Source organism: Methylobacterium sp. JK268 (genome assembly GCF_054052225.1).
The window spans coordinates 1-54581 of the sequence record NZ_JBSVZN010000025.1 but is presented as its reverse complement, the minus strand read 5'-3'; the positions used below and the strand labels follow the sequence as shown (position 1 = coordinate 54581).

The following is a 54581-nucleotide window of genomic DNA, read 5'->3' as shown; positions in this document are numbered from 1 at the left end:
GAACAGGCCCGCCTGGACGCGGTCGTTCCAGGCCGAGACCCGGGCGAGCGCCGCCTGGACGGCGTCGCCGTCGCTGACGTCGCAGCCGGTGAGGAGCGTGAGCGCCCCCAGGGTGACGCTGCCGCCGAGGAGCCGGCGCCGGTCGAAGGTGAAGTCGCGCGGCGGCCGGATCATGCGGCGTCTCCGGTCGGGGAGGACGGGGCCGGGCCGGGGCCGGACCGGCCGGTGATCATTGCCACGAGGGTGCTCGGCACCAGGGCCGCCAGGGCCAGGTGGATGGCGAGGAAGCCGACGATCGCCGTCATGGCCAGGAAGTGGACGATGCGGGCACCCTGGAAGCCGCCGAAGACCACCTCCAGCGGGTAGGTCTGAACCGGTTTCCAGATCGCGATGCCGGAGGTGATGATCACCACGATGGCCGCGATCACGCCCCAGTAGAAGACCTTCTGCACGGCGTTGTACTCGCCGAGCCGGTGCTCCAGGCGGAAGCGCAGGGCCGCCGTGATGTCGCGCAGGAAGGCGCGCGGCCCGACCGGCAGGAAATCGCGGCGGAAATGGCCCGAGCCCAGGCCGTAGCCGACGAAGAGCAGGAAGGCGGCGACGAGCAGCCACATCCCGGCGAAGTGCCACGCGATGGCGGTGGCGACGCCCGGGTCGCCGTGGCGGGCGAGCGCCGCCTCGACGTCGCCCCCGAGGGTGGCGAAGAGCGGGAAGCGGAAGGGCAGGATCGGCTCGGCGTTGTAGATCCGCCAGCCGCTGCCGATCATCACGAGGATCGCCGCCGCCATGGCCCAGTGCGCCACGCGCACCGGCCAGGCATGGGTCTGCACGCCCGTCGCGCTCATGCGGTCACCTCCAGTCCCTGCGCGGCCAGGATCGCGCGGCCCTTCTCGGACACCAGGAAATCGACGAAGGCCCCGGGGGCGGGCCGCCGCGCGAGGGTCGTCACCGCGGCCCGGTAGGCGAGGGGCGGCGCGGCCTCGTCCGGCACCCGCCGGACCACCTCCAGGTCGGAGCGGCCGGCGAGGTCGCTCGCGTGCAGGAGGCCGGCCTCGGCCTCACCGCGCGCGAGCAGGAACAGCACCTCGTCCGTGTCGAGGACGCCGATCGTGGTCCGCTCGCCCAGACCCATCGCGCGCAGGATCGCGGGCCCGTCCATGTCGGCAGCCGGGGTCGGGTCGCTGACCGCGATCCGCCCGCCCGGCGCCGCTCCCGCGCCCCGGCGGGCGGCGAGGACGAGACGGTTGCGCCAGGGGCCGGCCGCCGCGCCGGCGATCAGCCCGGCGGCCTGCGCCTGGGCCATCACCGCCTCCTGGGTCACCAGGAGGTCGTTCTGGACCTTGCGGACGAGCTGCGGGACGAGGAGGCCCGGGCTCGTGGGGAAGATCCTCACCTGCACGCCGGTGGCGGCCCGGAACACCTCCGCGGCCCGCGTCAGGACCGGGCCGAGGGCGGTGTCGCAGTTGAGGACGAGGTCGGTGGTGGTGATGGCCCCGCCGCTCTCCTGCGGCTTCGCCGCGGCGAGCGACAGGAGGGGGAGACTGAGCAGCAGGCGTCGGCGCGGGAGCGTCATGCGGGGCGGCCCCTCCGACCCGAGCGCCGGGCGCCGGCCCGGCCTCGCGATCGCTGCCCTCTCTTCGCGGTTGCATGTCAGCCGGTTACGTCGCCCTGCGCGCAAATCCGCGGGCGTCGACCTGTGGGTCGGCCGCCCTATCTGGCGGCGGACTCGCCCTTCCTCCTGCGGATCCGCCCTTGCCCGGCTACCTGCCCTTCGCGGGGGCGCTGAAGCTCCCGGCCTTCGTCTGCGGCAATTGCGGCTTCTGGCAGCGGCACTTCGCGGCCCCGCCCGCCTGCCCGCTCTGCCTCGACGCCCGCCACGTCGTGCCGCAGGACGGTTGGCGCTTCCGCACCATCGCGGAGGCTCAAGCGGCCTTCCCCTGTCACTGGGTCGAGGTCGAGCCGGGCGTGTGGAAGTTCTGGAACGATCCCGTCACGGGGATCGGCCCGAGCGCCTACCTGATCACGACGCCGGGCGGGAATATGGGCTTCGAGGGCTGTTCGGTGTTCAGCGAAGCCGCCCTCGACCGGATTGCGGCGCTCGGCGGGATGGCGGTGCTCTCCGCCTCGCACCCGCATTCCTACGCGGCCCTGCCGCAGCTCCAGGACCGCTTCGATCCCGAACTGGCGCTTCCGGCGGCCGACTTCGTCTGGAGCGCTGCGCTCCAAGTCTCCTGGCCCTACGACGACGGGCTGGAGCCGCTGCCCGGGCTGGAACTGCACCGCACCGCCGGCCATTTCGACGGCCACGCGGTCCTGTACGACCGGGAGCGGAAAATCCTGTTCTGCGGCGACGCGCTGAAGTTCGAACTCGACCCGGCGGATCCGCGCCGGGCGCTGACCATCTCGGCCCACAAGGCCTTCGTGCGCGGCGTGCCGCTCACCCCGGCCGAGCTGCGCCGCTACCGGACGGTGTTCGCGGCCCTCGACTTCGTCCAGACCTGGACGCCCTTCGAGCAGGCGGCGAATGTCGGCCGGCGCGAGGTGCTGGCGCTGATCGACGCCATGCTGGCCGGGCGGCCGCACGCCTACCCGGTGCGGGTGGCGGATCTCGGGTGAGGCTGCGCTTGAGGTCTGCGTGAGGGCTGGCACAGCGCCCCGGCCCTCCCCCCTTTGCGGGGGAGGGTGCCCAGCGGAGCTGGGCGGGAGAGGGGAACCACGCCTCAGGATAATCCCGAACCGTTCTGACGGGTGCTCCCTGAAGAATCGTCGCGCCGGCCCCTCTCCCAGCCTGCGTCGCAGGCCACCCTCCCCCGCAGAGGGGGGAGGGTTCACGCGGCGGCGCGCGAGATAGACCCCAGTCGAGCCGCAGCCGGGCGGAACTACGCCGCCGGAATATATTGGTACGTCCAGGTCTCGCTGAGGGTCCGCTCGCCCTGGCGCAGGAACAGGCGCAATTCCACCGGCTCCGCCCCGCTCGCCGCGAGGTCGAACTCGGCGCGCCAGTGCCCCGGCACGTCGTCCGGCACCGCCTCGGTGCGGGCGAGCGGGAAGCTGCCGCGGGAGGCGGTCAGCACCGGCTCGGGCTTCACGCCCGCCGGCAGGTCCGCCAGCGGGCCGCCCAGGAACTCGACCACGAACTTGCGCACGCCCTTCGGCCGGTCGGTCCCGGCTTGGCCGCCATTGCCCTCGCGGGTCGCCACGCAGTGCGCGAGCGGGGACGGATACGGCTCGTCCGCCACCCAGTGCAGGCGGTAGGCGAGGTCGTGCACGGAGCCGGCCCGCGCCGGCTCGGCGGGCACCCACATGGCCACGATGTTGTCGTGGATCTCGTCGTCGGTCGGGTTCTCGACGAGCTGCACCGCGCCGGCCCCCCAATCGGCCAGCGGCTCGACCCAGAGCGAGGGCCGCCGGTCGTAGTAGACGCCGTCCTGGTAGTGGTCGAACAGCCGGTCGCGCTGCATCAGGCCGAAGCCGCGCGGGTGCGTGTCGGAGAAGGCCGATACCGTCGTGCGGGGCGGGTTGCGCAGGGGCCGCCACAGGCGCTCGCCGGCGCCGGTCCAGAGCGCGAGCCCGTCCGAATCGTGCACCTCGGGCCGCCAGTCGACGGCGGTCGGTTTCGCGGTCTCGGAGAACCAGTACATGGAGGTGAGCGGCGCGAGGCCGAAGCGGCCGACGTCGCGGCGCAGGTGAAGCTGCGCCTCGATCTCCATCACCACCGCCTTGGTCCGGCGCATCCGGAACCGGTAGGCCCCCGCGACCGAGGGGCCGTCGAGGAGCGTCATCACCGTGACGGTGTCGGACCCGGCGGCCGGCGTCTCGAAATAGACCTGCGTGAAGTCCGGGAATTCCTCCGGCCGGTCGGGCATCACCGTGTCGAGGGCGAGGCCGCGGGCCGAGAGCCCGTACTGGTAGAGTTCGCCGATCGCCCGGAAGTAGGAGGCGCCGAGGAACGCCACCCAGTCGTTCTTCCGCCAGTCGAGGGCGCCGCCGCGCCGCTCCTGGAAGCGGAAACCCGCGAAGCCCGGGTTCGGCGGCAGGCGCCGGGCCGGCGAATCCGCCGGCATCTCGAAGGCGTCCTGCGTGTAGATGATCTCGCGCGCCTGCCCGTTCTCCACCAGGTGCATCCGCACCGGCTTCTGGAAGTAGCGGCCGAGATGGAAGAAGGTGACCGGGAAGGCGCTCGGACCCTCCGCCCACAGGGCGTAGTCGGGCTTGAACCTGAGCTTGCCGTGGGCGTCGTAGTCGATCGCCTGCAGCACCTCCCGGTCCGGAACGGCCGGGGGCTGGTAGGGGGCGGACGCGAGGTCCCGGGCGCGGACCTTGAGCGCCTCGAAGCTGAACGGGCTCGGCGCCCCCAGCGGCAGCCCGGCCGCGAAGGAGGGCAGGCCGGCCCCAGCCACGAGGGCGGCGGCGGCGAGGAAGCTGCGGCGATCGAGCATGGCGGCGTCAGCGCCGGGGGCGGAGGGGCTCGATCTGGGTGGCGCGCCGCCAGAGCTGGATCATGATCCAGAGGGCGAGAAGGCTGAAGGCCCCCATCAGGACGTGGCCGACCGTGTCGCCGAGTTCGAGCAGGCCGGCGATCGCCCAGCCCGCCGCGATCGCCACCCCGAACACCTCCGTGCCGACCAGCACCATGATGCTGAGGAGCGTGACGAGGTTGCGGGTGCTGAGGGAGCCGGTGGAGGCGGGCAAGGGCGGGACCTTCGGGCGGGGAACGGGCGGCGCCGGCCGTATTCCGTTCGGCGCCTCGGGGCGATAGCCTGAAGCTCCCCCGGGGCGCAACCTGCCCCATCGTCACGCCCGCACGAGACCGATGCCCGAGACGCCCGTCTTCGCCAGTGCCGCCTGCGCGGCGCCCCACAGCCTCGCTGCCGAGAGCGGCCGCGCGATCCTCGCCGAGGGCGGCAACGCCCTCGAGGCGATGCTCGCCATGGCGGCCACCATCGCGGTGGTCTATCCCCACATGAACGGCATCGGCGGCGACGGGTTCTGGCTAGTGCGCGAGCCCGGCGGCCGGATCCACGCCATCGAGGCCTGCGGGCCGGCCGGGGCGCTCGCCACGATCCGACGCTACCGCGACAAGGGCCACGAGCGCATCCCCGACCGCGGTCCGGACGCCGCCGTGACGGTGGCGGGCGCGGTTGGCGGCTGGGCGCTGGCGCGGAGCCTCGCCGCCGCCCTGGGCGGGCGGCTGCCGCTCCCGCTGCTCCTCGGCGACGCGATCCGCCTCGCCCGGGAGGGCGTGGCCGTCTCCGCCTCCGAGGCCCGCTACGTTCCGAAGGAACTCGACGCCCTCTACGACCAGCCCGGCTTCGCCGCGACCTTCCTGATCGACGGCAAGGCGCCGAAGGCCGGGGCGGTCCGGGCGCTGCCGGCGATGGCCGCGACGCTGGAGCAGCTCGCCCATGCGGGGCTGGACGACTTCTACCGCGGCGATGTCGGGCGGGAGATCGCGGCCGACCTGGAGCGGGCCGGCAGCCCGGTGACCCGCGCCGACCTCGCCGGCTACCGGGCGGTGACGCGCCCGCCGCTGTCGGTGCGGCTCGCCAAGGGCCAGGTCTACAATTGCCCGCCGCCGACCCAGGGCCTCGCGGCGCTGATGATCCTCGGCCAGTTCGAGCGGCTCGGGAGCATCCCGCCGGAGACGCCGGCCTGGTGCCACGCGCTCATCGAGGCGACGAAGCGCGCCTTCCGGGTCCGCGACGGGGTGGTGACCGATTTCGACCGTCTGCGCCACGATCCCGCGCGCTTCCTGACGCCCGAGGCGCTGGCCCGCGAGGCGGCCCTGATCGCCATGGACAGGGCCGCCGCCTACCCGGTGCGGCCGCCCGGCGACGGCGACACGGTCTGGATGGGGGCGATCGACGGCAGCGGGCTCGCGGTCTCCTACATCCAGTCGGTCTACTGGGAGTTCGGCTCCGGCCTCGTCCTGCCGGGCACCGGCATCGCGTGGCAGAACCGGGGCACCTCGTTCTCCCTCGATCCCGGGGCCACGAACCCGCTCGAGCCCGGCCGCAAGCCCTTCCATACGCTCAACCCGGCGCTGGCCGTGCTCGACGACGGGCGGGTGCTCTCCTACGGCAGCATGGGCGGGGACGGTCAGCCGCAGTTCCAGGCCCAGGTCTTCACCCGCTACGCCATCTCCGGGATGGGCGTGGCGGAGGCGGTCGACGCCCCGCGCTTCCTGTTCGGCCGCACCTGGGGTGCGGAATCCATGACCGTGAAGGTGGAGGACCGCTTCGATCCCTCCTGCATCGCGGCCCTGCGCCGCTACGGCCACGAGGTCGAGGAGTTGGGCGGCGCCTATAGCGACTCCCTGGGGCATGCGGGGCTGCTGGTGCGCCATCCGGGCAACGGCCGGGTCGAGGCGACCCACGACCCGCGCTCGGACGGAGGGGCGGCGGGGCTCTGATACGCCGTCCGCGTTGATCAACGCAGATGGCGTGTCAGCACGCTCGCGCAGCGGACCCTGACAGATGAAACCAGGAGGCGATCGCTTCTGTTCGATCTCCCCTTTTCCGGACGACTGCGGCGTCAGCGGAAGGAGATCCGGAATCCAGCACAGGAATCGCCGCGAAGCGGCTCCGATTGTCAGCAACGGTGTTGAAAAGCGGTCGCTTCGCGGAGTCTTGCGCTGGTTTCCGGGTCGCATTCCGCTGTCGCTGCATGCGCCCGGAAAAGGGGGGATGTGAGGGAACGAGCGCGTTTCTGCTTGAGCCGGTCCCGAACAGCAAAAACCCCTCTCCCGTCGCCGGGAGAGGGGTGCTCAACCCTCGGGTGCCCCACGGATCTACCGCGGCGCGCGCTTCGCCAGGATCCGCTGCAAGGTCCGGCGGTGCATGTTGAGCCGGCGGGCCGTCTCCGAGACGTTGCGGTTGCACAGCTCGTAGACGCGCTGGATGTGCTCCCAGCGCACCCGGTCGGCCGACATCGGGTTCTCGGGCGGGTCGGCCCGCTCGCCCGGCTGGGCCATCAGGGTGCCGTGGATCTCGTCCGCGTCGGCCGGCTTCGCCAGGTAGTCGAAGGCCCCGAGCTTCACGGCCGTCACCGCGGTGGCGATGTTGCCGTAGCCGGTCAGGATCACGCCCCGCGCCTCCGGGCGGCGCTCCTTCAGGCGGGCGATCACGTCGAGGCCGTTGCCGTCGGCGAGCCGCATGTCGATCACCGCGAAGGCCGGCGGATGCGCGTCGACCAGCGACACGCCCTCCGCCACGCTCTCGGCCACCTGCACCAGGTAGCCGCGTGCCTCCATGGCGCGGGCGAGCCGCGTCGAGAAGGGCTTGTCGTCGTCGACGATCAGCAGGCTGCGATCCGCGTGGGCGGCGAGCGGGTCGCCCTCCGGCACGGTGCCGACGCCCGTCGGCTGGGTCTGGGTTCCGAACTGCGTCATCAAGCGACGCTCCTCACCATTCGTCTCGTGTCTTCAGGGATTTATATAGGAACGTCGCGGGCCGCCGTCAGGGGGAGTGCTCCATTTGTTCCCCCAAATCGGCGCGCCGCCACCTCTCTCTCGAAAACGTGACGCGGCCACAGGATCCGCACCACCGCCCCGGTCGACGGGTCGGCGGCATTGGCGAGCGCGATCTGGGCGCCGGAGCGCTCGATCAGGGTCTTGGCGATGAACAGCCCGAGGCCGAGGCCCGAGCCGCTCTCCTCGCCGACGCCGGCCCGGGAGGCGCCCCGCGTCGTGACGTAGGGCTCGCCCACCCGCAGCAGCACGTCCGGCGCGAAGCCCGGCCCGTCGTCGCGGATCTCCAGCCAGACCCGCTCGGAGGTCCAGCGCGCCTCGATGATGACCCGGCTCTCGGCGAAATCCACCGCGTTGTCGACGATGTTGGCCAAGCCGTAGAGGACGCCCGGGTTCCGTCGGCAGCGCGGTTCCGGCCCCTCGCCGCGGGTCGTCACGTCGAGCACGATCCCGAGCGCCCGCTGCGGCGCGACCAGTTCCTCCACGAGGTGGCTGAGCGAGATCGTCTCCAGGAAGCTCGACTGGTCCTCGTCCAGGGAAGTGAGCTTCGAGAGGATCCCGCGGCAGCGCTCGACCTGCTCGCGCAGGAGCTTGAGGTCGTCCGCGATGGCGGGCGTCGCCGTCGGGCCGAGCGCCCGGTCGAGCTCGTTCACCACCACCGTGATCGTGGCGAGGGGCGTGCCGAGTTCGTGCGCGGCCGCCGCCGCGAGCCCGTCGAGCTGCGAGAGGTGCTGCTCGCGGGCCAGCACCAGCTCGGTGGCGGCGAGCGCCTGGGCGAGCTGGCGCGCCTCCTCGGCGACCCGCCACGCGTAGACGCCCGTGAAGGCGATGCCGAGCAGGATCGCGGTCCAGACCCCCGACACGTACAGGAACGGGATCTCCATCCGGTCGGCGGTGAACCAGGGCAGCGGCCGGTGCACCAGGGCGAGCAGCGTCGAGAGCCCGACCGCGAACAGGCCGAGCGCCAGCGTGTGCGCCGGCGGCAGCGCGGTCGCGGAGATCAGCACCGGGGCCAGGAACAGGAGCGAGAACGGGTTCTGCAGGCCGCCGGTCAGGAACAGCAGGGCGGCGAGCTGCACGATGTCGAAGGCGAGGAGCAGCGCCGCCGCCGTGTCGCTCAGCCGGTAGCTCGCCGGGAAGCGCACCCGCAGCAGCAGGTTGAGCCAGGACGAGGCGGCGATCACCAGGAAGCACCAGCCGAAGGGCAGGGGCAGGCCGAGCCCGAGATGCGCGCCCGCCACCGCCGCGCTCTGCCCGGTGATGGCGAGCCAGCGCAGGCGCACCAGCGTATCGAGGCGCAGGTGACGCGCGTCGTGCACGAGATCGATCGGGGAGGCCTCGGACGGCATGCTCAGACGATAGTGCGCCTCAGCGCCCCGCCCAGGGGGCGGGAAGGCGCCCAAGCATGCACGATAATTCATGGTGCCCTGAAGGAGGCTGCGTCCAAAATGGCACATAACCGGGTATTTGGTATGATATTGCACTTTCGTCGGGGTCGGCGGGCTTGCGTTGAGTCAGTGGAACCATACCTTGGAGACAGCAGTTGGTGGCGGGCGTCTTCCGCGGCGCCTCGGCGCTGCTGGATCCCAGATGGGCGGTAGCGGCATGGATCTGTCTTACTTCTGGTACGAAGCGGCACACTGGATGCTGGCCCCTGCGCGAGTCGCGGCGGACGCGACCCAGCTCGTGTTCCAGAACCCGGTCAACCCGATCTCGTACACCCGGTACGGCCGCACCGTCTCGGCCGCCTGCCAGATGTTCGAGCGCACCACGCGCCGCTACGGCAAGCCGGCCTTTGACCTGCCGACCACAGTGGTGGAGGGCGCGACGGTCGCGGTGAGCGAGCGGATCGTGTGGGAGAAGCCCTTCGGCCGCGTGATCGCCTTCGACCGGGCACTGAAGCGGCCGACCTTCCACGCCCAGCCGAAGGTCCTGGTCGTGGCGCCGATGTCCGGCCACTACGCGACGCTCCTGCGCGGTACGGTCGAAGCGCTGCTGCCCGCCCACGAGGTCTTCATCACCGACTGGGCCGATGCCCGCATGGTGCCGCTGGAGGCCGGGCGCTTCGACCTCGACACCTACATCGACTACCTGATCGAGATCTTCCAGCATCTCGGGCCGGACCTGCACGTGATGGCGGTGTGCCAGCCGGCGGTGCCGGTCTTCGCGGCGGTGGCCCGCATGGAGGCGGAGGATCGGCCGGGCATCCCGACCTCCATGACCCTGATGGGCGGCCCGATCGACACCCGCCGCTCGCCGACCGCCGTGAACTGCCTCGCGGCCGAGCGCGGCATCGCGTGGTTCAAGCGCAACTGCATCACGGTGGTGCCGCCGGGCTATCCGGGCACCTGGCGCGAGGTCTATCCGGGCTTCTTCCAGCTCTCCGGCTTCATGGGCATGAACCTCGATCGTCACCTGACGGCGCACTGGGACATGTTCAAGCACCTCGTGGGCAACGACGGCGACTCGGCCGAGAAGCACCGCGAGTTCTACGACGAGTACCTGTCCGTGATGGATCTGACGGCGGAGTTCTACCTCCAGACCGTGGAGACGGTGTTCGTCCAGCACGCCCTGCCGAAGGGCGAGATGCGCCATCGCGACGCCGTGGTCGATCCGGCGGCCATCCGCCGCTGCGCCGTCATGGCGGTCGAGGGCGAGAAGGACGACATCTCGGGCGTCGGCCAGACCAAGGCGGCCCTCGATCTCACGGTGAACCTGCCCGAGGCGCGCAAGCTCTACCACCTGCAGGACGGCGTCGGTCACTACGGCGTGTTCAACGGGTCGCGCTTCCGCTCGCAGATCCTGCCGCGCATCTCGGCCTTCATGCACGAGATGCAGGGCACGACGACGGCGCCGGTCCTGCTCGCGGCAAGCTGAGGCCGCCGCGGCAACCGGCACGCTGACAGGAGCCCGGCCGAGCGCCTAGGATGGCGTCATGCGAGTCGCGTTGCTGCGCCGGTCGGCGCCCGATCCCACCCACCTGAGCGTCGCGCACGAGGGCACGACCTTCCGCGTCTCCATGCGGCGGCGCGCCACGGCCCGCCGCATCACGCTCCGGGTGTCGAGTGCCACGGGCGAGGTGGTGCTCACCCTGCCGGAGCGCACGGCGGTGACGGCGGCGCAGGCCTTCGCGGAGGCCCACGCGGACTGGATCGCTGCGCGCATCGCCAAGGTTCCGGCCCGTGTCGCCCTCGAACCGGGCGCGCTGGTGCCCCTGCGCGGCGTGCCCCACCGCATCCTGCACTGGTCCCTGGCCGGGGGCGCCACCACGGCGACGCGGGACGCCGACGCGGCGCCGATCCTCGCCGTGTCCTGCCAGACCCCGCATGTGGGCCGGCGGGTGCGCGACTTCCTGGAGGCCGAGGCGCGGACCGACCTGCGCACGGCGGTGGCCCGGCACGCCCAGGCGCTGGGCCGCAGCCCGAAGCGCTTGACGGTGCGCGACACCCGCAGCCGCTGGGGCTCCTGCTCGGCGCGCGGCCACCTGAACTTCTCCTGGCGGCTCATCCTGGCGCCGCCCTTCGTGCTCGACTACCTCGCGGCGCACGAGGTGGCCCATCTCGCCGAGATGAACCATTCCGACCGCTTCTGGTCCCTGCTCGACCGCCTCTACCCCCGCGTCGAGGAGGCCGAGCGCTGGCTCAAGCGCCACGGGACGGAACTGCACCGCTACGGGTGAGAGGCGCGTGCGGTGAACCCTCCCCGGCAGGCGCACGGAGATAGGAAAACCGAGGGTCTCTTAAACAGTGCGGCTTGGCCTCCGGAAAGTGCTGATTCGCCAAGAGACTACGCCGGTCCAGCATCCGCCGGATCCCCTCTCCCGAGTGGGAGAGGGGTAGGGGCGATCGAAGATCGCGCAGGGTGGAGACGGTGCAGCAAGTGTTCTGAGCCGTTCAGCTGCCAGCGGCGCCGCTCAGTTTTCTTGCTACGACCGAGCCACCCTCACCCCCAACCCCTCTCCCACTCGGGAGAGGGGAGAGGCGCCTCACATTATCCCCGAACAGCCGTGCAGAGGTGAGGGTTTCAGGCAGGTCCGCCTACCCCTTCGTGCGCACCACCACCTGTTCCACCGCCGGCCAGGTCGGGCGCGGGTCGACCTGGCCCGGGATCAGGGTGCGCGGCGCGATGGAGTCGCAGACCTCGCGCTGGCGAATGATGACCGCGCCGGTCTCGTCGCGGCGGCGGATCAGGCCGCCGTCGCGGCAGAAGCCGGCGATCTCGGCCGAGCGCGCCGCCCGCCGCCCGCGCGGATTGCGGGGCACCGGCGGATGCTCGATCACGAGCGGACGGTCGCGGTTGAGCGAGCGCTCGACATAGGTCGTCTCGTCCACCGGCAGCGGCTCGGCGCGCGCGGCGAGCGGGAGCCCGAGCAGCAGGGCGAGAGAGAGGGCACTCAGCGGGCGCATCGGCGGGGATCCGGTCGGGCGGGAACTCTGTCCGGGGATTCTAGGGCCCGAGCCGCCTGCGAGGAAGGCGCCGCCGGGCGCCGCGCGCGCTTCGCCGCCCCCTGTGTCTTCGCTGCCGTGACGCTCCATCGCTTGACAGTCCGGGCACCCCGTGGTCCGAAGCCGGCCGGGATGCGGCGCTCGGGAGCGCGGAAGGAGCCGGTCAGGGTGCGAGAGATGGTGCGATGGGCCGTCGGCGCGATGGCCCTGCTGCTCGCGGCGGGCCTGCCCGCCGGTCCGGCCGCGGCCCAGGGCGCGGTGAAGCAGACCTTCGACGATTGGCAGTTGCGCTGCGAGACGCCGGCCGGCGCCAAGGGCGAGCAATGCGCGCTCGTCCAGTATGTGGCCGCCGAGGATCGTCCCAATCTCACGCTCGCCGTCATCGTGCTGAAGACCGCCGACAACCGCGGCACCCTGCTGCGGGTGGTGGCGCCGCTCGGCATCCTGCTGCCCTCCGGCCTCGGGCTGAAGATCGACCAGGCGGATATCGGGCGCACGCTCTTCGTCCGCTGCCTCTCGACCGGCTGCGTCGCCGAGGTCGTGATGGACGAGAACCTGATCAAGCAGCTCAAGACCGGGCAGCAGGCGACCTTCATCGTCTTCCAGACCCCCGAGGAGGGCGTGGGCATCCCGCTCTCGCTCAAGGGCTTCGCGTCGGGGTTCGACAAGCTGCAATAGGCGGGACGGGAGCGGCACCGTGACGGCAGGCGGAATTCGGAGTGGCTGCGTGGCCCTGCTCTGCGGCCTCGCGCTCGCGGGCCCGGCCCGGGCGCAGGACGACGACGGCAGCAACACGTTCCTCAACCTCTTCCGCTATGGCGGCACCACCAAGCCGCCCGAGGCGCCGCCGAACCCGGACGACGTCTACTGCCCGGTGATCGACATCCCGGAGGGCGGCGCCTCGGTGCAGTCCGGCACGGGCGTGGCCATCCACCACCAGATCGCGATCGCCCAGGTGAGCCGCGAATGCGTGGCGGGCCCGGGCGGCACCGTGACCGTGCGGGTCGGCGTGCAGGGGCGGGCGCTGCTCGGTCCGGGCGGCGCCCCCGGCCGCTTCGAGACCCCGGTGACCGTCACGGTGAAGAGCGGCACGACCCTCATCGCCCGGCGCTCGCGGCGCGCGAGCGTGACCATCCCGCCGGGCTCGGCGAGTGCCACCTTCGCGGTGGTGGAGGACGGCATCGCCGTGCCGGCGGCCTCCGCGGCGGATTTCGAGATCGAGGTCGCGCTCGGCGCCGGCGGCACGAAACCGGCCCGGCGCGGCCGCAAGGCGGCCCCGGCGGGTTGACCGCTGGCCCCTCCGGTGCCCGCGCCCCCGTTCCGTCTCGACCCACACGACGATCCGGATTTCACCCGCCGCCTGATCCTGCCAGGCGCGCCCGCCGGGCGCTGGCTGGCGCTGACCTACGCGCAGGACCGCTTCGCGCCGGCCCGCCGCCCGATGCTGCGGTTCCTCACGCCGGACGGTCCGACGGACGCCCTCCTGCCGGGCGCGGTGCTCGGGCGGGCGTTCTGGCTGGGCCCGGTTCCGGACGGCACCACCGCGATCCTGCTGGCGCCGCCATCGGGCTTGCGCGTCGAGGCGGCGCGGCTCCTGCCCCTGTGGGCCGTCCTCGCCCGGGCCGCCCGGCGCCGTCCACTCATCCTGGCCGAGGCGCTCCTGCGGGCCGCCCAGCGCGATGCCCGCCGCTTCCGCAACGCCCTGCGCATCGCCGCTGTGGTAACGCCCCTGTCGGGCTACGCGGGCTGGCGGGCGGAGCGCGCCCGCGCCTTCGAGCCGGCCCTCGACCGGCCGCCGGCGACGGCGTGCCGGGTCGGCCTGCGCCTCGACGCGGCGCCGCACGAGGCCGAGGCGGTGCGCCGGAGCCTCTCGGCGCTCCTCGCCCAGAGCCACCGCGACTGGTGCCTCGCCCTGTCGTGGCGCGGTGCCCCGCCCGCCGGTGCCGCGCTGCCGCGGGACGCCCGCATCGCGGAGAGCGGGGATTTGCCGGAGGGGGCCGACGCCCTCGGCCTGCTCCGTCCCGGCGACGTGCTCGCCCCGGACGCCCTCGCGCATCTCGCGGCCGCCCTCGACGGGGCGGATCTCGTCTACGCGGACGAGGAGGTCGAGACGCCGGACGGCCCGGCGCCGCGCCTGAAGCCCGCCTGGAGCCCCGACCTCGCGCTGGCGACGGGCTATCCGGGCCGGCCGATGCTGGTCTCGCGCGACCTCCTGGCGCGCTGCGGCTGGGCGCCCGGCCGGGGGCTCGCCGCGCTGGCGCCCGCCTGCTTCCTCGCCGTCGATCCGGCGCGGGTCCGCCGGGTGCCCCGAATCCTCTGCCGCGGCCCGGCGGCACCGCAAGCGGGGGACGAGCCGGGAGAACCCTGGGCGCCCGGCCTCGGCGAGGCCCTGAGGCGGGCCGGCTCGCCGGCCGTGCCGCGGGCGGGGGGCGGCCTCGTCTGGCCGCTGCCGGACCCCGCCCCCCAGGTCTCTGTGGTGATCCCGACCCGCGACCGTCCGGACCTGATCCGCACGGCCGTGCGCGGGGTGCTGGAGGAGACCGACTATCCGGCCCTCGACCTCGTGATCGTCGACAACGGCTCGGTCGATCCGCTCGTGCACACCTTCTACGCGGGGCTGGAGGGCGATCCGCGGGTGCGCCGGATCGACCGGCCGGGACCGTTCAACTTCTCGGCGCTGGTCAATGCCGGGGTGGCGGCCTCGGGCGGGAGCGTGGTCCTGCTCCTCAACAACGACGTGGCGGTGCGCGAGCCCGGCTGGCTCGCCGAGATGGTGCGCCTCGCGGTGCGGCCCGGGATCGGCGCGGTCGGGGCCAAGCTCCTCTACGGCAATGGGCGGCTGCAGCACGCGGGCGTGGTGGTCGGGCTCGGTGGCCGGGCCGGCCACACCCTGCGCAACCGGCCCGCCGACACGCCGGGCCATCTCGGGCGCCTGCGCGTGACGCACGAGGTCTCCGGCGTCACCGCCGCCTGCCTCGCCGTGACCCGGGCAGCCTTCGACGCGGTCGGCGGCTTCGACGCGGAGGCCTTCGCGGTCGATTTCAACGACATCGACTTCTGCCTGCGCCTGCAGGCGGCGGGCTACCGGAATCTCTGGTGCGCCCACGCGGTGCTCGACCACCACGAATCGGTGAGCCGCGGCCCCTCGGTCGGGCCGGCTCGGGTGCGGTTCGAGGCGGAGGCCGCGCGCTTCTCGGACCGCTGGCGGCAGGTCATTCGCGACGATCCCTTCTACCATCCGGCCTTCTCGGTCACGACCTTCGGGGAGGATCTGGAGTGACGGAGGCCGCAAGAGATGGGGTGGTCCCGAGGCAGTCTCACCTCTCCCAGAGGCGTCCAGGAGCGTCGACGTGAGGCGTGGGATCCCCTCTCCCCGCAGGCGGCTTGCCCGTTTACACAATCCGGTTTCCGGCTCGTCGGCAGGACGTGGCTGGAAGTCGCAACACGCCTCATGCTGAGGTGCCGCGGCGATCGAAGATCGCACGCGGCCTCGAAGCACCCCGGAACAGTCGTTCCCAAGCGGCCTTGGCCTGGATCTGTGGTCGGGGGTGCTTCGAGGCCGCTGCGCGGCACCTCAGCATGAGGAATGGTGTGACTTCCAGGGGCGTTCAGTCCACGAAGCCACGACTGAGACGTCTGAATCTGCAAACTGCCTGCGAGGGAGCGGGCATGCGCACGACCCGACGTGTGAACACGCTAGCCCGCGGGGGAGAGGGGTAGGGGTGAGGGTGGCTCGGCTTCAGATTGGCTATGAACCGTCGAGCTGCCGGCGGCACGGCTCAGTCTTCCTGCTGAGACCGAGCCACTCTCACGCGGGATCTTCGATCCCCGGGCCCCTCTCCCACTCGGGCTTACCCATTCACACTTCGCCGGATGAATCGCGGGTTTCTCCTCTCCCCGCAGGGCGAGGGTGAGGGGGCGGTTCCGGAAGAGGCTCGTCCTTCACCGCCCCCTCACCCTCGGGCCGATCGCTTCGCGATCGGTGCGCCGCCTCGTCTCGCCCCCGACAAGGGGGGCTCGACCCTCTCCCCGCACGCGGGGAGAGGGCATGCGCACGACCCGAAATGTGAATCCGCGCGCCCACTTAGGAGAGGGGAGAAGCGCCTCGCATTGTCCCCGAACAGCCGTGCCTCAGAGGGTGGGAGCGTCACCCCTGCGGCGCGCGGCACCCGGACCGCGCCGATGACCCGCCCCCGCCGCTTCCCCGACCACCCCGCCTGCGACGTCCTGCGCTTCGCCGAGCCGCTGCGGCGCTCTCCCCTGCGGCACCTCGCGAAGCTGCCGGTGCTGCTCCGGCGGCCGGGCGAGGCGCTCGGCATCGCCGCGGCCTGGCTCTCGGGAAAGCGCGTGCGCGCCCGCAACCGCGCCGCGGCGCTGCTCGGCGCCGAGCCCTCCTTCAGCCCCGCCGCCGTCCCACCCGCCCCCGCCGCCCGCGTCGCGCGCGACCCCGTGATCCTCTGCCCGGAGGGCCACACGCTCGCGGACGGGGCGGACGCGGTGATCGCCGCGGCCTTCGCGGCGGATCCCGCGCTCTACGCCCTCTACGGCGACGCGCTGGTGCTCGGCCCTAACGGCGAACCGCTGCTGCCGCTCCTGCGCCCGGCCTTCGATCCCGACTTCCTGCTCGCCGTCGACTACGTCGGTCCCGTCGTGGCCCTGCGGCGCGGGGAGACCCCGGAATCCGACGACGTCGCGGCCCACCTGCTGCGCCTCCACGACCGGTACGGGCCCGGCGCGGTCCGCCACCTGCCCCGCACGCTCTCGCTCTGGCGGCCCTTCGCGGAGCCCGGCCCCGCCTCGCGCCAGGGGCGCCGCGCCCTGGCGCAGGCCCGCGCGCCCGGCGCCGCGGTCGAGACAGGGCCGGCGGGAATTCTGACCCTGCGCCGGCCGCTGTCCGCGCCGCTGCCGCTGGTCAGCCTGATCGTGCCGACCCGCGACCGGCTCGACCTCCTGCGCACCTGCCTCGACAGCCTGCGCGCGCGCACGGACTGGGACGCCCTCGAGGTCATCGTCTGCGACAACGACAGCCGCGAGCCCGAGACCCTGGCCTATCTCCGGGCCCTGGAGGCGGCGGGGACCGCCCGGGTGCTGCCCTGCCCGGGGCCGTTCAACTTCGCGGCGATGAACAACCGCGCGGCGGAGATCGCCCGCGGCCGCCTCCTCGGCTTCGTCAACAACGACGTCGAGGCGTTCCGGCCCGACTGGCTGCGCCGCATGGCCGAGGAGGCGCTGCGGCCGGAAGTTGGCGCGGTCGGGGCGAAGCTCCTCGACGGGGAGGGGCGGATCCAGCACGGCGGGATCGTGCTCGGCACCGGCGGCCTCGTGACCCACGCCCACCGCCACGTCCCGGGCGACGCGCCGGGCTACCTCCACCGCCTCGCGGCGACGCACCGGGTCTCGGCCGTGACGGCGGCCTGCCTGGTGGTGGAGGCGCGCAAATTCGCCGAGGTCGGCGGCTTCGACGCCGCCGCCTTCGCGGTCGATTTCAACGACGTGGACCTGTGCCTGCGCCTCGACCGGGCCGGCTACCGCACCCTGATGGTGCCGGGCGCCGTGCTGCACCACCGGGAGGCCGCGAGCCGCCGCTGGACGCCGGAGGCCCTGGCGCGCCACGCGGGCGAGGTCGCGGCGCTCAAGGATCGCTGGGGCGCGGCGCTGGCCGGCGATCCCTGGTATCACCCCGCCTTCGACCCGCAGGCCCCGACCTACACGCGCCTTCGCCCCGCGCCCCCCGCAGCGCCCCGCTGAACGCGAAACGGGGCCGCCCGCAGGGGCAGCCCCGTTCCGGAGTCGCGACGGTGCGGCGCCTACTGGACGAGCCGCGGGCCGCCGGTCTGGATCTTCTCGTTCTCGCCGAGAATGCCGAGCCGGCGCGCCACCTCCGTGTAGGCCTCGATCAGGCCGCCCAGGTCCTTGCGGAAGCGGTCCTTGTCGAGCTTGTCCTGGCTCTTGATGTCCCACAGCCGGCACGAATCCGGGGAGATCTCGTCGGCGACGACGATGCGCATCAGGTCGCCTTCCCAGAGGCGGCCGGTCTCCATCTTGAAGTCGACGAGGCGGATGCCGACACCCAGGAAGAGACCCGACAGGAAGTCGTTGACCCGGATGGCCAGCGCCATGATGTCGTCGATCTCCTGGGGGGTCGCCCAGCCGAACGCCGTGATGTGCTCCTCCGACACCATCGGGTCGTTGAGCTGGTCGTTCTTGTAGTAGAACTCGATGATCGAGCGCGGGAGCTGCGTGCCTTCCTCCAGCCCGAGCCGCGTCGCCAGCGAACCCGCCGCAACGTTGCGCACCACCACTTCGAGCGGGATGATCTCGACTTCGCGGATCAGCTGCTCGCGCATGTTGAGGCGCCGGATGAAGTGAGTCGGCACGCCGATGTCGTTGAGGTGCTGGAACACGAACTCGGAGATACGGTTGTTCAGCACACCCTTGCCGTCGATCACCTCGTGCTTCTTCGCGTTGAAGGCGGTCGCGTCATCCTTGAAGTGCTGGATGAGCGTGCCCGGCTCCGGTCCCTCGTAGAGGACCTTCGCCTTGCCCTCGTAGATGCGACGGCGGCGGTTCATAGGCGTGTACCGTGGTTTGAGGAAATCCATGGGGCCGTGGCTCCAGAAAACGTGTGAGGCCCGCGGCGCGGCGACCCGAAACCAGGTCGGGCCGGGGACGCATCGTCCCGGCAGCCGGTCGCAAACTACCCGAAGCGGGAAGGCAGCACAACGCGTTGGCCGGGCGCCGGCCTCAGGGCCGCGTCCCACCGTGCGGGCGGATCGGGGCCGCCCCCCCGTGTCTGCGCTGCGTTGCCCGGCATGTGGGTCCGGGCGGGCAAGGAGTCAAGAATCGCCGATTCTCGCGCCCGATCAAGCCGTCGCGACGCATGGGGGGTGGCCTCGACGGGATGGGCGCCCGGGTCTTAAGGTTCGGGGCACAGACGCCCGGCTCCATCGGGCGCACGACCCGGGAGGATGCGGCATGGCGGAGCGGGGTGGAGCGGTGGCGGCTCTGGCGGCGCGGGTGCGGGAGGGGACGCCCCTCCTGTCCGCGTGGTGCGGCATTCCGGAGCCCGCCGTGGCGGGGCTGCTCGCCGCCGAGACGGGCTTCGACGCGGTGACGCTGGACATGCAGCACGGCGGCTTCGACGTGGCGAGCGTGGCGCGGACCGTGCCGCTCATCGCCGCGCGCGGGAAGCCGACCCTGGTGCGGATGACGGTCGACCCTCACAGCGTGGCCTCGCAGCTCCTCGACGCGGGGGTCTCGGGGGTGATCGCCCCGATGGTGAACAGCGTCGAGGAGGCGCGGTCCTTCGTCTCCTTCGCCAAGTACCCGCCCGTCGGCGCGCGCAGCTGGGGGCCGCTCGCGGCCCTCGCCCTCTCGGGGCTGCCGCAGGAGCAGTACCTCAAGGAGGCGAACGGCTTCTCCCTGGCGCTCGCCATGGTGGAAACCCGCGAGGCGCTCGACGCGGTCGACGCGATCCTGGGCGTGGAGGGCCTCGACGGCATCTTCATCGGCCCTTCCGACCTGTCGATCGCGCTCTCGGGCGGCGCCGCGCTGGATCCGGGCGGCAGCGTGGTGCGCGCCGCCCTCGACCACGCCAAGGTCCGGGCGCGGGCGGCGGGCAAGACCATCGGCGTCTACGCGCATTCCCCGGCGCGGGGCCACGAGCTCATGCGGGAGGGCTTCGACCTCGTGGCGCTGATGGGCGACGGGGCGCTGCTGCATCTCGGCGCGCAGGCGGCGATCCGGGAGGTGCGGGGGTAGGGCGCGCACGAACCCTCTCCCCCTTTGCGGGGGAGGGTTTTCCGGCGCGCCCGTCATCGCGCCGCGAAGCGGCTCGCCAGGAACAGCCCCGCGTGGTGCAGCGCGCCCTCGTCGATGCCGTGCCCCGTGCCGGCCGAGATGTGCCACTCCACCGGCACCTCGGCCCCCGCCAGGAGGTCACTCGACAGGAACAGCGCCTCGACAGGGATGACCTCGTCCTGGTCGCCGTGCACGAGCAGGATCGGCGGCACAGAGCGGATCGCGGGTTTGAGGCTCTCGGGCCCCTTGCCCTCCTCGACCACCAGCAGGCCCGACAGCCCCACCAGGGCCGCGAGCCGGCGCGGGCGACGCAGGCCGACATGCAGCGCCATCATGCAGCCCTGGCTGAACCCGACCAGGGCGAGCCGGCTCTCGTCGAGCCCGGCTCGGGCCAGTTCCTCATCGAGGAACGCGTCGAGTGTAGGGGCCGCCCGGTTGACCCCGCGCCAGCGCTCGTGCGGGTCGCGGAAGGTCAGGGAGAACCATTGCCGGCCGAAGCCCTGGATGCAGGGCTCGGGCGCGTGGGGCGACACGAAGGCGGCGTCCGGCAGGAGCGGCTGCCAGGCCCGGGCGAGGTCGAACAGGTCGTTGCCGTCCGCGCCGAAGCCGTGCAGCAGGACCACGAGCTGGCGCGGCGCGGCGCCGGAGCGGGGCGGCAGACGCGGGCCGGTGAGCGTCGTCATGCGGGGGACCTCATGCGGGAACCTCGGGCGATCGGGCGGGGAGGGGCGTCGCGTCGCGGGCCTTGGCGATCCGGTAATAGGCCCAGAGCACCCCGGCGGCGACCCCCCGCCAGGGCCGCCAGACCTCGGCCCGCGCGGTCAGCGCCTTCGCGTCGGGGCGGATCTCCCGCCCCTCGGCGAGCCGGGCCGCCTCCTGCAGGGCGAGGTCGCCCGCCGGGAAGGCGTCCGGATGGCCGAGGCAGAACAGCAGGTAGACGTCGGCCGTCCAGGGCCCGATGCCCCGCACCGCCACCATCAGGCGATGCGCCTCGTCGGCCGGCAGGGCGTGCAGCGCGTGGAGCGGCAGGGCGCCCCCCGCGACCGCCTCGGCCACGGCGCGCAGGGTGCGGATCTTCGGCCCCGACAGGCCCGCGGCCCTGAGGTCGGCCTCGGCGGCCCCCGCGACGGTCTCGGGCGTGAGGTCGGGCAGAAGGCGCGTGAGCCGGGTCCAGATCGCGCCGGCGCTCGCGGTCGAGAGCTGCTGGGCGACGATGATCCCGGCGAGGCCCTCATAGCCCGGCGGGCGCTTGCGCAAGGGTGGGACCGCGCCCGCCGCCACCATGCGGGCCATCACCGGGTCGCGGCGCGTCAGGGCCTCGACCCCCTCGCGCAGCACCGCCTCCGAGTCGAGGAGCCGCGCGGGCGCCCCCGCGGCATCGACGGGCGGGCCCGCGGCCCCCATCTCCGGTCGAGCCCGCTCGCGCCCCATCGGTCCCGTGCCCTCCCGCCTCTTCCGCTTCGCGCCCAGTCCCAACGGACGCCTCCATCTCGGCCACGCCTACTCGGCCCTGCTCAACGCGGCGCTGGCGGACCGGATGCGCGGCCGCCTGATCCTGCGCGTCGAGGACATCGATACCACGCGCTGCCGGCCGGAGCTGATCGCCGCGATGATCGACGACCTGCGCTGGCTCGGCCTCGCCTTCGCGGAGCCGGTGCGGCGGCAATCCGAGCATTTCGGGGACTACGCCGCGGCGCTCGACGGATTGCGCGCGCGCGGCCTCGTCTACCCGTGCTTCTGCACCCGCCGGGAGGTGGCGGCGGCGAGCACCGCGCGGGATCCCGACGGGGCGCCGCTCTATCCGGGCACCTGCCGCGACGCCGCCGGGGCCGCGGCCCGGATCGCCGCGGGAGAGCCGCATGCCTGGCGACTCGACATGGCGCGGGCGCGCGCCGCCTGCCCGGGCCCCCTCGTGGTCGAGACCTTCGCGGCGGACGGGAGCGTGACGGCCCGTGCGGCGCACCCCGAGCGCTGGGGCGACGCGATCCTCGCCCGCAAGGACGTTCCGGCGAGCTACCACCTCGCCGTGGTGTCCGACGATGCCCTCCAGGGAATCACCCACGTGGTGCGGGGCCGGGATCTCGAGGCCGCCACCGACCTGCACCGCCTGCTCCAGGCCCTGCTCGGCCTGCCCGCGCCCCTCTACCACCACCACGCCCTGCTCCTCGACGCGGAGGGCGGCAAGCTCGCCAAGTCGCGCGGCTCCGAGCCCCTCGCGGCGCTCCGGGCCCGGGGCGTGACGGCGGCCCAGGTCCGCGCGCGCCTCGGGCTGCAATGAGCCAGGCGGATCACGGGGCCTCGCCCGCCGCGAAGCGCTCCTCCGCCGCGAAGCGCTCCCGGTAGGTGCGGGGCGCCGCGCCCACCACACGCAGGAAGCTCCGCCGCATCGTCTCCTCGGAGCCGAAGCCGCAGCGCCGCGCGGCCCGCGCCACCGGCATGCCCTGCTCCAGCAGGCGGCGAGCAGCCTCGACCCGAATCGCCTCGACGGCCCGGGCGGGCGTGCGGCCGGTGGCCTGCCGGTAGTGCCGCGCGAAGCCGCGGACGCTCATGCCGGCCCGGGCGGCGAGGGCCGCCAGCGAGAGGTCGCCCCGCAGGGTGTCGGCGATCCAGGCGTGCAGGGCGTCGAAGCGGCCGGCCTCGCCCTGCAGGGTGAGCAGCGTGCTGAACTGCGCCTGCCCGCCCGGCCGCTTCAGGAAGACGACGAGGTGGCGGGCGACGGCCAGAGCCGCCGCTCGACCGAGATCCTCCTCCACCATCGCCAGCGCCAGGTCGATCCCGGCCGTCACGCCCGCCGAGGTCCAGACGGGGCCGTCGCGCACGAAGATCGGGTCCCGGTCGAGCCGGACCTGCGGGAAGCGCGAGGCGAACTGATCGCAGCGGTACCAGTGGGTGACGGCCCGCCGCCCGTCGAGGAGCCCCGCCGCGGCGAGCAGGAAGGCGCCGCTGCACACCGAGGCGGTGCGCGGCGCCCCCTCCGAGCGCCGGCGCACCCAGGCGATCGCGGCGGGGTCCCGGCTCAGCGCGTCGATGCCCGACCCGCCCGCCACGATCAGCGTGTGAGGGGGCGCGCCGTCCGTCGGCAGGGGCCGGGCCGCGAGGCCGAGTCCCGCGGAGGTCACCACGCCGGTCTCGCGGGCGACCACCACGGGATCGTAGGGGCGGTCCGGGGCGGCGAGATCGTTGGCGCTGGCGAAGACCTGGAGCGGCCCCGCCACGTCGAGGAGCTGCACCGCCGGGAAGGCCAGGATCTCGATGCGGCGCGGTTCTAGCATGAAACGAGGGGTCTTTGGCGATCGTGCCGGAGCCTGCGCCGCTAGGGTGGGGTCGGTCAACCGGGAGTGCGCGCCATGACCCTCCGCTTCGGCATCCTCGTCTTTCCCGCCGTGCAGCAGCTGGACCTCACCGGCCCCTACGAGGTCTTCGCCTCGGTGGAGGGGGCCGAGGTTCACCTCGTCTGGAAGGAGGTCCGGCCGCTCACGGCCGCCACCGGGCTGCAGCTCACGCCCACGACGGCCTTCGCGGACTGCCCGCCCCTCGACGTGCTCTGCGTGCCCGGTGGGGCGGGGGTGAACGTGCTCCTGGAGGACGGGGCTGTGCTGGATTTCCTGCGCGAGCGGGCCGCGCAGGCGCGCTTCGTCACCTCCGTCTGCACCGGGGCGCTGGTCCTGGGCGCGGCGGGGCTGCTGCGGGGGAAGCACGCCACCACGCACTGGAACGCCCTCGACTTCCTCGGGCATTTCGGTGCGACGGCCGTCGAGGAGCGGATTGTCCGGGACGGGACGCTGATCACCGCCGGCGGGGTGACCTCGGGCATCGATTTCGGCCTCGCCGTCGTGGCGGCCCTGCGCGGCCGGGAGGAGGCCGAGACGATCCAGCTCGCCCTCGAATACGCGCCGGCACCCCCCTTCGCGGCGGGCACGCCGCGGACGGCCCCGCCCGACATCCTGGCGCGCGCCCGGGCCCGCCTCGCGGGGTCGCGGGCCAAGCGGGAGGCGATCCTCGCCCGGCTGCCGCGGATCGGCTGAGCCTGAGAGCCTTTTCCGACGAAGTGGCCCCCGGTTCGTCGTAGAAAATGCGGCAAAAACAATGACCTAGAGCAGCACCCGATTGCAGCGCGATCGGGTGCTGCTCTAGGTCACGCCGTTCGGCCCGTCGAGCACCGCCCGCACCCGGCGGACCAGTTCGAGGCGCCGATAAGGCTTGTTGATCACCTCGAACTCGCTGCCGCCGACGTCGGTGCGCTCCAGGCTCGCCTCGGCGTAGCCCGTCGTCAGCAGCACCTTCAGGCGCGGCTGGCGGCGGCGGGCCTCCCGGGCGAGCACCACCCCGTTCATGCCGCCGGGCATGATCAGGTCGGAGAAGAGCAGGTCCACCCGCTCGCTCCCGTCGAGGAGGTCCAGGGCCTCGCGGCCGTTCCCGGCCGTCAGCACCGAGTAGCCGAAATCCTGCAGGATGGTGCGGGCGAGTTCGGCCACGTCCAGGCGGTCGTCCACGATCAGGATCCGCTCCGTCCCGGGGCGCTCGTTCCCGCGCGGGCGGACCGGGGCCGGGCGCTCCTCCTCGCCGGCGGCCGGGAACATCAGCCGCACCAGCGTGCCCTCGCCGGGACGGGACTCGATCTGCAGCGTGCCGCCCGACTGCTTGGCGAAGCCGTAGACCATCGACAGGCCGAGGCCCGTGCCGCGGCCCTCCTCCTTGGTGGTGAAGAAGGGCTCCATCACCCGGGCGAGCACCTCGGGGGACATGCCCGTGCCCGTATCGGCGATGCTGATCGTCACGAAGCGGCCGGGCGGGGGCAGGCCGAGCCCGATCTCGTCGGGCGCGATGTCCCGGTTCTCGGTGCGGATCGTGACGGTGCCGCCCCCCGGCATCGCGTCGCGGGCGTTGAGCAGCACGTTGAGGAGCGCCACCTCCGTCTGGGTCGGGTCGAGGCGGGCGTTGCGCAGGTCCGGCGCGAGTTCGGTGCGGATCGTGACCCGGTCGCCGAGGGTGCGGTTGGCGAGGTCCCCCATCCCCTCGACGAGGCCGTTGAGGTTCACGGTGCGCCCGTCGAGGCGCTGCTTGCGCGCGAAGGCGAGGAGCTGCTGGGTCAGCGTCGTCGCCCGGTCGGCGGCGCTCCGGATGTTCTCGGCCGCGCGCACCAGCCGGCCGCGATCGTGGGTCGGGTTGGCGAGCCCCGCCTGCAGGATGTCGACGTAGCCGACCACCACCTGGAGCAGGTTGTTGAAGTCGTGCGCGATCCCCCCGGTGAGCTGGCCCAGGGCCTCCATCTTCTGCGCCTGCCGCAGCGCGTCCTCCGCGTCGCGGCGGCGCGAGACGTCGAGCTGCGAGCCGAAGAAGTACACGAGGTCGCCGGCCTCGTTGTAGACCGGCGAGACGAACAGCGCGTTCCAGAACGAGGAGCCGTTCTTGCGGTAGTTGAGGATCTCGGTCGAGATCTCCCGCCGCTCCTTGATGGCGCGGCGCACCTCCGCAATGGTTTGCGGGTCGGTCTCGGGCCCCTGCAGGAAGCGGCAGTTGCGCCCGATCAGCTCGGCGGGCTCGTAGCCGGTGAGGGCCCGGAAGGCCTGGTTGGCGAAGATGATCGGGTTGTCCGGCAGGCGCGGATCGGTGACGATCATCGGCATGCGCGTCGTCTCGACGGCCGCGAAGAAGATGTCGCTGCGGTGGTCCGTGACCTCGCCGGAGGCGCCCTCCTGGACGGTCTGGCCGCGGCCGGGAGGCGGCACTTCGGGCGTGGTCGTCATGAGGGCCTGGTCGCTCCGCCTTCGTTCGAGTCCGGGCCCGGCGGCCCGCGCCGGCCCGCGCCCGCGTCAGCACTTATAGAAGAAACCGCCGCGGTCGAGGGTGCGGACGCGCCGACGCGACGGCGCGCCGCAAGAGGACGCCCGGCTCAGTGTCCCTGACAAAACTCCCGATCACCGTCGTCGCTCACCGTGGCGCCTCCAGCGCGGCGGGAGTTTTGTGAGGTGCACGAAATGCCGGCGGGGTCACGTCCGGTTCGCGGCGGTGTCGATCGTGCCGCGCGCGATGAAGCGGGTGACCAGGCCCTCGACCTCGCCGATCGTCTCCTCGATCAGCTGGGCCTGCAGCAGGGCGCGCGGGTCGGTCCGGTCCAGGCCCTCGCGCTCCTGCAGCCGCCGCACGGCCTGGCGCACGACCTCGTAGACCGCCTCGCGCTCCTCGCGCCCCATCGCGGGCGAGATCGCGCGGGCGACGAGGTCGATGAAATCCGAGTCCGCCATGGTGACCGGCCTCAGATGTTGTGGTCCTTGACGCCCTCGATCAGGAGCGTCGCGCTGCCCCAGGCCACGAGGAGGCAGAAGAAGACCACGAACAGGTTGGGGCCCCGCTCCGGGAGGGCGGCGTATTCGGGCCGCGCCGGGGGCACGAAGTTCGCCAGGTAGATCGACTGCTTGCTCGCCGCGATCCGGGCGCGCTCCAGCATCCCGATCGCCGAGTCGTTGAGGCGCTCCGCCACGGTCCGCTCGATCATCAGGCGCTCGTATTCGAGGAGCGCCTGGGCGGCGTTCGGCGCGTCGCTCGCCACCGCGTCGCTCGCCAGCGAGGCCTGCAGCTGCTTCATCTGCTGGTCGATCGCCGCCACGTTGGCGACCAGGGCCTGGATCGAGCGCGACTTCTCGTCGAGCGAGGAGGAGCGCAGCACCTGCAGGTCGTTCTCGAGCTTGATCTTCTCCTTCCGGAGGTCGATCAGCGTGGTGTAAGTCGCCTCGGCCGACTTGGTGGGGTCGATGATGCCCCAGCGATTGCGGAACTCCCGCAGGGCGGTCTGCGCCTGGGTCAGGCGCTCCCCGGCCTTCTGCACCTCCTCGCGGCTGTGGCGCAGCATGTCCTCCTGGGCCCGCTCCGAGATCCGGTTGACCAGAGCCTCGGCGCCCTTCACCACGTGCTCGGCGATCTGCAGGCTGTCGTCCGGCGTGAAGGTCACCACCTTCAGGGTGATGATGCCCGAGACGAGGTCGATGCTCGTCTGCACGTGCTTGCGCCAGTACTTCAGAAGCTCCTCGACCGGCTCCTTGCCGGAGTAGCGGGTCCAGAAATCCCCCTCGTCCCGCATGAACATGCGACGGACGTCGAGGGCCTGCTGGGCGCTGTCCAGCATCGGCGCGCTGCGGATGTATTCCGCGACGATGTAGGTGTCCTGACTGTTGTTCTTCTGGATCATCGCCGCGAACTCGCCGAGGCGGACCTCGCCGAGGGGCAGGGTCTCGCCCCGGACGGCGAAGCGGGCCTCGACGACGTACTGGTCCGCCGCGAGGGCGAACAGGTAGAGGCCGACCGCCATCGTCGGAACGAGGACGAAGATCACGAAGCTGCGGATCAGGCCCACGCCGATGCGGCGGCGGTGAATCTCCGCCTCCGGCCGGATCAGACGGGTCCAGCGCAAGGGGTTGAGGAGCTGGACGGCGCGCCGGGTGCGCGGCGCGTCGAGCGGGACGATCGTCTCGGCGTCGCGGCGCAACTCGGGCAGGGAGCGGCGCGCGAACGCGATGACGCCGCCGAGCCTGTCGCGCCGTTTGACCTCGTCCACGCTCATTCCGTCAGGTCCCCGCTTCCGCACGCCCGGCCGATCCTCGCCGTCCCGCCGCGCCGGACCGCATCCGAGCGGGCTTATGCGGCCCGACCCTGGCGGGGGTCAACGCGATGCGCCCGGGACCGGACGCGGAGAGCGGGACCGGCCGTGCCGGAGACCGGCGGGATCCAGGTTTTTTCGGCCTTTTTGATGGCGCCGCTTGGCGCAGGGGGCTCAGGCGAGGGCGCGCTCCAGCCGCTCCCAGGCCGCCGCGGTGCCGGGCAGGCCGAAGCGCAGGCGGTCCGGCGCCGCCTCGAACCGGCGCACGAACAGGCCGGCGCGCCCGAGCCGGGCGAACAGGGCCGGCGCGTCCGGAAAATCGGCGGTGCGAAACAGGCAGGTGCCGCCGACGAGCCGCGCACCGGCCTGGGCGAGGAGGCCGTCGAGCCGCTCCGCATCCGCCCGCCGGGACGCGGCGGCCGCCTCCCGCCACGCGCGGTCGGGGAGGGCGGCGAGCCCTGCCGCGATGGCGGGGCCCGACACCGCCCAGGGGCCGAGCGCCGCCCGCAGGCGTGCGGCCAGGGGCGCCCGGGCCACCGCGAAGCCCAGGCGCAGGCCCGCGAGGCCGTAGGTCTTGCCGAAGGAGCGCAGCACCATCGCGGCCTCCGGGACCGCCTCGCAGAGGCTCGCGACGGGTTCGAGATCCGCGAAGGCCTCGTCGACGACGAGGAGGCCGCCCCGCTCCGCCAGCCGCCCGGCCGCCTCCAGGAGGGCGGGGCGCGGCGTCACCCGCCCGTCCGGGTTGTTGGGGTTGACCACCACGGCGACGTCCGCCCGCGCGGCCTCGTCGAGGTTCGCCACGGTCGCGACGGCGTGGCCCGCCTGCGCCCAGGCGGCGGCGTGCTCCGCGTAGGTCGGGCCGATCACGGCGACGCGCCCCTGCGGGCGCAGGACGGGCAGCCACGCGATCAGGGCCTGGGTCCCGGGCGCGGCGACGGCTTCGGCCGGATCGGCGCCGTAGGTCCGCGCCGCCGCCGCCTCCAGCGCCGCGACCTCGGCCGGGGCGGGCAGGCGGGCGAGCAGGCTGGCGTCGAAGGGCGGGCACGGATAGGGGACCGGGTTGATGCCGGTCGAGAGGTCGATCCAGGGCAGGGGCGCGTCCGGGAACAGGCGCCGCGCCTCGCCGAGGTCGCCCCCATGCCGGATCGCCGCCCGAGCCTCCATGCCGCCCTCGCTCCACCCGCCCGACAGCCTCCTGGTGCTCGCCCTCGCCCTCGCGGCGGAGGCGGCCCTCGGCTATCCCGACCGCCTCTACCGGGCGATCGGCCACCCTGTCACCTGGATCGGCGCCCTGATCGCCGCCTTGGACCGGAGCCTCAACCGGGCGTCGGATCCGCCGGGGCTGCGGCGCGCCGCCGGGAGCCTGGCGCTCGCCCTGGTCCTGGCCGCCACCGGCGCGGGGGCGGCTGTCCTCGCCGGGCTCGCCGACCGGCTCGGCGCCGGGATCCTGCTCGGCGGATTGCTGGCCGCGAGCCTGCCCGCCCAGCGCAGCCTCCACGACCACGTCGCCCGGGTCGCCGCTGATCTGCGCCGCGACGGGCTCGCCGGCGGGCGGCGCGCCGTGGCGATGATCGTCGGGCGCAATCCCGAGAGTCTCGACGAGGCGGCCCTGTGCCGGGCCGCGATCGAGAGCCTCGCGGAGAATTTCTCGGACGGGATCGTGGCGCCGGCGGTCTGGATCGGGGCGGGCGGCCTTGCCGGGGGCGCGCTCTACAAGGCGGCCAACACCGCCGACAGCATGATCGGCCACCGCACGGAGCGGCACGCCGCCTTCGGCTGGGCCGCCGCCCGCTTCGACGACCTCGTGAACCTGCCGGCCTCCCGGCTCACCGCCCTGCTGATCCTGGCCGCCGCCGCCCTGCGGTCCGACTGCTCGGCGGCCGGCGCGCTGCGGGCCCTGCGCCGGGACGCGCGGCGCCACCGCTCGCCCAATGCCGGCTGGCCGGAGGCCGCCATGGCCGGGGCGCTCGGGCTCCGGCTCGCCGGACCGCGGGTCTACGGGACCACGCGGGTGGAGGACCACTGGATGGGCGACGGCCGCGCGCAGGCGACGGCGGCGGATATCGACAGGGCGCTCCGGCTCTACCGGACCGCGGTCGGCGTGCTCTGGGCGATCGCGGCGCTGCTGGCGGCCGGGGCCTGCCTCGCCTGATCCGCGCCCGACGGTCGGGCCGCCGCCCCGCCCGGAAGATCCGACGCGCAATCCCCCAGGCCCGGCAGGCGGCGAAGCGGTTCCTCGCCATTCCCTTACCCAAGGTAATTGAAAGATCGAAGGGTGCGTGCAAAGACGCTCGACGCTCTCGATAGGGTCCAGAGTTCGATGCACGGCATCGTCAGCACATCGAGCGGCGCGAGAGACTCGCGCCCGTCGATCCGCCGCCGGCGCGTCGCGTCGGCCGTGCTCGCGCTGGCAGCGCTGGTCGGCGGCCTGGCGTGGCGGCAGAGTGGGGCGCGGTCCACCCCTCCCGTCACGGACACGATCCGCCGCGGCAGCCTGGAGCAGGTGGTCACGGCGACCGGGAAGATCCAGCCGCGGGCCTATGTCGATGTCGGCGCGCAGGCCTCCGGCCAGTTGAACCGCATCCTCGTCCGGGTCGGCGACCGCGTCGCGCGCGGCCAGCGCCTCGTCGAGATCGACCCGCAGGTCCAAGCCGCCCGGGTCGATGCCGACGAGGCCCAGCTCGCGCAATACGCGGCCAACCTCGCCGAGCAGCAGGCCCATGTGGACTATGCCGAGGCGACGCTCGCGCGCTACGCCACGCTCATGGCGCGCGACGCCGCGTCGAAGCTCGCCTACGACCAGTGCCAGCGCGATCTCCGGACCGCGCGCGCCAAGGCGGAGGCGATCCGCGCCGAGATCCGGCAGATGGAATCGACCCTGAAGGCCGACCGGATCGCCCTCGGCTACACCCAGATCGACGCCCCGATCTCCGGCACCGTGGTGTCGATCGATGCCCGCGAGGGCCAGACGCTGAACGCCACCTACGCGACGCCGCAGGTCCTGCGCATCGCCGATCTCGGGACCATGACGGTGTGGACGCAGGTCTCCGAGGCCGACGTGACGCGGCTCCGGGTGGGCATGCCGGTCCGCTTCACCACGCTCGGCCATGGCGACCGGCGCTGGAGCGCGACGCTGCGCCAGATCCTGCCCGCGCCCGCAAAGCCCGAGCGGATCGGCGGGCCGGGCGAGGCTGGCGCCCCCGCTGCCGCCGCGAACACCGTGGTGGTCTACACGGCGCTGTTCGACGTCGACAACGGGGCCGGCGACCTGCGGCCGGAGATGACCGCGCAGGTCTCCTTCGTGACGGCCTCGGCCGAGAATGTGCTGCTGGCCCCGGTGGCGGCCCTTCACGGTGAGGGCGGCGCGACGGCCGTCACGGTGGTGGACGCCGCCGGCCGCGAGAGCGAGCGCCGCGTCGCCCTGGGCCTGCGGACCCGGGTCGAGGCCGAGATCGTCTCGGGCCTGGCGGAGGGCGAGCGGGTCGTGACCGGCCGGAAGCCGGGACCGGACAAGCTGCCGCTCGTGGGGTTCCAGCTGTGAGCGATGCTCGGCCCGCCGCGGCGGATCCGCCGCTGATCGCGCTCGACGCCCTGCGCAAATCCTACCTCTCCGGAGAGGGCGCCCCCGTCGCGGTGCTGCGCGGGATCTCGCTCACGGTCCGGGCCGGCGAGTTCGTGGCGATCGTCGGCCAGTCGGGCTCGGGCAAGTCGACGCTGCTGAACATCCTGGGGCTGCTCGACCGGCCGAGCGGCGGCAGCTACCGCTTCGCCGGTCGGGATGTCGGCGCACTCTCGGGCGACGCTCTCGCCCGGCTGCGGCGCGAGGCGTTCGGCTTCGTGTTCCAGAAGTACAACCTCATCGCCACCGCCCCGGCGATCGAGAACGTCGAGATGCCGGCGGCCTATGCGGGGATGCCGCCGGGCGAGCGCCGCGCCCGGGCGGAGCTGCTGCTGCGGCGCCTCGGCCTCGGCCACCGCATGCATCACCGCCCGGCCCAGCTCTCCGGCGGCGAGCAGCAAAGGGTCTCGATCGCCCGCGCGCTGATGAATGGCGGCCACGTCATCCTGGCCGACGAGCCGACCGGCGCCCTCGACAGCGCCGCGGGTGCCGAGGTCGTGAGCCTGCTCGCGGAACTCGCCGCCGAAGGGCACACCATCGTCATGATCACCCACGACCGCGCGGTCGCGGCGGCGGCGCACCGCGTCGTCGAGATCCGCGACGGGGCCATCGTCGGGGATAGCGGGCCGGCCCCCGGCCGCGTCGCGCCGGCGGCGCGCGGGCCGGCGCTCGACCGGGCCGGAGGCGGCTCGCGCATCTCCGGCCTGCTCCTGCTCGGCGTGGCCCTGCGGACCGGCCGCCTTGCGCTCGCGGCGAACGCCTTCCGCACCGGGCTGACGCTCCTCGGCATCACCATCGGGGTCGCGGCGGTGATCGCGCTGCTCGCGGCCGGCGAGGGCGCCCGGAGGAAGCTGCTCGCCGAGCTCCAGAGCTTCGGCACCAACCGGCTCTACGTCGTGCCGGGAGGGGAGAGCCGGGGGCCGGCCGGGCGGCTGCGCGCCTCCGACGCCGATCTCCTGCATGGTCTCCCGAACGTGGCGGCGGTGATGCCGATGCGCCCGGGCCAGGTCGTGGCGCGGGCGGGCAATCGCGATCACGCGACGTCGGGCAGGGCCGCGACGGCGGATTTCCCGCGCGTCTACGACTGGCCCGTGACCGCGGGCACATTCTTCACCCGCGACGACGAGCGGTCGCTCGCCACCGTCGCAGTCATTGGGACGAAGCTCGCCGCCCAGGTGTTTCCCGACGAGCCGGAGCCGCTCGGGCGGACGCTCTTGGTGAACGACGTGCCCTTCACGGTGATCGGGGTGCTGGCCGGCAAGGGGGCCCTGTCCGGCGACAGCGACGACGATGACGTGGTGGTTCTCCCGTTCTCGACGGGCGGCGCACGGGTGTTCGGCCGGCCTGACCCGTCTTGGATCGCGGTGCTCGTGGAGGATCTCGCACAGGCCGACGCGACCGCGGAGCGGGTCGCCGCGCTCTTCGAGGAGGCCCATCACGTTCGCGATGTCGACGTCCGCAACGCGGCCGCGGCGATCGAGGCGCAGGACAGGACCCAGGCGTCGCTGACCCTGCTGCTCGGCCTCACCGGCGGGATCTCCCTGCTGGTCGGCGGGATCGGCGTGATGAACATGATGCTGATGACGGTGAGCGAGCGCACCCGCGAGATCGGCATCCGCGTGGCGGGCGGCGCGCGCACGACGGACATCCTTTGGCAGTTCCTGGCCGAGGCCGCGATGGTCTCCGGCCTGGGGGGCGTCGCCGGGGTCGGGCTCGGCCTCGCGGCCGGGACCGGGGCCGCGTTCTGCCTCGACACGCCGGTGGTCTTCTCCGGCCGCGCGATCGCCGGCGCCGCCGCCTGCGCGGTCCTGAGCGGCCTCGTCTTCGGCTTCTGGCCGGCCCTGCGCGCGGCGCGGCTCCCGCCGGCGGCGGCGCTGACGCGGGAGTGAGGCGCTGCTGGCCTCGCCGACGGCGGGGGACCGTGAGGCGGAGTGCGGCCGACGATCGCGTCAGGCCGCCGCCCCGCCCTCGCCCTGCGTGTATTCCCGCCACAGCAGCACCAGCGCCGCCATGACGGCCGGACCGAGGAACAGGCCGAGCAGGCCGAAATTCTCGACCCCGCCGAGGATGCCGAGGAGGACGAACAGGAAGGGGAGCCGCGTCGCGCCGCCGATCAGGGCCGGGCGCACGAAGTGATCCGCCACGAAGGTCACGACGAGGCCGGCGACGACGACGATGGCCGCCGCGACCAGGGCGCCGTTGGCCGCCACCAGCAGGGCCGCGATGCCGAACACGACCGGTGCCGCGAAGGGGATCATCGCCGCGAGCGCGGTGAGCGCCCCGAACAGCACCGGGTGGGGCACACCCGCGAAGTAATACGCCACGCCGAGAAGGAAGCCCTCCCCGAGCCCGACCAGGACGAGGCCGTCGACGGTGCCGTGCACCGAGGCCACCATCTGGCGGGCGACCCGCTCGCCGCGGGGGCCGAACAGGCGCCGGCAGGCGACGAGCCCCTGGGCGGCGACCGCCGGCCCGTCGCGGAACAGGAAGAACAGCGTCAGCAGGGTGAAGCCGAACAGCATCACCCGGTGGGCGATCTGGCTGCCGAAGACGCGCCCGTAGCCGATCAGCGAGGAGCGGTCGAGCCGGTGCAGCAATTCGGACGAGCCGGCCGGGTGGCTCAGGTTCTCCTGCCACCACGCCGAGACCTGCGCGGCGCCGAAGGGCAGGTGCTGAACCGCCTCCGGCACCGGCCAGCCCTGCTCCTCGATCTGACGCCAGAAATGCAGCACGTCCCGGGCCTCCCGGGCCGCCTGCACGGCGACGAGGACGAGGGGCACCAGCACCACGAGGGCGGTGGCGAGGGTGAACAGGGCCGGCCAGACGATGTCGTGGCGGCCGGTGGGCAGGTTCCGGGTCGCCCGGACATAGAGGGGCCGCAGGGCGATCGTCAGGATCACCGCCCAGACCAGGGCGGGCAGGAAGCCGTGCAGCACCCACAGGCCGATCCCGGCGAGGACCAGCACCAGCGCGACCCGGGCCGGGGCATGCGCCCGGTCCTGCTCCCGCTGCGCGCCCGGCGGCATGACGTGTTCCATGATCTGCTCCCCGCCCATGCGGCCCACCCTCCGCGAAGGCTCGCCGCGCAACCCCCGAGAACCGATCGGCCGCGAGGCAGTTCCGCCCCGGGGCGAGTTCCGCCCGCGGTTGCCCCCCGTTCCCCCCTCGTGTATGCGGGCCGCTCGACCGGGGCGACGGCGCGTCCGCGCCGCCGTCCCGATTCGGCCGCCCTCTCCGGCGGAACGACACCAGACAGCTCGAGGCCGTCGTCAGCGCGGTCCGTGACCGGGGCTCGGGCGGAGGCCCCTGCGTCGCGGGAGAGGCGTCGCGGGGTCGAGCCAGACCTGATCACGAAAGCGGCTGCACGCCCATGTCCGACACCTTCGACCGCGTTGCCGACATCATCGCCGAGACGGCCGACATCCCGCGCGACTCGATCACGCCGGAGAGCCACGCGATCGACGACCTCGGCATCGACAGCCTCGCCTTCCTCGACATCGCCTTCGCGATCGACAAGGCCTTCGGCATCAAGCTGCCCCTCGAACAGTGGACCCAGGAGGTCAACGAGGGCAAGGTCCCGGCCGAGGAGTATTTCGTCCTCAAGAACCTCTGCGCCCGCATCGACGGGCTGGTGGCCGAGAAGGCCGCCAAGGTCTGACGCGCCCGCCCCGGGCCGACGGGAAGCCATGCGCCTCGAATATTTCGAGATGATCGACGAAGTGGTGGCCCTCGACACCGGGGCGGGCCGCCTCTCGGCGCGCGCCCGCGTGCCGCTGGAGAGCCCGGTCTTCGAGGGGCACTTCCCCGGCCACCCCCTGGTGCCGGGCGTGCTCCTCACCGAGACCATGGCGCAGGCCTCCGGCTACCTCCTCCTCGCCCGCTCGGATTTCCGCCACATGCCGTTCCTGATGGGCGTCGACAAGGCGCGCTTCCGCTCCTTCGTGGGCCCCGGCGCCGACCTCGCCGTCGAGGCGAGCCTGGAGCATGACGGCTCGGGCTACGCGGTGACCAAGGCGGCGATCACCGCCGAGGGCAAACCCCTCTGCAACGCGGAGCTGCGCTTCAAGACCATGCCGTTCCCGGCTGGCCTCGACGGGCCGATGCGCGCGCGCGCCAAGGCGATCGGGCTCTCGATCGGGCTCCCCGACGGGGCGCGGCCGTGAGCACGCCCTCCCGCGACGTGGTGGTGACCGGCCTCGGCCTCGTCTCCTGCGCGGGCGAGGGTGTCGAGGCCCATCTCGCGGCGCTCCGCGCCGGCGAGGCCCCGCGCACCGACGCCGCGCGCTTCGCGCCCTGGCCGGTCCATCCGGTGGTGCCGCTCGCCCTCGACGGGCAGATCCCCAAGAAGGCCGACCAGCGCCAGATGGAAGCCTGGCAGCGGCTCGGGGTCTACGCGGCCGGGCTCGCCCTCGACGCGGCCGGCCTGAAGGAGGACGCGGCGCGAAAAGGCGCGCTCCACCTCATCGTGGCGGCGGGCGGCGGCGAGCGCGACTACGCGGCGGATGGCCAGATCCTCACCGGCCTCGCGGCGGCGGCGGATCCCGGCGCCTACCTCAACGAGCGCCTGCAGAACGACCTGCGCCCGACGCTCTTCCTCGCCCAGCTCTCGAACCTGCTCGCGGGCAACATCGCCATCGTGCACGGGGTGACGGGCGCCTCGCGCACCTTCATGGGCGAGGAATCGAGCGGGGTCGACGCGCTGCGAATCGCGCGGGCGCGCATCGCCGCCGGCCAGGTCGACAGCGTGCTCGTCGGCGGCTCCTACAACGCCGAGCGGGCCGACGTGCTCCTCGTGCACGAGATGGGCGGCTACCTGTACCGGCCCGAGTACGCCCCGGTCTTCCGGCGCGCGGGCGAGGGCGGCTTCATCCTCGGCAGCGGCGCCGCCTTCCTGGTGCTGGAGGCGGCCGAGCACGCCGCGGCGCGGGGCGCCGCCCCGCTCGCCCGCCTCGCCGCCGTCGAGAGCGACCGCGGCCGGCGCGCACCCGGCGGCGCGGCGGAGAGCCTCGCGGCGCTGTGGACCCGGGCCGGGTTCGAGGCGCCGGACGCGGTGATCTCGGGCGCCACCGGCTGCGCCGGGATCACGGCCGAGGAGGGGACCGTGCTCGCCGCGCGGGCGCCCGCGGCGCGGGTGAGCGCGCTCGGCGACCTCACCGGCCACACCCTCGAAGCCACCGCGCCCTTCGGGGCCGCGCTCGCGGCCGCGCTCGTTCAGGCGGGCGAGGCGCGCGAGGTCGCCGTCACGGCGGTCGGGCACCGCCGCGGCGAGGGCGTCCTGCGCATCCTGCCCGCCCGGGAGGAGGCCCGATGAGCCGCTACCGCGACGCGCAGGGACGGCCCCTCGTCGCCGTCACCGGCCTCGGCATGGTCACCTCCCTGGGCCAGGGGGTGGCGGAGAACTGGGCCGCCCTGACCGCCGGGCGCTCGGGCATCCACGCGATCACCCGCTTCCCGACCGAGGGCCTGCGCACCCGCATCGCCGGGACCGTCGACTTTCTCGACGTCCGGCCGATGGTGGCGCCCCTCCTGTCCGAGCGGCTCGCCGCCGCCGCCGCCGAGGAGGCGGTCGGGCAGGCGCGGCTTCCGGGCGACTTCCCGGGCGCGCTCTTCATCGCGGTGCCGCCCGTCGAGATGGAGTGGCCGCAGCGGCAGGCCCTGGCGCAGGCCGCCCAGGCGAACGGGCAGGGGAATGGCGAGGTGACCTACGCCGACCTCCTGCGCGCCGCCGCCTCCCGCCGTTTCGACGACTGGCACGACCTCTTCATCTTCGGCACGGTGGCCGACCGAATCGCCGACCGCTTCGGCACCAAGGGCTCGCCGATCTCGCTCTCCACCGCCTGCTCGTCGGGCGCCACCGCGATCCAGCTCGGCGTCGAGGCGATCCGGCGCGGCGAGATGCGCGCCGCCCTCTGCATCGGCACCGACGGCTCGGTGAACCCCGAATCGCTGATCCGCTTCTCGCTGCTCTCGGCGCTCTCGACCCAGAACGACCCGCCCGAGGGCGCCTCGAAGCCCTTCGCCAAGAACCGGGACGGGTTCGTCATGGGCGAGGGCGCCGCCGCCCTGGTGCTGGAGGACGCGGAGGAAGCGGCGGCCCGCGGCGCGCGCATCCTCGGCTACGTGCTCGGCTGCGGCGAGAAGGGCGACGGCTTCCACCGCACCCGGTCCAGCCCCGACGGCGCCCCGATCATCGCGGCGATCCGCGAGGCGATCGCGGATGCGGGCCTGAGCCCGGCGGCGATCGACACCGTCAACGCCCACGGCACCGGCACGCCGGAGAACGACAGGATGGAGGCGCTGGGCTGCCTCGCGGTGCTGGGCGACCGGATGAGGTCCGTGCCGATCTCGTCCAACAAGTCGATGATCGGCCACACGCTGACGGCGGCGGGCGCCGTGGAGGCGGCGGTCTCGCTGCTGACCATCCAGCACGGCCGCGTGCCGCCGACGATCAACTACGCGGTGCCGGACCCGGCCCTCCCGCTCGACGTGGTGACGGAGGCCCGCGACCTGCCGGTGCGCACGGTCCTGTCGAACTCCTTCGGCTTCGGCGGCCAGAACACCTGCCTGGTGTTCGCGGCGGAGCCGGCCCCGGCGGAGCCGGCGTGAGCGCGCCGCGCAGTCTCGTCACCGGCGGCGCCCGGGGCGTCGGCGCCGCCACCGTGCGGGCGCTGGTCGGCGCCGGCCACGACGTCGACTTCACGGTGCGCGAGTCCGGGGAGGCGGCGGGCGCCCTGGTGGCGGACCTCGCCGCCGCCCATCCGGACCGGGCCGTGCGGGCGCTGCCCCTCGACCTCGCCGACCGCGCCGCCCTCGACGCCTTCGCGGAGGAGGCCGCGGAGGCGGGCTATTACGGCTACGTCCACAATGCCGGCCAATCCTACGACACGCTCGCGGCGATCCTCGACCAGGAGCGGGCCGAGGCGGCCATGCAGGTGAATTTCTGGTCGCTCACCCGCCTCGCCAAGGCACTGGTGCGGCCGATGACCCGGGCCAAGGCCGGCCGCATCGTGGCGATCGGCTCGGTGGCGGCGCTGCGCGGCAACCCGGGCAACGCCGCCTACGCGGCCACCAAGGGCGCGCTGATCAGCTATTGCCGCACGCTCGCCCTCGAATCCGCCCGCCGCGGCGTGACCGTGAACGTGGTGGCGCCCGGCTTCGTCGACACCGCCATGATGGCCCCCTACGCGGCCCACCGCGCCGGGATGGAGAAGCAGATCCCGGCGGGACGCTTCGCCGCGCCCGAGGATGTCGCGGCCCTGGTGGCCTTCCTGATCGGGCCCGGGGCCGCGTACATCACGGGCGCGGTGCTCCCCGTCGATGGCGGCCTCACCGCGATGCTGGGCGTTCACCGCGGCTGAGCGCCCGCCTTAACCTTCCCGCCGCACAGACCCGCGCCGCGCGACCGGCGCCTGACCGAGAGGCTCGAAGCGCGATGCGCCGCGTCCGACTGGCGGTGGCCCTCCTCGTCCTGGGGACGGGGACGGCCCTCGCCCAAACCGAATTCTTCCGGGTCGACGGCCTGCCCCCGGGGGACACGCTCAGCATCCGCGAGGGACCGGACGCCGCGGCGCCGGCACTCGGCCAGGTGCCCCTCGACGCGCGGCTGCGCGGCTTCGGCTGCACCACCGACACGCCGAGCGGGAACACGTGGTGCCGGGTGAAGTCCGGGCGCGTCGTCGGCTGGGCGCGGCGGCGGTTCCTGGCGCCGGAGTGAGGGCGGACCATTGCCCGCGCGATCCGGCAGGGATAGTCGAGGGCGGGAAAGGATCAGGATCCCGGCATGGGCACGATGGTGATCCGCGACGAGGCGCTGGTGACGGCCCGCCTTCTCGATGACGCGGATCTCGTCGCGCATCTTCGGGCGCTCGGCGCGAACGAGACGGTGATCCTCAGAGTTGCCGGCGAGGCGATCCGGTTCCGACGTCTTCCCGCTTCCGTCGACGGATCGGAGCCGGGCCTCGTGCCGGATTCCGGCTCGGAACCGGCTTGGGCCGCGTTGAGGCGACGGCGACACGGCGAGACGGTCTCGGTCGAGATCGCTGGGGAAGGCCGGCCGGCCGACCCCTACCTCCTGTTGCTCTCGATGACCCTCGACGAGTGGAACAGCCCGGAAGATGCCGCGGCCTATGACGGGCTTTGAGCGCTGGTCCGTCCTGACGGCCCTGTTTCCCTTCGTCGACATCCCGAACCGCAAACCCCGCCCGGTCCTGGTGCTCTCGGATCTCGGCTTCAACCGCAGCCACGACGTCTTCATCGCCGCCATGATCACGACTGCCGCGGCGGGCCGCTGGCCGAGCGACCATCCCATCCTCGATCTCGCGGCGGCGGGCCTGCGGACGCCCTCCGTCGTGCGCTGGAAGCTGTTCACGCTGCCGCACGGCGTCGTCGGCAAGACGATCGGCATGATGGCGCAGGACGACCGCACCGCGGTGTCGACCCGCCTCGGCCACATTCTCCTGCCACCGGACCCGCGCGTCCTTCCCTCGTCGAGCTGACCCATGCGAGCCCTGCAGATCTTCGGAGACCGCGACCTGCGCCTGTCGGAGGTCGCGGCGCCGCCGCCGCCCGGCCCGGGCGAGATCGAGGTGCGGATCCGCGCGGTCGGGCTCAACTTCATCGACGTCTGGGGCTTCCGCGGCATGGCCTTCGCCAAGCGCAAGCTGCCCCTCACGGTCGGGGCCGAGGCGGCGGGCGAGATCCTCGGCCTGGGCGAGGGGGTCGAGGGTCTGAAGGTCGGGGATCCGGTGGCCCTCTACGGCGCCCTGACCTGCGGCCGCTGCAAGGCCTGCCGGGAAGGCCGCGACAACCTCTGCGAGGAAGTCGGCGGCGTGCTCGGATTCCACATCGACGGCTTCGCCCGGGAGCGGATCGTCATGCCCGCCCGCCTCGCGGTGCCGGTGCCCGCCGGCGTCGACTTCGTCCAGGCCGCCTGCGCGCCGGTCGCCTTCGGCACCGTCCAGCACATGCTGTTCGACAATGCCCGCCTGGAGCCGGGCGAATCCGTCCTCGTCCACGCGGGCGGCTCGGGAATCGGCACCACGGCGATCAAGATGGCGAAGGCGATCGGCTGCACGGTCTTCACCACCGTCGGCGACGATGCCAAGGGCGAGAAGGCGAGGGCGCTCGGCGCCGACCACGTCATCAACTACCGCAGCGAGCGCTTCGAGGGCGAGGTGCGGCGCCTGACCAAGCGCAAGGGCGTCGACGTGGTGTTCGAGCATGTCGGCCCCGACACCTGGAACGGGTCCCTGCTCTGCCTCAAGCGGGGCGGGCGGCTCGTCACCTGCGGCTCGACCTCCGGCGTCTCCACCACCATGAACCTGATGCAGCTGTTCCAGCAGCAGTACCGCATCACGGGGTCGTTCGGCTGCCGGATCGAGAATATCGCGCAGTCGCTCGCCAAGATGGCGGCCGGTCTCACCCCGGTGGTCGATACCGTGCTACCCCTGGACCGGTTCCAGGAGGGCCTCGCCCGGCTCGAATCCCGGCAGGTCTTCGGGAAGCTGATCGCGACCCTGTGAGGGTGCGCCGCTCAGGACGCGTCGCGCGGGCCGGCCGGAATCTCCTCCAAGAGGACGATGCCCCTGCGTGCGATCAGGTCCACGACCGCCTCGATCTGCCCCGCACTCAGCGGGCGATCCCCGAGCAGGGCCTCGACCTGCGCGGACGTGACCTGGCCGTCACGCGCCGCCGCCGCGATGAAATCATCGAGTGCCACCAGAAAATCGGCGGGGAGACTTGCGTCAGTCACGGCGCTGGATCACTCCATCGAGGGACATCCCAGAGGGAACTCTAGGGCATGACGAGAGGGGCGAAAAGAGTGCGGCCCGCGGAAATAGCTTGTAAAATGACGGCGAGCGGACGACCTGCGATGCGAGGTCCCGGATCCGCGCGGGACGCCGCCCCCCTTCGTGAGACCCTTCCGCCGTGCTGCGCCTGAAGCTGAGGCTCTACCGCTCCCTCTCCCGCCTCGCCGAATGGCCGATGGTCCCGCTCGTGCGGCTGCTCTTCGGCATCGCGAGCCTGCTCGGGCCGGCCCGGGCGGGCGGCTTCGGCGCCTGGCTCGGGCGCACGCTCGGGCCGCGCCTGCCCTCGCACCGCACCGCGCTCGCCAACCTGCGCCAGGCCTACCCGGACAAGAGCGAGGCCGCGATCGCCGCGCTGGCCCGCGGGGCCTGGGAGAATCTCGGCCGCACCGGTGCCGAGTACGCGCATCTCGGCGAGATCTTCGACTACGACCCCCAGGCCGCGTCGCCCGGGCGCATCGAGGTCGAGGGCATCGAGCACTTCTTCGCCCTGCGCGACGACGGCAAGCCGGGCCTGATCTTCTCCGCCCACCTCGCCAACTGGGAATTGCCGGCGATCTGCGCGGCGCGGTTCGGCCTGGAGGCGAGCGCGGTGTTCCGGCCGCCGAACAACCCGGCGGCCAAGCGCCTCGTGGCGGAGGTGCGCCGCGCCACGATGGGCGGCCTCACCGCGGCGGGGCCCGGCGCCGCCTTCGCCATGCAGGGCGTGGTGGAGCGCGGGGGCCATCTCGGCATGCTGGTCGACCAGCACTTCACCCGCGGGGTGGTGGTGGAGTTCTTCGGGCGTCCGGTCCTGGTGAACCCGCTCCTCGCCAAGCTCGCCCGGCACTACGAGTGCCCGGTGCACGGCGTGCGGGTGATCCGCCTTCCGGGCGACCGCTTCCGGCTCGAACTCACCCCCGCCCTGGACCTGCCGCGCGACGCCGCCGGTGCCCTCGACATCCAGGGCGCCATGCAGGCGATGACGCGGGTGATCGAGGGCTGGGTGCGCGAGCATCCCGATCAGTGGATGTGGATGCATCGGCGCTGGCGGCCGGCCATGCTGCCCCGCGCCGCGCAGGGGCCGGTGCCTCAAGCTAACGTGACTTCCGTCGGTCGGGCGGCCGGGGCTTGATGCGGCCATGACCAGTGCGGTGTTCCGGAGTCTTCTGGCGGCTCTCCTCCTCGGCGGCGCGGGCCCGGCCGCTTCGGGCGAGGTGCCGCGGGTGGTGGTGGAATTGTTCACGAGCCAGGGCTGCTCCGCCTGCCCGCCGGCCGACCGCATCATCGGCGACCTGTCCCGGGACCCGGGCGTCATCGCGCTCAGCCTGCCGGTGACCTACTGGGACTATCTCGGCTGGAAGGACACCCTGGCGCACGCCGCCTTCACGGAACGCCAGCGCGCCTATGCGGGCATGCGCGGCGACCGGCAGGTCTACACGCCCCAGGCGGTGATCAACGGCGCCTCCGCGGTGGTGGGCTCGGACCGGGACGCCCTGGAGCACACGATCCGCGACCCGGGCACCGCCGCGAGCCTTCCGGTGCCGATCCGCAGCGCGGTCGAGGGCGACCGGATCCTGGTGGATGTCGGCCCGGCCCCGGAGGCCGGCCGCACGGCGGATCTCTGGCTGCTCCCGGTGACCCGCTTCCGCGAGGTCACGATCGCCCGCGGCGAGAACCGGGGCAAGACCATCACCTACCGCAATGTGGTGCGCGGCATGCACCGCGTCGGCGCCTGGAGCGGCGCGCCCGCGCATTACGAACTGCCGCGGGACATCCTGGGGGCGTCCGGCGACGCGGATTCCTACGTGCTGGTGCTGCAGGCCGAGCATGACGGCCCGGGGCGGATCCTGGGCGCCGCCAAGGGGCCGGGTCTCTGAGGCGCGCGGACGTTACCCACGCGCCTCGACGGACGCCGCCCGCCACCGGAAGGCGCCACCGTCGCGGATGACCCGCCCGGCCGGAGCGGCGGGAAAATGCGAACTCAGGAACAGCAGCTCCTCCGCGCTCGCCCGATCGAGCATCCGGTGCCGCGTCCTCCGCGCGTCCTCCGGCGAGGCGCAGAACGCCGAACTCCAGTCCGGCCGGCGCAGCTGCACCGGGTGATGCAGGATGTCGCCGGCGGCGAGCGCCCGCTCACCGCAGGATTCGAGGAGGATCGACTGGTGGTCGCGGCTATGCCCGGGCGTCGCCAGGACGGTGAAACCGTCCAGCACCTCCCCGCCCTCCGGCTCGACCATCGCGGCCTGCCCCGCCTCGATCACCGGCAGGACGCTGTCGGTGAAGACGTCGAAGCCGCGCAGGGACGGGCCGTCCGCGCCGAGATAGGGGGCGCATCCGGCCCTGGGGAGGAAGTAGCGGGCATTCGGGAAGGTGGGCACCCACGTCTCCCCGACCCGGCGCGTGTTCCACCCGACGTGATCCGTGTGGACGTGCGTGACGAGGACGTGCGTCACCGCCTCCGGCGTCGCGCCCGCCGCCGCGAGGCGGTCGAGGAACGGCGTGTCGAGCCGGTCGAACAGCGGTGACGCGCGGCGCTTGCCGTTGCCGATCGCGGGATCGATCAGGACGACCTGCGACGGGGTCCTGACGAGCCAGGAATGCACGCCGAGCGTGAGCTTCCCGTCGCTCTGCCCGTCTTCCTCCGTCGCTTCCCAGTCCGGGAGCAGCGCGACGGGTTCGAACACGAGCGTCGTCTCGGGGATGCACGCGATCGTCGCGTCGCCGAGCCGGAGCGAAGGGTAGGTCATGCGGGGTCTCCGTCCGGACGATAGCAGCCGCGGGTTCCGCCGGTCCACGTCCGACCCGGCGTCGTGACGGCCGGCCTTCGTCCGCGGCGCGTATGACGCATGGCCAGGCGGTAAGATCCCGGCAGGTCGGTCCTCAGAGCATAGCTGCGCCGTTGCGCCGAAAACGTTAGCATCCTATCTATGACCCATCGCAACGGTCGCCCGCTCGACGCGTTCCTTCTTGATGCGCCGCATGCTCCTCCAATCCCTCACCCTCGGCCTCCTGCGGGCGAGCCGCGCCTGGCGCCGGGCCGCCGACGAGGTCGTGACCGCCTTCGGGCTCACCGAGGCGACCGCCCTGCCGCTGCTGCTGATCGGGCGCCTCGGCGAGCCCCGCCAGACCGCGCTCGCCGAGGCGCTCGGCATCGAGGGGCCGACCCTGGTGCGCCTGCTCGATCAGGTCGAGGAGGCCGGCCTCGCGGCGCGGCGCGAGGATCCCACGGACCGGCGCGCCAAGGTTCTGAGCCTCACCGCGGAGGGCCGTGCCCGCGTGGCCGCCATCGAGGCGGAGTTCGACCGGCTGCGCGGCCGCATCTTCGCGCAGGTGCCCGACGAGGATCTGCGCGCCACCCTGCGGGTGCTCTCGGCCCTGCGCGAGGGCGCCGGGGACCACCCGGTTCCCGCGCTCCCGCCCGCTGAAAGGGCCGCGTCATGAGCCTGCCCGGCTGGCGCGCCTGGCTGTTCGCGGTGAAGACCGCGGGCGCCGCGCTGCTCGCGCTCTTCATCGCGCTCTGGATCGACCTGCCGCGCCCCTACTGGGCGATGGCGACCGTGTACATCACCGCCCAGGCGCTGGCCGGCGCGACGCGCTCGAAGGCCGCCTACCGGGTCGGCGGCACGCTGATCGGCGTCGCCGTCGCGGTGGCGCTGGTGCCCGCCCTCGTCAACGCGCCGGAACTCCTCGCCGCCGCCCTGGCGCTCTGGGCGGCCTTCTGCCTCTACGTCTCGCTCCTCGACCGCGGGCCCCAGAGCTACCTGTTCATGCTCGGCGGCTACACGGCGGCCCTGATCGGCTTCCCGGCCGTTTCCGACCCCGGTTCCATCTTCGACACGGCGGTGGCCCGCGCCGAGGAGATCACGCTCGGCATCCTCTGCGCCGCCCTGGTGTCGAGCCTCGTCGTCCCGCAGCCGGTCGGGCCGGTGGTGGCGCAGCGCATCGCCGCCTGGCTCGCCGAGGCCGGCCGCTGGACCGGCGAGGTGCTGTCGGGCGCCGCCGAGGACCCGCAGGTCCGCGCGAGGCGGCTGCGGCTCGCGACCGAGGCGGGCGAGATCGACGTGCTGGCCACGCACCTCGCCTTCGACACCTCCCGGCAGGCGGCGGCCGCGCCCTGGGTGCGGACGCTGCGCGCGCGGATGCTGCTGCTGCTGCCGGTGCTGTCCTCCCTGGCGGACCGCATCGCGGCGCTGCGGGCCGTCGCCGGCCTCACGGCCGACCTGCGCGACCTGCTGCGCGACCTGGAGGAATGGGCGAAGGCCGGCGCGCCGCCCGCCGGCAGCGCCCACCTCACGGCGCGGATCGAGGCGGCCGAGCACGGTCTCCCGCCCGACCCGGATTGGGGCATGCTCGTCCGCGCGAGCCTCCTCGACCGCCTGCGCGAACTCGTCGCCCTCTCGCGGGATTGCCGCACCCTGGAGGAGCACATCGCCCGCGGCGGCGGCCGGCTCGCGGGGCCGCTCGCCTATGGCGGCGAGTTCGCCCGGCGGCCGCCGCAGCACCGCGACCACGGCATGGCCCTGCGCTCCGCCCTGGGCGTGCTGGTCTCGGCCCTGGTCTGCGTCGGTCTCTGGATCGCCACCGCCTGGCCGGACGGCGCCACCGCCGCGATGATGGGCGTCGTCCTCTGCTGCCTCTTCGCCGCGCAGGACGACCCCACGCCCGCGATCCTCGGCTTCGCGCAATGGTCGGCCGTCGCCGCCGTGGCGGTGGGGATCCTGCTCTTCGGCGTGCTGCCGCAGGTCCACGATTTCGGGATGCTCACCCTCGCGCTCGCCCCGCCGCTCCTCGCCGCCGGCCTGATGATGGCGATCCCGCGCACCGCCGGCGCCGGCATCGCGCTCGGGGTGAACGGCAACGCCCTGCTGGCGATCCAGAACCGCTACGACGCCGATTTCGCGGCCTTCGTGAACTCGTCGCTGGCGCTGCTCGGCGGCATCTGGCTCGCCGCCCTGGTCACCGGCCTGATCCGCGCGACCGGCGCCGAGCAGGGGGCGTGGCGGATCCTGCGCCTGAGCCGGCGCGACCTCGCCCGCGCGGCCGCCCGCCGGGGACGCGGCGACCGGGTCGCCTTCGCGGGTCTGATGCTCGACCGGCTCGGCCTGCTGGTGCCGCGCATCGCCGCCTCCGCGCCCGACAGCGCGCTGCGCCGCGTCGACACGCTGGCGGAGCTGCGGGTCGGCATGGTGCTGGTCTTCCTGCGCCGCGCCCGGCACGGGCTGCCGGCCGAGCACGTCGCCGCCCTCGACCGGGTGCTCGACGGCGTCGCGCGGCACTACAGCCGCGACCGCCCGGACGCGGATCCCCTGATCCTGGAGGCGATCGACGCGGCCCTGCGCCGGATCGGCGCGCGGCCGGGTCCGGAGGGGCGCCGCGACGCGCTGCTCGGCCTGGCGGGGCTGCGCCGCGCGCTGTTCCCCGATGCGCCGCCCTACGCCCCGCCCGGGCGGCCCCTCGTCCTGCCGGAGGCCGCCTGATGCCCGACCTCGACCTCTACGGCGTGTTCCTGCCGGCCCTCCTGGTCCAGGCGGTGATCGCCTTCGGGCTGAGCCTGGTCCTGCGCCGCCTGATCGCCTGGGCGGGCCTCTACCGCCTCGTCTGGCACCGCCCGCTCTTCGACACCGCCCTCACCCTGACCTGCCTCGGGGCCGTCGCCGCCCTGGCCCCGCGCTTCGCCTGAGCTCCCGCCATGACCCGCTTCCTCGCCTTCCTGGGCCGCTTCGCCGTCACGGGCCTCCTGCTCCTCGTGGCGGTCGCGGTCGGCGCCGCGCTCTGGGACTACTACCTGGAGGCCCCCTGGACCCGCGACGGGCGCGTGCGCGCCGAGGTGGTCGGCGTGGCGCCCGACGTCTCGGGGCTCGTGCGCGACGTCGCCGTGCGGGACAATCAGGAGGTGAGGCGGGGCGACGTCCTGTTCCGGATCGACCCGGAGCGCTTCGCGCTCGCCCTGCGCCAGGCCGAGGCCGTGGTGGCGGGCCGCAAGGCGACGCTGACCCAGGCGGAGGCCGACCTCGCCCGCTACCAGCAGCTCAGCGACAACGTGGTGTCGCAGCAGAAGCTGGAGCAGGCGCTCGCCACCGACCAGGGCGCGCGGGCCGCCTACGACCAGGCGGTGGCGGACCGCGACCTCGCCAAGCTCAACCTCGCCCGCTCGGAGGTTCGCGCCTCCGTCAACGGCCGCATCTCCAACCTCGATCTGCGCCCCGGCAGCTACGTGGCGACCGGCAAGGCCGTGATGGCGCTGGTCGACACCGACACGCTGCACGTCGAGGGCTATTTCGAGGAGACGAAGCTCGACCGCATCCGCGTCGGCGATCCGGTGAGCGTGCACCTGATGGGCGACGAGCGGGACCTCTCGGGCCGCGTGGAGAGCGTGGCGGCCGGCATCGAGGACCGGGAGCGGACGGCGGGGGCGACCCTGCTCGCCAACGTCAACCCGACCTTCGCCTGGGTGCGCCTCGCCCAGCGCGTGCCGGTGCGGGTCGCCCTCGACGCCTCGCCGGCGACGACGCATCTCACGGTGGGGCGCACGGCGACCGTCGTCGTCCGGTCGGGAGGCCAGGCCGAGCCCCGCCCGCTCGACGGGCTGTGGAAGCGCCTGGAGACCGTCCGGACGGGGCTCGTCGCCAGTCGCAAGGGATGAGGCTCGCCTCTGGGTTGACGTCGCCCTGACTTCGCTCCCATAGGGCGACCTATGCCTTTGGGTGGGGCGGCCGCAACGACGCGCGCCCCGGGAAACGCCGGTTCTGGAGGGACAGAGATGGCTGACGACGCCCCCGACGCGCTCGGTGCGCGCACGCTCGCCCGCATCACGCGGCGGCTGATGCCGCTGCTCGGGCTGATGTACCTGATCGCCTATATCGACCGGCAGAACGTCTCCTACGCCAAGCTGCAGATGGTGGGCGATCTCGGGCTCAGCGAGGCCGCCTACGGGCTCGGCGCGTCGCTGTTCTTCGTCGCCTACTTCCTGTTCGAGGTGCCCTCGAACGTCATCCTGGAGCGGGTCGGCGCCCGGCTGTGGTTCACCCGGATCATGGCGAGCTGGGGCTTGGTGACCGTGCTCCTCGGCTTCACGCAGGGCACGGTGATGTTCTACGTGCTGCGCTTCCTGCTCGGCGCGGCGGAGGCGGGCTTCTTTCCGGGCGTGCTCTTCGCGCTGACCCTGTGGTTCCCGCAGAGCCATCGCGGCCGCATGGTCGGCTGGTTCATGATCGCGAGCGCCGTCGCCAACGCGGTGGGCGCGGCCATCGGCGGCATGCTCCTCGACCTCGACGGGGCGCTCGGCCTGCGCGGCTGGCAGTGGGTCTTCCTCGCCACCGGCGTCCCGGCGATGCTGCTCGCGATCGTGGTGTTCTTCATCCTGCCCGAGGGCCCGGCGCAGGCGCGCTGGCTGCCCGCCGAGGAGAAGAAGTGGCTCGCCGACGCGCTCGCCCGCGAGGCCGCGACCAGCGCCCGCACCGAGCACGAGAACCCGTTCCGCATCCTCCTCGACCGCCGGGTGATGATGCTGGCGCTGCTCTACGTGGCCTTCCCGCTCGCCGCCTACGGCCTGAGCTACTGGCTGCCGACCGTGGTGAAGGGCTTCGGGGTCTCGAACAGCGTCAACGGCTGGCTGAACGTGATCCCCTGGATCGCGGTGGCGCTCGCCCTGTGGTGGGTGCCGCGCCATGCCGCCAAGACCGGCGAGACAACCTGGCACATCGCCGGCCCGGCCCTGGTCGGATCGCTGGCCCTGATCCTCAGCGTGGTGGTGCCGGGCTCGGCCCTGAAATTCGCCTGCCTGTGCGTGGCGGCGGCGGGCATCTTCGCCGGCCAGCCGGTCTTCTGGTCGCTGCCCCCGACCTTCCTCAGCGGCGCGACGGCGGCGGCCGGCATCGCGGCGATCAACTCGGTGGGCAATCTCGGCGGCTTCGTCGCCCAGAACGTCGTGCCGCTGATCCGCGATGCCAGCGGCAGCGACCTCACCCCGATGCTGTTCCTCGCCGCGGCCCTGCTGGTCGGCGCCGGGATGGTCTTCGTCGTCCAGGCGATGCTGCGCCGGCCGGCCCCTGGCGCCGCGCCGGGCGTAACCCTGGCGCGACGGTGAGAGCGCCCCGCCCGCGGTCCGGCCGGATCGCGGGCGGGAGGCGCTTGGCGGGGCCGGTCCCGCGTCAGGCCACCCGGTACACGCTGAGCGCCACGTGGTCCGGCGCCCGGGCGCCCGTCGCCAGGAACAGGCTCGTCGTCATCCAGGCCAGGGCCGGCGCGGCGGTCTCGAACCGCAGCGCGGTGCGGAAGTAGATCAGCGCCGGATCGACCGGCTCCCCGCGCCGGATCCGCTCCAGCGCCTCCGGCGGGCCGAAGCGCAGGCCCGTATTCTCCACGTAGACGAGCGCGCCGTCCTCCGCCTCGACCACGTAGCGGGCGTGCAGCAGCGTCAGCCCGTCCGCCTCAATGGTCTGGAAGTCGGCGCCTCCGGGCAGCACCCGCCCGGTCAGCGCCGGACCCTCCACGCGGCCGCCGGTGATCGCGATCACCCGCCGCTCGCCCGCCCGCGTCGGCCCGACCGTGCAGGGCGGCGCGACCGCGATCCGCGCGTCGAAGACGTGGACGAGGCCCGGCGGCGGCAGCGTCACGGCGCCCTCACGAGGGGGCAGTCGCTCTGCGCCAGCGGCCGGAAGGCGTCCTCGCCCGGCAGCGTCGCCACCCGGGTCAGGAGATCCCATTCCCCCCGCGACTCCTCCGGGCGCTTGACCCGGTAGAGCGAGACGTCGCGGACCACCCGGCCGTCCGCCCGCAGCCGGCCGCCCTTCGTCATCACGTCGTCGATCGGCATCTCGCGCATCTTGGCCATCACGGCGTCGGCCCCGTCGGTCCCGGCCGCCCGCACCGCCTTGAGGTAGTGCGTCACCGCCGAGTAGACGCCGGCCTGGTAGCCGTTCGGCATCGCGTGCTGCCGGTCGTGGAAGCGCTTGGCGAAGGCGCGCGCGGCCTCGTCCTGGTCCCAGTAGAAGGCCTCGGCGAGATAGAGGCCGCCCGCCACCGGCAGCCCGAGGGCGTGGACGTCGACGACCGTCATGTAGAAGCCCGCGAGCTTCTGCTTGCCGCCCAGCAGCCCGAACTCGGAGGCCTGCTTGACCGCGTTGATCGCGTCGGCCCCGACGTTGAACAGCGCGATGACGTCCGCGCCCGAGCCCTGCGCCTGCAGGATCTGGGAGGACAGGTCGGGCGAGAGCAGCGGGTGGAAGACCTGGCCGGCGACGCGCCCGCCGCCCGCCGTCACCACCGGCGTCACGTCCGCCACGAAGGACTTGCCCAGCGTGATGTCGGCGACGACGTAGAACCAACTCGCCTCGCCGGCCGCGACCAGGGGCTTGGCGATCGTCCGGGCGAGCGCGTAGGTGTCGATCACCCACAGCGCGCCGTTCGGCGAGCATTGCGCGCCGGTGATCACCGTCGAGCCCGAGCCGGTGATCAGGGCGAGCCGGCCCTTCTCCCGGGCGAGCGCCTGGACGCCGAGCGCGATCGCCGAGTTGTCGAGGTCGGTGATCATGTCGACGCCGTCCTGGTCGAACCAGCGCCGGGCGATGCTGCTCGCCACGTCGGGCTTGCTCTGGTGGTCGGCCGAGACGATCTCGATCGGCTTGCCGAGCACGGTGGGCCCGAAATCCTCCACGGCGAGGCGGGCCGCCGTGACGCTGCCGCTGCCGAAATTGTCGGCCATGCCCGTCGACATGTCGGCCAGCACGCCGATCCGGACCACGTCGCCGGAGACCTGGGCCGAGGCCGGCCCGAGGGCCGCCAGCCCGAGGAGGAGGGCGGCCGCCCAGGCCCGCAGGCCCCGTCCCGCACCGCTGCCGGATGGACCCGGCACCCTGATCCGCCAGCCCGTCATGCGCGAGCCCTCCCGTTGCCCGGGTCCCGCGGTCTTGTCGCCGCCCCGGTCGTTTAGTTATTATTCATAACATTTTTCCCGTTGGCAATTGGCGCGTTTCGCGGTCAGGCTCTCCTCCGATCAGTGAGAGTGGCGGCCGTGTAAGGTCAGGCCACCGAAGCAGAGCGGTGCGATTGATGTTGGAGGTGAAGGCGAACCAGTTTGGTCGATCTTGTACAGATTTATATTTGTATTGTGAAAGAGTGAATTTCAGAATGCGTGTTCGCTGGGCCCCTTGACGCATCGGGATGCAGGCCCGGAAACGTCGGTTCGGATGCTTTTGTTCAGCGATGCGGCGGCTCTTGGCCCGGAATTTGTTTGGAGCGCTGCGACGGCCCGCCTCGGGCCGAACAGGAATGGGGAGACCTCGTGGACGATCGAGTCATGTCCGGCCCCCGCCGCCGGGACCTGATCGCGCTGATCGGTGCCGCGGCCGGCAGCGCGGCGGCCTATCAGGCCATGACCAGCCTCGGGTTCGCGGGCGAGTCGGGCTACAAGGGGCCGGTGAGGCTGGAGGGCGCCCCGCGGGGTACCCGCGTGCTCGTGCTCGGCGCCGGCCTCGCGGGCATGACGGCCGCGCTGGAATTGTCCCGGGCCGGCTACGCGGTCCAGATGCTGGAGTTCAACCAGCGGGCGGGCGGGCGCAACTGGACCCTGCGCGGCGGCGACAGCTTCACCGAACTCGGCGGCGCCACGCAGACCTGCCGGTTCGATGCCGGCCTCTACCTCAATCCCGGTCCCTGGCGGATCCCCTACCATCACCGCGCCGTGCTCGATTACTGCCGACGTCTCGGGGTGGCGCTCGAACCCTTCGTGCAGCTCAACCACAACGCCTATCTGCACGCGACGGGGGCCTTCGGCGGGAAGCCGCAGCGGATCCGCGAGATCAAGACCGACTTCCAGGGCGCGACCGCGGAACTGCTCGCCAAGGCGACGGCGCAGGGCGCCCTCGACGCCCGGGTCTCGAAGGAGGACCGTGAGGTCCTGCTGGAGGCGCTGCGCTCGTGGGGCGCCCTCGACAAGGATCTCGCCTACCGGGCCGGCGAATCGACGGGCGAGTTCCGGGGCTACGCCCGGGATGCGGGCGGGGGCTTGGGCGCCGCCCCGGTGCCGGGCGAGCCGATCGGCCTCCACGACATCCTGCACTCGCGCCTGTGGCGCAGCCTGCAGAACTTCGCCCTCTACGAGTTCCAGACCACGATGTTCCAGCCCGTGGGCGGCATGGACCGGATCGGACAGGCCTTCGCGGCGCAGCTGCCCGGCGTGATCCGCACGGGCGCCAAGGTGACGGCGATCGCCCAGGATTCCCGCCGGGTCACGGTGACCTACGAGGACCAGGCGGCGGGCGGCGCCGTCCGGCAGGAGACCGCCGATTGGTGCGTCTGCACCCTGCCGCTCACCATCCTCAGCCAGCTTCCGGTCCAGGTCGGGAGCGCCATGAAGGCGGCGATCGATGCCGTGCCCTACGCCTCGTCGGTGAAGTTCGGCCTCCAGTTCCGCCGCCGCTTCTGGGAGGAGGACGAGGCGATCTACGGCGGCATCACCTACACCGACCTGCCGATCCGGCAGATCTCCTACCCGAGCACCGGCTACAACACGCCGGGCAAGGGGGTGCTGCTCGGCGGCTACACCTGGAACGGTCCGAACTCCTACGAGTTCACGGCGCTGCCGCCGGAGGAACGGGTGCGGCGGGCCGTGGCGTTCGGGGCGCGCATCCACCCGCAATACGCGAGCGAGTTCGAGACCGGCATCGCCGTCGCGTGGCACCGGGTGCCCTTCACCCTCGGCTGCGCCGGGGACTGGACGGAGGCGGCGCGCCACGCCCACTACGACGATCTCTGCGCGATCGACGGGCGGATCGTGCTCGCGGGCGAGCACGCCTCCTACATCCCGGCCTGGCAGGAGGGGGCGATCCTCTCCGCCCTCGACGCGATCACCCGGCTCCACCGCCGGATCCTCGCCGCATGAGCGGCCCCCTCTCGCGAACAGGATCGATCATGGGGACGTCCCTGCGGGCCGCCGCGGCCCTCCTCCTCGCCGGCCTCGCCGCATCGGCGGCAGGCGCGGAGCCCGCCCCGCCGGAGGAGGGCCTCAGCCGCGGCGCCGCCTTCGCCGAGCAGGGCGGCGAGGCACTCTACGCCTCCGTCTGCGCCGCCTGCCACATGGGCGACGGCAAGGGCGCGGCCGGAGCGGCGCGCTACCCGGCGCTGGCCGGCGACCCGAACCTGGCGGCGGGCGGATACCCGGTCCTGGTCCTGGTCCGGGGCCTGCGCGGGATGCCGCCGCTCGGCCGCATGATGACCGACGCCCAGGTGGCCGACGTGGTCAACTACGTGCGAAGCCATTTCGGCAACGCCTATGCGGACGCCGTCACGCCGGCCGACGTGGCCGCGTCCCGCCCGTGAGGCGGCAGGCGAATGACGAGGGAATGACGATGATGACGATTCGACCGGGCGTGGCGGCCTGCCTGCTCCTCGGCGCGGCCCTCGCGGGCGGCGGCGCCCGCGCACAGGAGGTGGTCCGCCACCGGATCCCGAATTCCGACTTCCCGATCGCCCAGGCGGTCGAGGTTCCGGCCGGCCGGACCACGGTCTATGTCAGCGGCGCGGTCCCGCCGGTGCTCGACGAGGCGGCCCCCAAGAACACCGTCGCGGCCTACGGCGACACCCGCACCCAGGCCTCCTCCGTGCTGAAGGCGATCGACGCGACGCTCAAGCGGCTCAACCTGGGCATGGGGGACGTGGTGAAGATGACGGTCTTCCTGGTCGGCGACCCGGCCAAGGAGGGACGCATGGACTTCGCCGGGTTCATGACGGCCTATCGCGAGCATTTCGGCACGCCGGCCCAGCCGAACCTCCCGGCCCGCTCCGTGGTGCAGGTCGCGGGCCTCGCCAATCCGGGCTACCTCGTCGAGATCGAGGTCACGGCCGTGCGCCCGTAGGAACCCATGGAACGCTCTGAGGAGGTGGCGCCACACCCTCCCCCCTCTGCGGGCTTGCTCATTCACACTTCGCCGGATGAGGCGCGGGTTTCTCCTCTCCCCGCGCGCGGGGAGAGGGCTGCGGACCCAACGAGGGGTCCGCAGCGAGCCCGAAGGGCGAGGGTGAGCGACTGTCTGGCGTGTCAAGTCTGGGCGGCGAGTTGGGCGCGGACATCACGGGCCTTGGCGTTGAGGCGCACGAGCAGCTTGTGGGCGAGAGCGATGCGGATGACCTTTGGGGGCTTTCCGGCTTGGCGCAACCGTTGGTCGAAGGCGATGAAGTCGGGATCGAAGCGCCGCACGCAGCTGGTGACCACGAACAGGATGGCGCGCACGTCGGCCCGTCCGCCGCGCACGGGGCGTCGGCCGCTGCTCTGGCCGCTGTCGCGGGCGATGGGTGCCAAGCCGGCCAGCTTGGCGATGGCTTTGCCCGAGAGGGTGCCGATCTCCGGCAGGTCGGCCATCAGGCGGGCGATCGTGCGGTCGGCCACGCCCTTGATCGTGCGGAAGGTCGCATCGAGGGCAACCCAGAGCGGATCGGCCTTGAGCTGGGCGGTGATCGCCTCCTCCAACGCGGCGATCTGGCGGTTGATCAGCTCGACCATCTCGGCGACCGAGGTGCGCACCTGCGGCTCGGTGACGAGGCGGCCCTGGTTGGTCTGGACGGTGCGCGCCTCGACCAGTTGATGCAGGCGCGTGACCAGGGCGCTGAGCCGCTCCTGAGCCGGGCTGGCCGGCGGCCGGGGTTTGATCCGGCGCACCTCGGCGAAGCGCGCGATGACGCCGGCATCGATCTGGTCGGTCTTCTCGAGGATGCCCATGGCCTCGGCGAAGCGCCGCACCTGGCGGGGGTTGAGGAGGGCGCAGGGCAGGCCGTCCGCCCAGAGCAGGCGGAAGGGCTGCTGTTCGTAGCCGCCGGTGGCCTCCAGGGCGACGAGGGTGACGTGGTTGTCCCGGCAGAAGCGGGCGAGCGT

Annotated in this window: 55 protein-coding genes (1 of these 55 running past the window's edge); 33 read left to right on the top strand and 22 right to left on the bottom strand. The window is 73.2% G+C overall.

Translation table 11 applies throughout. The annotated features are described in order from the left end of the window. The 3 genes in view from ACW9J6_RS23285 to ACW9J6_RS23275 are tightly spaced (each overlapping or abutting the next) and all read right to left on the bottom strand, a layout consistent with a single transcriptional unit that may run on beyond the window. Nucleotides 1-174: the 5' end (the start) of a molybdopterin-dependent oxidoreductase gene (locus ACW9J6_RS23285; protein ID WP_457118902.1), read on the bottom strand. The gene continues 552 nt to the left of window position 1, outside the view; only the first 174 of its 726 coding nucleotides appear in the window; it begins with the start codon at nt 172-174; its stop codon lies beyond the left edge, outside the window. Next, nucleotides 171-845: a cytochrome b/b6 domain-containing protein gene (locus ACW9J6_RS23280; RefSeq protein ID WP_457118901.1), complete on the bottom strand. Its 675-nt coding sequence runs from the start codon at nt 843-845 to the stop codon at nt 171-173. Before ACW9J6_RS23280 ends, ACW9J6_RS23285 begins: the two co-directional genes overlap by 4 nt. After that, nucleotides 842-1573, bottom strand: a complete 732-nt coding sequence (locus tag ACW9J6_RS23275) for a substrate-binding domain-containing protein (RefSeq protein WP_457118900.1) — start codon at nt 1571-1573, stop codon at nt 842-844. The genes ACW9J6_RS23280 and ACW9J6_RS23275 overlap by 4 nt, the downstream gene beginning before the upstream one ends. Before the next feature lie 179 nt (nt 1574-1752). On the opposite strand from ACW9J6_RS23275, the gene ACW9J6_RS23270 reads away from it, so the two are divergent. Beyond that, complete coding sequence (locus ACW9J6_RS23270; RefSeq protein ID WP_457118899.1) at nt 1753-2616, top strand: MBL fold metallo-hydrolase; 864 nt, start codon at nt 1753-1755, stop codon at nt 2614-2616. A 263-nt stretch (nt 2617-2879) separates the two neighbouring features. Here the strand turns inward: ACW9J6_RS23270 and ACW9J6_RS23265 are convergent, their stop codons facing one another. Together ACW9J6_RS23265 and ACW9J6_RS23260 are read right to left on the bottom strand one after the other, a co-directional pair. After that, the gene (locus tag ACW9J6_RS23265) at nt 2880-4439 is read right to left on the bottom strand and encodes a glucan biosynthesis protein (RefSeq protein WP_457118898.1); all 1560 of its coding nucleotides are present in this window, start codon (nt 4437-4439) and stop codon (nt 2880-2882) included. Between the two features lie 7 nt (nt 4440-4446). After that, a complete protein-coding gene (locus tag ACW9J6_RS23260) occupies nt 4447-4635 on the bottom strand; it encodes a hypothetical protein (RefSeq protein WP_457118987.1) in 189 nt (62 codons plus the stop codon). Nucleotides 4636-4813: 178 nt separating this feature from the next. Between ACW9J6_RS23260 and ACW9J6_RS23255 the strand changes: the two genes are divergently transcribed. Continuing rightward, nucleotides 4814-6412: a gamma-glutamyltransferase family protein gene (locus tag ACW9J6_RS23255; RefSeq protein ID WP_457118897.1), complete on the top strand. Its 1599-nt coding sequence runs from the start codon at nt 4814-4816 to the stop codon at nt 6410-6412. Nucleotides 6413-6790: 378 nt separating this feature from the next. Here the strand turns inward: ACW9J6_RS23255 and ACW9J6_RS23250 are convergent, their stop codons facing one another. Both ACW9J6_RS23250 and ACW9J6_RS23245 read right to left on the bottom strand, forming a co-directional pair. Continuing rightward, on the bottom strand, nt 6791-7390 hold the full coding sequence (locus ACW9J6_RS23250; protein WP_457118896.1) for an ActR/PrrA/RegA family redox response regulator transcription factor: 600 nt from the start codon (nt 7388-7390) through the stop codon (nt 6791-6793). A 41-nt stretch (nt 7391-7431) separates the two neighbouring features. Next, on the bottom strand, nt 7432-8817 hold the full coding sequence (locus ACW9J6_RS23245; protein ID WP_457118895.1) for an ActS/PrrB/RegB family redox-sensitive histidine kinase: 1386 nt from the start codon (nt 8815-8817) through the stop codon (nt 7432-7434). A gap of 256 nt (nt 8818-9073) precedes the next feature. Between ACW9J6_RS23245 and ACW9J6_RS23240 the strand changes: the two genes are divergently transcribed. Continuing rightward, nucleotides 9074-10345, top strand: coding sequence for a polyhydroxyalkanoate depolymerase (locus tag ACW9J6_RS23240; RefSeq protein ID WP_457118894.1), 1272 nt, complete (start codon nt 9074-9076; stop codon nt 10343-10345). A 58-nt stretch (nt 10346-10403) separates the two neighbouring features. Then, entirely contained in the window at nt 10404-11147 is a 744-nt protein-coding gene (locus ACW9J6_RS23235; RefSeq protein WP_457118893.1) for a M48 family metallopeptidase, read from the top strand. A gap of 358 nt (nt 11148-11505) precedes the next feature. On the opposite strand, the gene ACW9J6_RS23230 is transcribed toward ACW9J6_RS23235, so the two are convergent. Then, nucleotides 11506-11874 (bottom strand): hypothetical protein, encoded by a 369-nt coding sequence (locus tag ACW9J6_RS23230; protein ID WP_457118892.1) that lies wholly within the window; start codon nt 11872-11874, stop codon nt 11506-11508. 216 nt (nt 11875-12090) lie between these two features. Here ACW9J6_RS23230 and ACW9J6_RS23225 point away from each other — a divergent pair, with 216 nt between their 5' ends. The 4 genes from ACW9J6_RS23225 to ACW9J6_RS23210 all read left to right on the top strand — a co-directional run bounded on the left by ACW9J6_RS23225 (nt 12091) and on the right by ACW9J6_RS23210 (nt 17661). Further along, entirely contained in the window at nt 12091-12591 is a 501-nt protein-coding gene (locus ACW9J6_RS23225; protein WP_457118891.1) for an invasion associated locus B family protein, read from the top strand. A gap of 49 nt (nt 12592-12640) precedes the next feature. Then, nucleotides 12641-13201, top strand: coding sequence for a hypothetical protein (locus ACW9J6_RS23220; protein WP_457118890.1), 561 nt, complete (start codon nt 12641-12643; stop codon nt 13199-13201). 15 nt (nt 13202-13216) lie between these two features. After that, nucleotides 13217-15193 (top strand): glycosyltransferase, encoded by a 1977-nt coding sequence (locus ACW9J6_RS23215; RefSeq protein WP_457118889.1) that lies wholly within the window; start codon nt 13217-13219, stop codon nt 15191-15193. 902 nt (nt 15194-16095) lie between these two features. Continuing rightward, a complete protein-coding gene (locus tag ACW9J6_RS23210) occupies nt 16096-17661 on the top strand; it encodes a glycosyltransferase (protein ID WP_457118888.1) in 1566 nt (521 codons plus the stop codon). Between the two features lie 59 nt (nt 17662-17720). On the opposite strand, the gene purC is transcribed toward ACW9J6_RS23210, so the two are convergent. After that, the gene (purC, locus tag ACW9J6_RS23205) at nt 17721-18515 is read right to left on the bottom strand and encodes a phosphoribosylaminoimidazolesuccinocarboxamide synthase (protein WP_457118887.1); all 795 of its coding nucleotides are present in this window, start codon (nt 18513-18515) and stop codon (nt 17721-17723) included. A gap of 373 nt (nt 18516-18888) precedes the next feature. Between purC and ACW9J6_RS23200 the strand changes: the two genes are divergently transcribed. Beyond that, entirely contained in the window at nt 18889-19674 is a 786-nt protein-coding gene (locus ACW9J6_RS23200) for an HpcH/HpaI aldolase family protein (protein ID WP_457118886.1), read from the top strand. 53 nt (nt 19675-19727) lie between these two features. On the opposite strand, the gene ACW9J6_RS23195 is transcribed toward ACW9J6_RS23200, so the two are convergent. Beyond that, nucleotides 19728-20396: an alpha/beta hydrolase gene (locus ACW9J6_RS23195; protein ID WP_457118885.1), complete on the bottom strand. Its 669-nt coding sequence runs from the start codon at nt 20394-20396 to the stop codon at nt 19728-19730. A 10-nt stretch (nt 20397-20406) separates the two neighbouring features. Then, a complete protein-coding gene (locus ACW9J6_RS23190; protein ID WP_457118884.1) occupies nt 20407-21117 on the bottom strand; it encodes a DNA-3-methyladenine glycosylase family protein in 711 nt (236 codons plus the stop codon). Nucleotides 21118-21142: 25 nt separating this feature from the next. Here ACW9J6_RS23190 and gluQRS point away from each other — a divergent pair, with 25 nt between their 5' ends. Continuing rightward, entirely contained in the window at nt 21143-21991 is an 849-nt protein-coding gene (gene gluQRS, locus ACW9J6_RS23185) for a tRNA glutamyl-Q(34) synthetase GluQRS (RefSeq protein WP_457118986.1), read from the top strand. A gap of 10 nt (nt 21992-22001) precedes the next feature. Here gluQRS and ACW9J6_RS23180 read toward each other — a convergent pair whose 3' ends face one another. After that, on the bottom strand, nt 22002-22985 hold the full coding sequence (locus tag ACW9J6_RS23180; RefSeq protein ID WP_457118883.1) for a GlxA family transcriptional regulator: 984 nt from the start codon (nt 22983-22985) through the stop codon (nt 22002-22004). Nucleotides 22986-23060: 75 nt separating this feature from the next. Here ACW9J6_RS23180 and ACW9J6_RS23175 point away from each other — a divergent pair, with 75 nt between their 5' ends. Continuing rightward, nucleotides 23061-23738, top strand: coding sequence for a DJ-1/PfpI family protein (locus ACW9J6_RS23175; RefSeq protein ID WP_457118882.1), 678 nt, complete (start codon nt 23061-23063; stop codon nt 23736-23738). Between the two features lie 105 nt (nt 23739-23843). Here the strand turns inward: ACW9J6_RS23175 and ACW9J6_RS23170 are convergent, their stop codons facing one another. The 4 genes from ACW9J6_RS23170 to cobD form a co-directional block, all read right to left on the bottom strand. Continuing rightward, complete coding sequence (locus ACW9J6_RS23170) at nt 23844-25460, bottom strand: hybrid sensor histidine kinase/response regulator (RefSeq protein ID WP_457118881.1); 1617 nt, start codon at nt 25458-25460, stop codon at nt 23844-23846. Between the two features lie 243 nt (nt 25461-25703). Next, nucleotides 25704-25958, bottom strand: coding sequence for a hypothetical protein (locus ACW9J6_RS23165; RefSeq protein WP_457118880.1), 255 nt, complete (start codon nt 25956-25958; stop codon nt 25704-25706). 11 nt (nt 25959-25969) lie between these two features. Next, nucleotides 25970-27271 (bottom strand): capsule biosynthesis protein, encoded by a 1302-nt coding sequence (locus ACW9J6_RS23160; RefSeq protein WP_457118879.1) that lies wholly within the window; start codon nt 27269-27271, stop codon nt 25970-25972. 210 nt (nt 27272-27481) lie between these two features. Next, complete coding sequence (gene cobD / locus ACW9J6_RS23155; protein ID WP_457118878.1) at nt 27482-28471, bottom strand: threonine-phosphate decarboxylase CobD; 990 nt, start codon at nt 28469-28471, stop codon at nt 27482-27484. On the opposite strand from cobD, the gene cbiB reads away from it, so the two are divergent. The 3 genes from cbiB to ACW9J6_RS23140 all read left to right on the top strand — a co-directional run bounded on the left by cbiB (nt 28470) and on the right by ACW9J6_RS23140 (nt 32815). Next, complete coding sequence (cbiB, locus tag ACW9J6_RS23150) at nt 28470-29459, top strand: adenosylcobinamide-phosphate synthase CbiB (protein ID WP_457118877.1); 990 nt, start codon at nt 28470-28472, stop codon at nt 29457-29459. The two genes, cobD and cbiB, sit on opposite strands and share 2 nt — an antisense overlap. A 123-nt stretch (nt 29460-29582) precedes the next feature. Continuing rightward, the gene (locus ACW9J6_RS23145; protein WP_457118876.1) at nt 29583-30848 is read left to right on the top strand and encodes an efflux RND transporter periplasmic adaptor subunit; all 1266 of its coding nucleotides are present in this window, start codon (nt 29583-29585) and stop codon (nt 30846-30848) included. After that, entirely contained in the window at nt 30845-32815 is a 1971-nt protein-coding gene (locus tag ACW9J6_RS23140) for an ABC transporter permease (protein ID WP_457118875.1), read from the top strand. Before ACW9J6_RS23145 ends, ACW9J6_RS23140 begins: the two co-directional genes overlap by 4 nt. A gap of 60 nt (nt 32816-32875) precedes the next feature. Here the strand turns inward: ACW9J6_RS23140 and ACW9J6_RS23135 are convergent, their stop codons facing one another. Further along, on the bottom strand, nt 32876-33964 hold the full coding sequence (locus tag ACW9J6_RS23135; protein WP_457118874.1) for an AI-2E family transporter: 1089 nt from the start codon (nt 33962-33964) through the stop codon (nt 32876-32878). 332 nt (nt 33965-34296) lie between these two features. Here ACW9J6_RS23135 and ACW9J6_RS23130 point away from each other — a divergent pair, with 332 nt between their 5' ends. The 9 genes from ACW9J6_RS23130 to ACW9J6_RS23090 all read left to right on the top strand — a co-directional run bounded on the left by ACW9J6_RS23130 (nt 34297) and on the right by ACW9J6_RS23090 (nt 40447). After that, nucleotides 34297-34584 carry an acyl carrier protein gene (locus ACW9J6_RS23130; RefSeq protein WP_457118873.1) on the top strand — a complete coding sequence of 96 codons (288 nt, stop codon included), beginning with the start codon at nt 34297-34299 and terminating at the stop codon, nt 34582-34584. Nucleotides 34585-34612: 28 nt separating this feature from the next. After that, entirely contained in the window at nt 34613-35089 is a 477-nt protein-coding gene (locus ACW9J6_RS23125) for a 3-hydroxyacyl-ACP dehydratase FabZ family protein (protein WP_457118872.1), read from the top strand. Next, nucleotides 35086-36237, top strand: a complete 1152-nt coding sequence (locus tag ACW9J6_RS23120; RefSeq protein ID WP_457118871.1) for a beta-ketoacyl-ACP synthase — start codon at nt 35086-35088, stop codon at nt 36235-36237. Before ACW9J6_RS23125 ends, ACW9J6_RS23120 begins: the two co-directional genes overlap by 4 nt. Beyond that, complete coding sequence (locus ACW9J6_RS23115; protein ID WP_457118870.1) at nt 36234-37532, top strand: beta-ketoacyl-ACP synthase; 1299 nt, start codon at nt 36234-36236, stop codon at nt 37530-37532. The genes ACW9J6_RS23120 and ACW9J6_RS23115 overlap by 4 nt, the downstream gene beginning before the upstream one ends. After that, the gene (locus ACW9J6_RS23110) at nt 37529-38284 is read left to right on the top strand and encodes an SDR family oxidoreductase (protein ID WP_457118869.1); all 756 of its coding nucleotides are present in this window, start codon (nt 37529-37531) and stop codon (nt 38282-38284) included. The genes ACW9J6_RS23115 and ACW9J6_RS23110 overlap by 4 nt, the downstream gene beginning before the upstream one ends. Nucleotides 38285-38358: 74 nt before the next feature. Further along, nucleotides 38359-38640, top strand: coding sequence for an SH3 domain-containing protein (locus tag ACW9J6_RS23105; protein ID WP_457118868.1), 282 nt, complete (start codon nt 38359-38361; stop codon nt 38638-38640). A 66-nt stretch (nt 38641-38706) separates the two neighbouring features. Continuing rightward, on the top strand, nt 38707-39066 hold the full coding sequence (locus ACW9J6_RS23100) for a hypothetical protein (RefSeq protein ID WP_457118867.1): 360 nt from the start codon (nt 38707-38709) through the stop codon (nt 39064-39066). Beyond that, complete coding sequence (locus tag ACW9J6_RS23095; RefSeq protein ID WP_457118866.1) at nt 39053-39421, top strand: type II toxin-antitoxin system PemK/MazF family toxin; 369 nt, start codon at nt 39053-39055, stop codon at nt 39419-39421. Before ACW9J6_RS23100 ends, ACW9J6_RS23095 begins: the two co-directional genes overlap by 14 nt. Nucleotides 39422-39424: 3 nt before the next feature. After that, entirely contained in the window at nt 39425-40447 is a 1023-nt protein-coding gene (locus tag ACW9J6_RS23090; protein ID WP_457118865.1) for a zinc-binding dehydrogenase, read from the top strand. A gap of 11 nt (nt 40448-40458) precedes the next feature. Here ACW9J6_RS23090 and ACW9J6_RS23085 read toward each other — a convergent pair whose 3' ends face one another. Beyond that, on the bottom strand, nt 40459-40644 hold the full coding sequence (locus ACW9J6_RS23085; RefSeq protein WP_457118864.1) for an RNA polymerase sigma factor region1.1 domain-containing protein: 186 nt from the start codon (nt 40642-40644) through the stop codon (nt 40459-40461). Between the two features lie 209 nt (nt 40645-40853). On the opposite strand from ACW9J6_RS23085, the gene ACW9J6_RS23080 reads away from it, so the two are divergent. Together ACW9J6_RS23080 and ACW9J6_RS23075 are read left to right on the top strand one after the other, a co-directional pair. Next, a complete protein-coding gene (locus tag ACW9J6_RS23080) occupies nt 40854-41846 on the top strand; it encodes a lipid A biosynthesis lauroyl acyltransferase (RefSeq protein ID WP_457118863.1) in 993 nt (330 codons plus the stop codon). Nucleotides 41847-41853: 7 nt separating this feature from the next. After that, nucleotides 41854-42591, top strand: a complete 738-nt coding sequence (locus ACW9J6_RS23075) for a DUF1223 domain-containing protein (RefSeq protein WP_457118862.1) — start codon at nt 41854-41856, stop codon at nt 42589-42591. A gap of 12 nt (nt 42592-42603) precedes the next feature. On the opposite strand, the gene ACW9J6_RS23070 is transcribed toward ACW9J6_RS23075, so the two are convergent. Beyond that, on the bottom strand, nt 42604-43461 hold the full coding sequence (locus ACW9J6_RS23070) for an MBL fold metallo-hydrolase (RefSeq protein ID WP_457118861.1): 858 nt from the start codon (nt 43459-43461) through the stop codon (nt 42604-42606). Nucleotides 43462-43684: 223 nt separating this feature from the next. On the opposite strand from ACW9J6_RS23070, the gene ACW9J6_RS23065 reads away from it, so the two are divergent. From ACW9J6_RS23065 to ACW9J6_RS23045, 5 genes are all read left to right on the top strand, one after another. Next, nucleotides 43685-44155 carry a MarR family winged helix-turn-helix transcriptional regulator gene (locus ACW9J6_RS23065; RefSeq protein ID WP_457118860.1) on the top strand — a complete coding sequence of 157 codons (471 nt, stop codon included), beginning with the start codon at nt 43685-43687 and terminating at the stop codon, nt 44153-44155. Next, entirely contained in the window at nt 44152-46191 is a 2040-nt protein-coding gene (locus ACW9J6_RS23060; protein WP_457118859.1) for an FUSC family protein, read from the top strand. Before ACW9J6_RS23065 ends, ACW9J6_RS23060 begins: the two co-directional genes overlap by 4 nt. Beyond that, nucleotides 46191-46394, top strand: a complete 204-nt coding sequence (locus tag ACW9J6_RS23055; protein WP_457118858.1) for a DUF1656 domain-containing protein — start codon at nt 46191-46193, stop codon at nt 46392-46394. The genes ACW9J6_RS23060 and ACW9J6_RS23055 overlap by 1 nt, the downstream gene beginning before the upstream one ends. Before the next feature lie 9 nt (nt 46395-46403). Next, entirely contained in the window at nt 46404-47357 is a 954-nt protein-coding gene (locus tag ACW9J6_RS23050; protein WP_457118857.1) for an efflux RND transporter periplasmic adaptor subunit, read from the top strand. Nucleotides 47358-47474: 117 nt separating this feature from the next. Further along, nucleotides 47475-48800: an MFS transporter gene (locus ACW9J6_RS23045; protein WP_457118856.1), complete on the top strand. Its 1326-nt coding sequence runs from the start codon at nt 47475-47477 to the stop codon at nt 48798-48800. 64 nt (nt 48801-48864) lie between these two features. Here the strand turns inward: ACW9J6_RS23045 and ACW9J6_RS23040 are convergent, their stop codons facing one another. Together ACW9J6_RS23040 and ACW9J6_RS23035 are read right to left on the bottom strand one after the other, a co-directional pair. Further along, on the bottom strand, nt 48865-49329 hold the full coding sequence (locus ACW9J6_RS23040; protein ID WP_457118855.1) for a DUF3237 domain-containing protein: 465 nt from the start codon (nt 49327-49329) through the stop codon (nt 48865-48867). Then, entirely contained in the window at nt 49326-50588 is a 1263-nt protein-coding gene (locus tag ACW9J6_RS23035; protein ID WP_457118854.1) for an ABC transporter substrate-binding protein, read from the bottom strand. Before ACW9J6_RS23035 ends, ACW9J6_RS23040 begins: the two co-directional genes overlap by 4 nt. A gap of 423 nt (nt 50589-51011) precedes the next feature. Here ACW9J6_RS23035 and ACW9J6_RS23030 point away from each other — a divergent pair, with 423 nt between their 5' ends. From ACW9J6_RS23030 to ACW9J6_RS23020, 3 genes are read left to right on the top strand one after another with little or no spacing between them, the layout of a single operon-like run. Then, nucleotides 51012-52595: a flavin monoamine oxidase family protein gene (locus ACW9J6_RS23030; RefSeq protein WP_457118853.1), complete on the top strand. Its 1584-nt coding sequence runs from the start codon at nt 51012-51014 to the stop codon at nt 52593-52595. A 29-nt stretch (nt 52596-52624) separates the two neighbouring features. After that, complete coding sequence (locus ACW9J6_RS23025; protein ID WP_457118852.1) at nt 52625-53032, top strand: c-type cytochrome; 408 nt, start codon at nt 52625-52627, stop codon at nt 53030-53032. A gap of 29 nt (nt 53033-53061) precedes the next feature. Beyond that, the gene (locus ACW9J6_RS23020; RefSeq protein WP_457118851.1) at nt 53062-53568 is read left to right on the top strand and encodes a RidA family protein; all 507 of its coding nucleotides are present in this window, start codon (nt 53062-53064) and stop codon (nt 53566-53568) included. A 182-nt stretch (nt 53569-53750) separates the two neighbouring features. On the opposite strand, the gene ACW9J6_RS23015 is transcribed toward ACW9J6_RS23020, so the two are convergent. Next, nucleotides 53751-54581, bottom strand: an 831-nt coding sequence (locus ACW9J6_RS23015; RefSeq protein ID WP_457115101.1) for an IS110 family RNA-guided transposase, incomplete at its 5' end; no start/stop codon positions are given.

Bases quoted from the DNA above. Each gene is read 5' to 3' on its own strand.
- ACW9J6_RS23070 (WP_457118861.1), bottom strand. From the start codon at position 43,461: ATGACCTACCCTTCGCTCCGGCTCGGCGACGCGACGATCGCGTGCATC.
- ACW9J6_RS23115 (WP_457118870.1), top strand. From the start codon at position 36,234: ATGAGCCGCTACCGCGACGCGCAGGGACGGCCCCTCGTCGCCGTCACC.
- ACW9J6_RS23235 (WP_457118893.1), top strand. From the start codon at position 10,404: ATGCGAGTCGCGTTGCTGCGCCGGTCGGCGCCCGATCCCACCCACCTG.
- ACW9J6_RS23060 (WP_457118859.1), top strand. From the start codon at position 44,152: ATGAGCCTGCCCGGCTGGCGCGCCTGGCTGTTCGCGGTGAAGACCGCG.
- purC (WP_457118887.1), bottom strand. From the start codon at position 18,515: ATGGATTTCCTCAAACCACGGTACACGCCTATGAACCGCCGCCGTCGC.
- ACW9J6_RS23135 (WP_457118874.1), bottom strand. From the start codon at position 33,964: ATGGAACACGTCATGCCGCCGGGCGCGCAGCGGGAGCAGGACCGGGCG.
- ACW9J6_RS23210 (WP_457118888.1), top strand. From the start codon at position 16,096: ATGACCCGCCCCCGCCGCTTCCCCGACCACCCCGCCTGCGACGTCCTG.
- ACW9J6_RS23045 (WP_457118856.1), top strand. From the start codon at position 47,475: ATGGCTGACGACGCCCCCGACGCGCTCGGTGCGCGCACGCTCGCCCGC.
- ACW9J6_RS23225 (WP_457118891.1), top strand. From the start codon at position 12,091: ATGGTGCGATGGGCCGTCGGCGCGATGGCCCTGCTGCTCGCGGCGGGC.
- ACW9J6_RS23105 (WP_457118868.1), top strand. From the start codon at position 38,359: ATGCGCCGCGTCCGACTGGCGGTGGCCCTCCTCGTCCTGGGGACGGGG.
- ACW9J6_RS23100 (WP_457118867.1), top strand. From the start codon at position 38,707: ATGGGCACGATGGTGATCCGCGACGAGGCGCTGGTGACGGCCCGCCTT.
- ACW9J6_RS23200 (WP_457118886.1), top strand. From the start codon at position 18,889: ATGGCGGAGCGGGGTGGAGCGGTGGCGGCTCTGGCGGCGCGGGTGCGG.
- ACW9J6_RS23020 (WP_457118851.1), top strand. From the start codon at position 53,062: ATGATGACGATTCGACCGGGCGTGGCGGCCTGCCTGCTCCTCGGCGCG.
- ACW9J6_RS23175 (WP_457118882.1), top strand. From the start codon at position 23,061: ATGACCCTCCGCTTCGGCATCCTCGTCTTTCCCGCCGTGCAGCAGCTG.
- ACW9J6_RS23025 (WP_457118852.1), top strand. From the start codon at position 52,625: ATGGGGACGTCCCTGCGGGCCGCCGCGGCCCTCCTCCTCGCCGGCCTC.
- cbiB (WP_457118877.1), top strand. From the start codon at position 28,470: ATGCCGCCCTCGCTCCACCCGCCCGACAGCCTCCTGGTGCTCGCCCTC.
- ACW9J6_RS23230 (WP_457118892.1), bottom strand. From the start codon at position 11,874: ATGCGCCCGCTGAGTGCCCTCTCTCTCGCCCTGCTGCTCGGGCTCCCG.
- ACW9J6_RS23240 (WP_457118894.1), top strand. From the start codon at position 9,074: ATGGATCTGTCTTACTTCTGGTACGAAGCGGCACACTGGATGCTGGCC.
- ACW9J6_RS23180 (WP_457118883.1), bottom strand. From the start codon at position 22,985: ATGCTAGAACCGCGCCGCATCGAGATCCTGGCCTTCCCGGCGGTGCAG.
- ACW9J6_RS23050 (WP_457118857.1), top strand. From the start codon at position 46,404: ATGACCCGCTTCCTCGCCTTCCTGGGCCGCTTCGCCGTCACGGGCCTC.
- ACW9J6_RS23245 (WP_457118895.1), bottom strand. From the start codon at position 8,817: ATGCCGTCCGAGGCCTCCCCGATCGATCTCGTGCACGACGCGCGTCAC.
- ACW9J6_RS23195 (WP_457118885.1), bottom strand. From the start codon at position 20,396: ATGACGACGCTCACCGGCCCGCGTCTGCCGCCCCGCTCCGGCGCCGCG.
- ACW9J6_RS23065 (WP_457118860.1), top strand. From the start codon at position 43,685: ATGCGCCGCATGCTCCTCCAATCCCTCACCCTCGGCCTCCTGCGGGCG.
- ACW9J6_RS23190 (WP_457118884.1), bottom strand. From the start codon at position 21,117: ATGGGGGCCGCGGGCCCGCCCGTCGATGCCGCGGGGGCGCCCGCGCGG.
- ACW9J6_RS23280 (WP_457118901.1), bottom strand. From the start codon at position 845: ATGAGCGCGACGGGCGTGCAGACCCATGCCTGGCCGGTGCGCGTGGCG.
- ACW9J6_RS23075 (WP_457118862.1), top strand. From the start codon at position 41,854: ATGACCAGTGCGGTGTTCCGGAGTCTTCTGGCGGCTCTCCTCCTCGGC.
- ACW9J6_RS23250 (WP_457118896.1), bottom strand. From the start codon at position 7,390: ATGACGCAGTTCGGAACCCAGACCCAGCCGACGGGCGTCGGCACCGTG.
- ACW9J6_RS23260 (WP_457118987.1), bottom strand. From the start codon at position 4,635: ATGGTGCTGGTCGGCACGGAGGTGTTCGGGGTGGCGATCGCGGCGGGC.
- ACW9J6_RS23125 (WP_457118872.1), top strand. From the start codon at position 34,613: ATGCGCCTCGAATATTTCGAGATGATCGACGAAGTGGTGGCCCTCGAC.
- cobD (WP_457118878.1), bottom strand. From the start codon at position 28,471: ATGGAGGCTCGGGCGGCGATCCGGCATGGGGGCGACCTCGGCGAGGCG.
- ACW9J6_RS23165 (WP_457118880.1), bottom strand. From the start codon at position 25,958: ATGGCGGACTCGGATTTCATCGACCTCGTCGCCCGCGCGATCTCGCCC.
- ACW9J6_RS23160 (WP_457118879.1), bottom strand. From the start codon at position 27,271: ATGAGCGTGGACGAGGTCAAACGGCGCGACAGGCTCGGCGGCGTCATC.
- ACW9J6_RS23265 (WP_457118898.1), bottom strand. From the start codon at position 4,439: ATGCTCGATCGCCGCAGCTTCCTCGCCGCCGCCGCCCTCGTGGCTGGG.
- ACW9J6_RS23130 (WP_457118873.1), top strand. From the start codon at position 34,297: ATGTCCGACACCTTCGACCGCGTTGCCGACATCATCGCCGAGACGGCC.
- ACW9J6_RS23035 (WP_457118854.1), bottom strand. From the start codon at position 50,588: ATGACGGGCTGGCGGATCAGGGTGCCGGGTCCATCCGGCAGCGGTGCG.
- ACW9J6_RS23275 (WP_457118900.1), bottom strand. From the start codon at position 1,573: ATGACGCTCCCGCGCCGACGCCTGCTGCTCAGTCTCCCCCTCCTGTCG.
- ACW9J6_RS23095 (WP_457118866.1), top strand. From the start codon at position 39,053: ATGACGGGCTTTGAGCGCTGGTCCGTCCTGACGGCCCTGTTTCCCTTC.
- ACW9J6_RS23090 (WP_457118865.1), top strand. From the start codon at position 39,425: ATGCGAGCCCTGCAGATCTTCGGAGACCGCGACCTGCGCCTGTCGGAG.
- ACW9J6_RS23170 (WP_457118881.1), bottom strand. From the start codon at position 25,460: ATGACGACCACGCCCGAAGTGCCGCCTCCCGGCCGCGGCCAGACCGTC.
- ACW9J6_RS23255 (WP_457118897.1), top strand. From the start codon at position 4,814: ATGCCCGAGACGCCCGTCTTCGCCAGTGCCGCCTGCGCGGCGCCCCAC.
- ACW9J6_RS23030 (WP_457118853.1), top strand. From the start codon at position 51,012: ATGTCCGGCCCCCGCCGCCGGGACCTGATCGCGCTGATCGGTGCCGCG.
- ACW9J6_RS23055 (WP_457118858.1), top strand. From the start codon at position 46,191: ATGCCCGACCTCGACCTCTACGGCGTGTTCCTGCCGGCCCTCCTGGTC.